The sequence below is a fragment of the Streptomyces sp. NPDC059909 genome (genome assembly GCF_042730885.1).
Lineage (GTDB): Bacteria > Actinomycetota > Actinomycetes > Streptomycetales > Streptomycetaceae > Streptomyces.
The window spans coordinates 114,222-170,257 of the sequence record NZ_JBHWKX010000001.1; the positions used below are offsets into that span (position 1 = coordinate 114,222).

Genomic DNA, 56,036 nt, shown 5'->3' on the forward strand with positions numbered 1-56,036 from the left:
CCGGGGCAGGCTTCGGTGCCGTCCTCACCGTCCTGGCGCCGCTCCTGGCGGGCACCGCCGCGGTGATCTTCCTGCTCGTGGGGTATGCCCTCAAGGCGCTCAGCCCGGAACCCTCCTTCGCCGAGACCCTGGTGACGGCCGGCTGGTTCTTCGGGGCCCTCACGGCGGCGGGACTCCTGGCCGCCGCGATCGGCCTGCTGATCACGGCCCTGCGGAACGGGGCGACCCAGGTGCCCGCCGAGGAGGCGGGGGGCGAACTGCCCGACGAGGTGGCACGTGCCAGGGAGGCCTGGCGGCACGCCCTCCTGGAGCGCGGAATCATCCCGTTCCTGCGCGCCGCGCTCGCCGACCCCAGCGCCGACCCCGCCTCCCCGGCCCCGCCGCGCCGGGTGAGCCGGATCCCGAAGGTCGGCTACAGCGGGCCCGACTTCTCCAGTCCGAGCGAGGGCTCATCGGCCGGCTCCCGGCCGACGTTCACCAGCCCGGACTTCACCAGCCCGGACTTCGGCCCTCCGGAGCACCAGCCCGAGTAGCCGGACCGCACAGCCCACCCCAGGAGCGGTGCATGGCGACACCACCACGTCCGGTCCCCCTGCTGGAGCAGTTCGACTTCGCGCGGCGGCGCCTCGCGGACCGTATGGCGGGGCCGGTCATGGACAGCGGCAAGGCTCGGACGTCAAGGTCGGCCCCATGACCGACGAGGAATATCTGACCCGGGACGACTACCGCGTCAGCGGGGACGCCGCCGCCTTCGACTCGGGCGCCGCGGCATGGCGCGATGCCCTGCTCGAGGCCGACGATTCCGCGCTCGACACGGTGGGGCACAGCACGTACCCCCACGGCAGCGACCCCGAGGACCCCTTCAACCGTGTCCGTTCCGAGGCCGATCAACCGGGTGCGATCACGGTGGTAATGGGATGCACCGTCATGAACCAGTCATCAGCTGCCACTTGTGGCTTCGCGTCCTCGCAGCACCCTGAGGTCGGGCAGGTAGTCCACCGTCACGGCGACGCAGACGACGTCGCCGGATGCCGAACGCCCCACCCACACGGGATAGGTGCCGTCCCCGCACGTGGCGAAGGCCGTCAGATCGGCAGCCGCGTTCCTGTCCGTCGTCCGCAGGATGTACGTCGAGTCGGACAGATGCTCCCCGGCGTCGGGATCGTTCTCGATCAGCGCCCGCTCGAAGAGCCGCTGCAGTGGCCCCCAGGCCGCGGCATCGGCGAAGCAGCCCGTCGCGCTGTCCGTACTGAAGCCGTACGCCTCGCCGTCCCCGAGCAGTCGGAGGTCGTCGTCAGCGCCGAGGGCCATCTGCCAGAAGACGACGGGAACGTCGCTCACCAGCAGCCGAACGGCCGTTGTGTCCGCACGCGTCACCCAGCCGCCGGTCCACTCGCAGTCGTACCCGACGCTGACCTGTGCCTCTTCGAGGACGTACTCACCTGGCGGCACGGCGATCGTGATCTGCGGCCCCTCGCCGTTGTCGGGGCTGTCCACGGCCAGCAGGCCGCTGGGCACACGCAGGGTTCCGCTCCGGACCGGCTCCAGGACCGTCATCTCGGAGAAGTGACTGGTGGACATGCGGGTGCCGGGCCGGAACAGTTCGTGCAGATGGCCGGGACCGGCCGGCCGTGGCGGCTGCCACTCGTCCTGCGCCAGGGCGGCCGCACCCCGATCGGGCACGTCCGCGTTCCGGAACGCCTGTGGCCCGGCCGGCCCACCAGTGACGCCGATCGCCGCCCGGGCAGTCCCCGTGGGGAGCAGGAGCGGGGTGCGACCACAGTCGCCGACCGGGTCGTTGCGAAGATCGCTTCCCAGGTGGCCCTCGAGGCGCTGAGCCGGTTCACCAAGTCGGCCGGCCGCGTACCGCCCGGCCGTCGGACGCCACGCGTGACGACATCCGTGCGGAGGGCACCCGAGCGGAATGACGCACGGCGGGACGACGAATCTACCGCCGGACGGCCGGACGTGCTCGGCGAAGCTCGGATGCGCATCGCCGTGGAGCTGGGCTATCCGTCCGACATCGGGGCACAGTGCGCCGCGGTGCGCCGAGAGGTCACCGAACGGCTCTGGACATGGGCCGGCATGGACGTCTCCGACCTCGCGGTGTCGGTCGAGAGGCTGCACTCGGTGCACTCGCGGCACACAGATCGGGGGAGGGTGAGATGAGCGCCAGCACCTGGCGGCAACCGACCGGCGACAGCGACCTTCCCTCCGATCCTGGACAGGCAGCTTCGTCCTCCGGTGACCCCCCGGACAAGGGCGCGACGGCAGGGGCCCATGAACCCGGCCGGTCGGCCCGCCGATTCTGGTCCGCGCGGCGGATCACGGCGGCCATTGTGGCCCTGCTGTCCGTCGCGGGTACCGGACTGCTCCTGTACGACGTGGTCTCGGTGCGGGTAGACCAGCCCGGGATGCGCTGGCGACGGCGGCTCGCCGAGGAACTGGCCACACGACCGCTGGACGACATCTGGCTGATCATCGGGGCCGCAGTGGCGATGGCCCTCGGCCTGTGACTTTTCCTGCTGGCGGTGACGCCGGGACTGCGCAGGCTGCTGCCCATGCGGCAGCCCACCGGTATCCCCGGGTCAGGGGAGGTCCGTGCCGGGCTCGACCGCCGCGCAGCCGCCCTGCTTCTGCGCGACCGGGCCATGCGGGTGTCCGGTGTCCAATCGGCACGGATCGATGTCGGCCGTCGGCAGGTCAAAGCCCGGGTACAGGCACATTTCCGCGATCTCACCGAGGTCCGCGCGGACTTGGAAAGGGCGCTGGGCGAAGCCGTGACGACCTTGGGTCTGGCCCGGCAACCCACGCTGGCCGTGCGTGTCCGGCGCCCGAAGAAAGGCTGAGGCCCGATGCTCAAGACAGTGAACCGGGTGGTGCTGGGGCTGCTCGGCCTTGGACTGTTCGCCCTGGGTAGCGGCGTGCTGCTGGGCGGGCTGGATCTTCAGCGTCGCTGGGGTTTCGACATGCCGGGCTGGTGGCCCTTCCGTGGGCCGGACGATGTGGTGCTGGGCACCGTGGGACGCACCCGGTGGCGGGAAGAGGGCTGGTGGTGGCCAGCTGTCATCGCGGTGCTCGCCGTGTTGCTGGCGCTGCTGCTGTGGTGGTTCTTTGCGCAACTGCGCAGGCACCGGCTGGGCCAGGTCCTCGTCGACAGCGAGGACGGCGCGGCGGCCCGACTCAATGGCCGCGCGCTGGAGGACGCGATCGAGGAAGAGGCGCAAGCCCTGGACGGGGTCTCGCGGGCTCATGTGCGGCTGTCGGGCCGGCGTACTGCTCCGGTCGCACGGGTGCGGCTGTTGCCGGAGCCTCACGCTGAACCAGCGCAGACTCTGGGGCAACTGAGCCGGGAACCGCTCGCACACGCACGGGACTCGGCAGGCCTGGACCGCCTGCCGTCGAAGGTCCGACTCCGGGAAGCCCGCCATCGCGCCCACCGCGTCGCCTAATCCGGTCGCTGGCGAGTCGCGCTTCCCTTTGGGGCCGGCGCACCGACTTGATCTTGAGCCCTTGCAGTTGGGGGTCGAGGGGAAAACTTGATCTGGGGCACGCTGCTCGTGGTGGCCTGGCGGGACGACCGTCTGGATGAATCCCAGCTGAGGGAGTCGCTGGACCGGGCGCGGGGTCAGATCGACGCACTGGAGACGATGCGCCTCTCGGCAGCGGTGGTGATCTCCTCCCGACGGAGTGCGCAGCGTCAGTTCTGACAACCCGTGAGACACCCTGATGGGCCGTGGCGCGATCCTGAACAGCTCTGCGGAAGAAATCTCGTTGGGCGGGCGCACTTGATGTTACCGCCGACGGACTTTTAGTGGTCAGCTACCTATTCGTATCGCCGGGCCTCTCCCAGCAGTCGCCTGCGAACCGTTGTAGGCGAATGACGAAGAAGCGTCTGGGGACGAGGACCTTTCACAGAGTGGACTGCGGCGCCTCTGGTCGCGCCTTTGCGCGACGACGGCCCGGCATTCCAGACGTGCCGGCATCGGCCTGTCCGAGATCTACGCGTTCATGGACCGGGCCATCGACGAGCAGTTAAAGAGTCCCTTCTGCCGGAAAAGCGGCATAGGCATAGCATGGTGAGTGGGCCGGTGCACTCTCACGTGCAACCGACCCGGAAGGGCGGCCCCGGTGTGTATACACCGGGGCCGTTGCGCACGGTCGGCGCGACGGCAGGGAACGAGCGAGTCGCGGTGCGTCCAGCGGCCGAGCAAGCCACCGAAGCCGGCACCAGGCTGCGCGGTGACCGACTCGTTGGGGACAGCCGGCTCAGCAGGTGAGGGTGAAATCAGGCTGGTGGGTGAAAGGGCACGGCTATGGCGGAGGGTGATCAGCAGTCCGGCAAGGGCGCGGTGGACCGGTCGGAAGGGTTCGGTGAGCGGCTGCTGGGGGTGCTGCTGGACCGGGCACACGAGATGCCGCCGCAGCTGATCGCCCCGCTGATCGCGGAAGAGGTGACCAGGGTCGGTGGCCGGGACATTTCGATCCTCCTGCAGGACTACGCACAGCTCCTGCTGGTGCCGCTGCCGGGCAGGGGGCTGACCGTCGGTGAGCCCGAGCCGATCGGTGACTCCCATGCCGGCACGGCCTTCCTGTACGCGACCACTGTCGAGGTACCGCAGGCCGACGGCGTCCGGATGTATCTACCGTTGCTGGACGGCAGCGACCAGGTGGGAGTGTTGACCCTCACCCTGGAGACCCTCGATGACGACGACCGGCGCCTGCTGCGCAGGCTCGCCGGCCTGATCGCCGACATGCTGGTCACCAAGCACAGCTACACCGACCAGTTCTTCCTCACCCGGCGCCGCGAACCCATGAGCGTGGCCGCGGAGATCCAGTGGTCCCTGCTGCCGCCGCTGGCGATGTCCGTCCCGCAGGTCGCGGTGGCCGGGATCCTGGAGCCCGCCTACAACGTCGCCGGCGACAGCTTCGACTACGCGCTCAACGACGACATCCTGCACGTGGCCGTGGTCGATGCGATGGGCCACGGCCTGAACGCCGCCACCATGGCCACTGTCGCCATCGGCGCCTACCGGCACTCCAGACGTGCCGGCATCGGCCTGTCCGAGATCTACGTGTTCATGGACCGGGCCATCGCCGAGCAGTTCGGGCCCGAACACTTCGTCACCGCGCAGATGATGCGCCTGAACATCACAACGGGCCACCTGCAGTGGGTCAACGCGGGACACCCCGCACCCCTGCTGATCCGCAACCACCAGGTCCTCCGGCAACTGGAAAGCCCGACCACCTTGCCGGTCGGCTTCGGAGGTGAAGAGCCCCAGATCAGCGAGCAGATCCTCCAACCCGGCGACCGGGTGCTGTGTTTCACCGACGGCCTGATCGAGGAGCATGAAGCCGGCGAAGAGCAGTTCGGCGAGGAACAACTCATCCACTGGGTCAACCGCATCGAGCACGCAGAGAAGGGGGTACGGGCGGTAGTGCGATCGCTCTCCCACACACTGAAGGAGGAACGGGGCGGGAGCACCAGTGACGACGCGACCCTCTTCCTGATCGAGTGGCGCGGGGGCGCCGCCGACCACCTCGCCGTCCTGGAGTGAGCCGATAGCCGCCCCATCGTTGACGGAGCCGAAGCGCGCAGGCCTGCGGCCCGGCCGCACCGAACCGGTCCTCAGAGCCGTGCTGACCGGAACGTGCGAGGGACACAGGCCCAACTCGCCGAACGATCGGAGCGAGGCACTTTCGTCGTGCCTGGCTTGATCGGACGGTTCATGGACGGTGACCTGGAGCTCGGCGACTTCTTCCGGTCCCGCGAACACGTCGACCGGCGACGGTGACCGGTGGCGCAGTCCAAGGCCGCCGCCCGGGCCGTGCCACCAGGACTTGTCCTGCCGCAGCGCGGTTCGTGAGAGACGACAGCGTCCCCCGGAGCGTATACCGGGGGGCGCTGAGACGTCAGAAGATCAGTCCGCAATGGGCAGGTAGACGCGGTGGCCCGCCTCCGCGAACTCCTTCGACTTGGCGAGCATGCCCGCTTCAACGTCATCGTCGCTGGTCACAGCGAGATCCGGGGCGAACTGCTCTGTGATGCTTCTGCTGATCTTCATCGAGCAGAACTTCGGCCCGCACATCGAGCAGAAATGCGCGGTCTTCGCCGGCTCCGCCGGCAGCGTCTCGTCGTGGAACTCCCGTGCCGTGTCCGGGTCCAGGGCCAGATTGAACTGGTCCTCCCAGCGGAACTCGAAGCGCGCGTCGGAGAGGGCGTCGTCCCACTCCTGCGCACCCGGGTGCCCCTTGGCGAGATCGGCCGCATGTGCGGCGATCTTGTAGGTGATGACGCCGGTCTTGACGTCGTCCCGGTTCGGCAGGCCCAGGTGCTCCTTGGGCGTGACGTAGCAGAGCATCGCCGTACCCCACCAGGCGATCATGGCGGCACCGATGCCGGAGGTGATGTGGTCGTACGCGGGCGCCACATCGGTCGTCAGGGGGCCCAGCGTGTAGAAGGGCGCCTCTTCGCAGATCTCCTGCTGGAGGTCGATGTTCTCCTTGATCTTGTGCATCGGGACGTGTCCCGGGCCCTCGATCATCGTCTGTACGTTGTGACGCTTGGCGATCGTGTTGAGTTCCCCGAGGGTCCTCAACTCGGCGAACTGCGCCTCGTCGTTGGCGTCCGCGATCGACCCGGGCCGCAGGCCGTCGCCGAGCGAGTACGTGACGTCGTACGCCGCGAGGATCTCGCAGAGCTCCTCGAAGTTCTCGTACAGGAACGACTCCTTGTGGTGCGCGAGGCACCAGGCGGCCATGATCGAGCCGCCGCGCGAGACAATGCCGGTCTTGCGGCGGGCCGTGAGCGGCACGTACCGCAGCAGCACGCCCGCGTGGACCGTCATGTAGTCGACGCCCTGCTCGGCCTGCTCGATGACGGTGTCCTTGTAGATCTCCCAGGTCAGCTCCTCGGCCTTGCCGTCGACCTTCTCGAGCGCCTGGTAGAGCGGCACGGTGCCGATGGGCACGGGGGAGTTGCGCAGCACCCACTCGCGGGTGGTGTGGATGTTGCGGCCGGTGGAGAGGTCCATGACCGTGTCGGCGCCCCAGCGGGTCGCCCAGGTCATCTTCTCCACCTCCTCCTCGATGGAGGAGGTCACAGCGGAGTTGCCGATGTTGGCGTTGACCTTCACCAGGAACCGCTTGCCGATGATCATCGGCTCGATCTCTGGATGGTTGACGTTCGCCGGCAGGACCGCGCGGCCGGCGGCGATCTCCTCGCGCACGACCTCGGGGGAGACGTTCTCCCGGATCGCCACGTACTCCATCTCCGGTGTGATCTCGCCACGGCGGGCGTACGCGAGCTGCGTCACCGCCTGGCCGCCGCGGCCCCGGCGGGGCTGGCGCGGGCGGCCGGGGAAGACGGCGTCGAGGTTGCGGAGCCCGCCGCGGGGCGAGGTGTGCTTGATCCCGTCGTCCTCGGGGCGGACGGGACGGCCGGCGTACTCCTCGGTGTCGCCGCGACCGATGATCCAGTTCTCCCGCAGCGGCGGCAGTCCGCGGCGGACGTCGGTCTCGACCTGTGGGTCGGTGTACGGCCCGGACGTGTCGTACAGGGTCACGTCCTTGCCGTTGGTGAGGTGCACTTGGCGGACCGGCACCCGGATGTCGGGGCGGGAGCCCTCGACGTATCCCTTGTGCCAGCCGATGGACTTCCCGCCCTCGTTCTCGCCCTCGTTCGAGCCGGAGGCAGGCGTGCGTGTGTCCTCAATGGTCATCGTGACCTACTCCCTACGCCGGCATTACCCGGTAACAGGTTCGGCGGTCGGCGCAGCTGTCCCGTACGGATCTACGGAGGTCAGCGCCCTCTCAGCCCGGTGCTCCGAGCTCCCGCGTGTGCAAAGGTGTCACCACGCTAGCGCCCCATCGGGCGTGCTGAACAGTGGGCCCTTGCCGTTCTTGCGATGATCGGGCGGTGACTTCCTCGCAGCAGACGCCCGAACCCCACGGCCCCGCGAACGGCAAGGCGGCCGATCACGCCCATGGCCACACGCACAGCCACGGGCCTGCCGAGCCCGTTTCGAGGCACCTCCGGCGGGTCATCGCCGCGGTGCTGATTCCTTTCGCCACCGCGGTTCTGGCCGGACTCGTGGTGCTCTGGCCGGGCGGCGTCCCGGGCCACGAGCGCACCGGAGTCGGTTTCGACCGGCAGACCGAGGACGGGCGGGTGGTGAAGGTCGAGCAGGTCGACTGCAAGGACGTGAACGCCGCGCAGGTGCCGCCGACCGGCGACACCTCGACCCCCGAAGGACGCGAAGCGGTCAGTTCCCAGCAAGGAACGTGCGCGAGAGCGACGGTCGAGGTCACGACCGGTGAGAACAAGGGCCGTACGTTCATCGAGATCGTGCAGCCGGACGCTCCTCGGCAACTGCACCAGGGGCAGGGCGTGGTGGTGGCGTACGCGCCCGACGCCCCGCGCGATCTCCAGTACTCGGTCGCCGATGTGGACCGGCAGTTCCCGATGGCACTGCTCGCAGGGATCTTCGCGCTCGTGGTCGTCGTGGTGGGACGGATGCGCGGGGTGGCGGCCCTGATCGCGCTCGCCATCAGCTTCGCCATCCTGACGCTGTTCATTCTCCCCGCGATCCTGCAGGGCTCGAATCCCCTGATCGTGGCGGTGGTCGGGGCGAGTGCGATCATGCTGATCGCGCTCTACATGTGCCATGGCCTGTCGGCCCGTACCTCGGTCGCGGTGCTCGGGACGCTCATCTCGCTGCTGCTGATCGGGCTGCTCGGCTCGCTCTTCATCGGCTGGGCGTCCCTGAGCGGGAACACGGACGACAACACCGGCCTGATCCACGGCCTGTATCCGAACATCGACATGTCCGGTCTGCTGCTGGCAGGCGTGATCATCGGTTCGCTCGGTGTGCTCGACGATGTGACGGTGACCCAGACGTCGGCGGTCTGGGAGCTGCACCAGGCGGATCCGACGATGGGCCCGCGCCGCCTCTACCAGTCCGCCATCCGCATCGGCCGGGACCACATCGCCTCGGTCGTCAACACGCTCGTACTGGCTTACGCGGGTGCGTCGTTGCCCCTCCTCCTGCTGTTCTCGGTGGCGCAGTCCGGCGTGGGGACGGTCGCCAACAGCGAGCTGGTGGCGGAGGAGATCGTACGGACGCTGATCGGCTCGATCGGCCTGGTCGCGTCGGTGCCGGTCACCACGGCGCTGGCGGCCCTGGTCGTCTCTGCCGACCGGCCGGCGGGCACTGCCGCTGCCGGTGCGGGTAACGGCAGGTCCGTGGTACGCGGCGGGAGGGGCCGCCGCCGCAAGAGGTGACCTCAGCCGGCGTTCTCCTCCGCGAGGATGCGCCCGAGCGCCGCCTCCAGATGGTCCTCGAAGTCACCGAGGGTGCGCTCCTGCCCCAGCGGTACGAGCTTGTCCGTACGGTCGAGGAAGGCCACGAGGGGTGAAGCGCTCACCCTGAACATCGCCCGGTCGCTGCCGACCTGGAGCCGGATGGACACGTCGGACAGCCCTTCGGGTGCGGTGGGCGCGATGTGCACATCACCGTCGCCACTGGGCCCGTTGATGCCGTCGATGAGCAGCTCCCGGCCGAAGGCCCAGGTCACTGGCGCGTCACCGGGCAGGTGAAAGGTCATCCGAACCGCGTATGGATCCTCCGTCTCATACCGGAGTTCCACCGGGATCCGGAACGAGAGCTCCTCGGAGACCAGGAAGCTCATCAGGACCTCGGCCTGAACCGACTCGCGCATCATGTACCCCGCAGTAGATGAAAACGGCCAGGAATGATCCCCTTGGCCTCTTGCCCATCGTCCAGCACCCCGCCAGCAGATCACAAGGAGTAATTTTTCAGATACTGATAGAGAAGGCGAACGAGCTGAACAGGCTACCCATCCCGCTGCGCAACTGCTCAACTGCGGGCAGCAATCGGGCTTCCTGATGAAGGGGAAGAGAAATCGCCATGGTGGCGGCCATGGAACCCACCGTGATCGGAATAGCCGCGCAGACCGTGCCGAGTGCATATTCCTGGCGCTCGACGACGGGTTGCATCCGGCCCGTGCCGCCGAGCCGCTCCAGCAGCGCCCGCCGGTCGCGGACCGTATAGGGCGTGATCGTCTGTACGGGATGGCGGTCGAGGTGGTCCTCGCGGGCTTTCTCGTCGAGCTGGCTCAGCAGACACTGGCCGATCGCATGGGCGTGGCCCGTCTCGCGGAAGTCGGCCCATTCGTCCACGGCGGGTGCGTACGGAGTGTCCGAGACGGCGGCGAGTTCGATCTCGCCCTCCCGGTAGAGAGCGAAGTAGACGGGCACGCCGATCGCGTCCCGCCAGTGGGCCAGCGAGTCCTCGATCTTGCTGCGACGATTCTGCATCGCTCCGCCGCCGGCCAGCCGCACGGCCGCTTCACCCAGGACGAACACGCCCTTGTCGCGACGGAGATAGCCCTCATGGGTCAGCGTCCGCAGCAGGTGGTACGCGGTGGGGAGCGGGAGGCCCGCTTCACGCGCCAGCTGCTTGGCGGGGGCTCCGGCCGTGTGGGAGCCCACGGCCTCCAGCAGTCTCAGCGCCCGCTGCACCGAGCCGATCAGCGTGGGTGCAGGGGCGGATGCGGGCGTGGGTGCAGGGGCGGATGCCGGCGTTGGCGCGGGTGCGGGTGCGGGTGCCGGTGCGGATGCAGGTGGCGCGGGTGCAGGTACTCGTGCAGCAGGTGCAGGAGCCGTAGCTGTAGCCAAAGGTCACCCCCAGGCGTGGTGACGGGCGGCATGCCCGCCCGCGGGGGCCGCCCCCGCGCGTCCGCCGCCCTCCTGAAGGTGGATCGAAGATGCCTGGATTCGAGCCCAGAAATTACCCAGGAAGTCGTACAAACCGCTGTTCATTGCGATCTTCGACCCTTGATTCCCAGGGGGCGACAGACGTTTGCCACTCTAATGGCAGCCCCCGTTCGGGCGCCCGATTCCCTTCGCCGTTCCCCCGCGCGGGCTAACGTGCGTACGCGTTACCAGTCGCCGCTCGACGATGAGGACGAGTTCATGAACTTCCGTACGACGTAGACGAGTCCGCCGACGAGCGCCACGAACACCAGCACCTTGAAGAGCAGTCCGATCACAAACCCGATCACGTTCGCGATAAGCCCGCCGAATACGACGATGGCGATCAAGGGGACCGCAACCCACTTCACCCACCAGGGCATCCCCACGAATATCTCCCGCACCGCCATCGTCCTTACCTCGCTTCTGTGAGTTGTCCTGGCTTCGATGCTAGGGGTGGGCGAGGGCCGACGGAGCCTCCGCAGCCCTTGGACTCCCCTGATCCGTCCCCTAGGGAAACCCGGGGCGGCCGGCGGTCAGCTCTCGGGGGGAGAAAAGACGACCATGACGCGCAGGTCCTCGGTGATGTGGTGGAACTTGTGGGCCACCCCGGCCGGCACGTAGACCACGCTGCCCCGCCCGACCTGCGTCGTCTCCATCCCGACGGTGATCGAGGCACGGCCGCTGACCACGAGGTAGATCTCGTCCTGCCCGTGCGGCTGCTGGGGGTCGAGCTCACCCGCGTTCAGTGCGTACAGCCCGGCCGACATGTTCCGCTCGCGAAGGAACTGCAGATATGCCCCGTCGTTCGCGGCGCGCTCCGCCTCGAGCTCGTCCAGTCGGAATGCTTTCATCGTGCGTCCGCCCCTGCCGTTGGTCCGATCACGTCTGCCACGATCAGACACATGAAGAATTTCCTCGTCAAGACGATCGCGAACGCCGGGGCCCTGGCCGTGGCAATCTGGCGGATCCAGGACATAACGCTCACCGGGGACAGCACCGGGGAGAAGACGCTGACGCTGGTCCTCGTCGCGCTGCTCTTCGGCCTTGTGAACTTCCTCGTGAAGCCCATCGCCAAGCTGCTGACACTTCCGCTCTTCGTCCTCACCCTCGGGCTGTTCACTCTGGTGATCAACGCCCTGATGTTGTTGCTGACCTCCTGGCTCGCCGACGAACTCGATCTGGGCTTCCATGTCGACGGCTTCTGGACGGCGGTCCTCGGCGGTCTGATCATCTCGATCGTGTCGTGGGCACTGAACATGGTCCTCCCCGACGACAAGGGCTGAGGAACCGATGTCGTTCGCTGTCTGCTTCGTCTGCACTGGCAACATCTGCCGGTCGCCGATGGCCGAGTCCGTCTTCCGCGCTCGTCTGGAGGAGGCCGGGCTCGACGGCCTCGTCGACGTGGAGAGCGCCGGCACCGGCGGCTGGCACGAGGGTCACGGCGCCGACCACCGCACGGTCTCCGTCCTGGGGACGCGCGGCTACGGGGCGGACCACGTCGCGCGGCAGTTCCGCGCCTCCTGGTTCGCCCGGCTCGATCTGGTGATCGCCCTGGACGACGGGCATCTGCGCGACCTGCGACGGCTCGCGCCGACGGAGGCGGACGCCGCCAAGGTGCGGCTGCTGCGCTCGTACGACCCGGCTGCCCGGGCCGAGGGCGACCTCGATGTCCCCGACCCGTACTACGGCGGCATGGACGGCTTCGAGGAGTGCCTCGAGATGGTGGAGGCGGCGAGCGAAGGCCTGCTCGCCGCGGTACGTACAGCTGTTGAGGAGCGAGCGGCATGAGCATGGGTGACGGAACAAGGGCCGTACGGGCAGGGCTGCCCGAGGCGCGGAAGTACGAACCGACACTCCCGGGACCGGTCTTCGCCGCGCACTACCACCTGCCGGGCGAGCCGACGGGTCCGTACACCTACGGACGCGACGACAACCCCACCTGGACGCTGCTGGAGCGGGCCATCGGCGAGCTGGAGGCGCCGTCGGGCGGGGCGGACGGTACAGGAGAGGGGCCCGGGTCCGGGGTCGAGACCGTCGTCTTCGCCTCCGGGATGGCCGCGGTCTCCGCAGTCCTGCTGTCCCAGGTGCGGGCCGGCGATGCCGTCGTGCTCCCCGACGACGGATATCAGGCGCTTCCACTGGTGCGCGAGCAGCTGGAGGCGTACGGCGTCGAGGTGCGGACCGCCCCCACGGGCGGCGACGCCCAGCTGGAGGTGCTCGACGGGGCGGCGCTGCTGTGGATCGAGACGCCTTCCAATCCCGGGCTCGATGTGTGCGACGTACGGCGGCTCGTCGACGCGGCGCACGCCGGCGGGACGCTCGTCGCCGTCGACAACACGCTCGCGACGCCGCTCGGTCAGCGACCGCTCGAGCTCGGCGCGGACTTCGCCGTGGCCAGCGGCACCAAGGGACTGACGGGCCACGGGGATCTGCTGCTCGGGTACGTGGTGTGCCGGGACGCCGCGCTCGCCGCGCGCGTGCGGCACTGGCGCAAGGTCGTCGGCGCGATCCCGGGCCCGATGGAGGCCTGGCTCGCCCACCGCTCGCTGGCCACGCTGCAGCTGCGGTCCGACCGCCAGTGCGCGAACGCGCTCGCTGTCGCGCGGGCGCTCTCCGGACGCTCCGAGGTGACCGGGCTGCGCTATCCGGGACTGCCCGACGACCCCTCGCACAAGGTCGCATCGGGCCAGATGCGGCGCTTCGGCTCGGTGGTCTCCTTCACGCTGCCCGACCGTGCGCACGCGGAGCTGTTCCTGGCGGAGGCGCGCCTCGTCGACGACGCGACGAGCTTCGGAAGCGTCCGGTCCAGCGCCGAGCGCCGGGGACGGTGGGGCGGCGACGCCGTACCGGAAGGCTTCATCCGCTTCTCCGCCGGCGCGGAGGATCCGGACGATCTGGTGGCGGACGTGCTGCGCGCCCTGGACGCGGCGGCCGCCTCGGCCGCGTGACCGCGGAAACGGAACGCGAAGGAGCGGCGAAGCGCGCTCGAGCGCCCGAGCACCAAGGAGCAGACTGGACGCGCGACGACGGCGGGGCCGACGCACGACAGGACGGTCCGAGCCTCCCCCCTCATGGCTCGGACCGTCCCGGTGCCACGCGATTCACCGCGAATCCACGCGCGGAGAACCGCTCGACCAAAGGCTAGTTGACTGTGCGTCAGTGTCCAATCACGCTAGCGACAGCGACCTATCGACATATTTATAGTTGAGCAATGGACTTGGGCCTGCTGCGCACATTCATCACGGTGCACCGGGCCGGTTCGTTCACCCGCGCCGCCGCCCTGCTCGGGCTCTCCCAGCCCGCGGTGACCAGTCAGATCCGGACCCTGGAGCGGCAGCTGGGGCGGCCGCTCTTCCTGCGTCAGGCGCGTGGCGTCACCCCCACGACCGTCGGCGACGAGCTCGCCCACCGCGCCGCCCCGCATCTGGACGCCCTCGTCGAGATCGCCGAAGCCGGTCTGGACGACGAGTCGGGCGTCCGTACGCTGCACCTGGCCGGGCCGCCCGAATTCACCTCCGTACGCGTGCTTCCGGCGCTCACCCCGCTGATCTCGCAGGGGCTCGCGTTACGGACGTCCTTCGTGGGAAACGCCGAGGAGATCCTCGAAGGACTGGCGGCCGGGCATCACGATCTGGCCATCGCGACGGCCCGCCCACGCGGCGGACTGCTCACCTCGACTCCGCTCTGCGACGAAGAGCACGTCCTGGTCGCCTCGCCACGGTGGGCGGGTCGGCTCGGGCCCGGCATGCTGCAGGGGAAGGGCTCCGTCGTGCTGGAACAGCTGCCGGTGGTGGAGGTCCACGAGTCGCTGCCGTTCGTCTCCCGCTACTGGGCCGCCGTCTTCGACAGCCGGCCGCCCGCCGCGGGCACCGTCATCGCGCCGGATCTGCGCGCCGTACTGGAGTCGGCCGCGTCGGGCGCCGGGCTCGCCGTCCTGCCGCGCTACCTGTGCGAGAGCGACCTGGAGAGCGGGCGGCTGGTGGCACTGCTGGATCCTCCCGTTCCTCCTCTGCGTACGTACTTCCTCGTCGTCCGCACCGGGACACTCGCACTCCCGCACATCGCACGGGCCCACGAAGGACTGCTGCGCGCGGCCGCCGACTGGTGACAACCGGACACCAACAGGTGACGCCGGGCAACGGCAGGGTGGACAGGAGTTTCAGAACGGGTGTCGTGGGCCACTCTCTTGCCATGACCGAACGGCCAGTGGTCAAGCGCACCGCACGCGCCATCCTGCTCGACGGGGATGACCTCGTCCTGATCAAGCGGACCAAGCCGGGCATGGATCCGTACTGGGTAACGCCGGGCGGCGGGGTCGAGCCCGAGGACGCCACCGTCGTCGAAGCCCTCCATCGTGAAGTGGACGAGGAGCTCGGCGCCAAGATCGTCGACGTGGTGCCCTGTTTCGTCGACACCGTCGAACACATCGTGGACGGCGGCGTCTCGGGCGTGAAGGTGCAGCACTTCTTCGTCTGCCGACTGGTGTCGATGGACGAGACTCGGCGCCACGGTCCCGAGGTGGACGAGCCCTGTGGCCAGTACGAGATCGTCCGAGTGCCCTTCAGTCGCGTCGGGATCGCCGCCGTCCATCTCGTACCGCTGTCCCTGCGGCACTACCTGGACGGCAATATCGAGGGCGTGCGCGCGATGCACGCTCCCGATCTGGGCTGAACCCGGGCCGTGGTGCGGCGCGGGGTCCACGGGCCGGCACGGCGTCCGCCGAGTGGCGCACGGCGGCGGTCGCAGGCGGTCGGAGGCGGTCGAGGCGGTCCTAGTCGGCGGCCGCGACGAGCTCTTCGAGGGAGTCGTGACGGATCCGCTCGAACGGGATGCCGATGCCCCGGAGCGCGTCCACACCACTGCGGATCATTCCGACCGGGCCTGACAGATACGCGTCGTACTCGTTCCACGGACCGTATTCGCGGACGGCATCGGGCAGCTGGGCCTTGCCGTCGACGACAGGGCGCACCTGGAGCCATGGGTGGCTCTGCTGGAGCCGCAGCATCGTGTCGATGTCATAGAGGTCGTGGTCGGTGCGCGCACCGTAGAACACCTCCACCGGCCGGCGCTCGCCGTGCACGGCGACGTCCTCGACCAGCGCCTTGATCGGGGCGATGCCGGTACCGCCGCCCAGACAGAGCAGACCGTTGTCGGTGGTGTGGTCGACCGTCATGGACCCCGCGGGCGGGCCGAGGCGCAGCACGTCGCCGGGGCGGGCGTGGTGGACCAGGGCGTTCGAGACCCAGCCCGCCGGGACGGCCTTGACGTGGAAGGACAGCAGCCCGTCGGAGCGCGGGGCGCCGGCGAAGGAGTAGTGCCGCCAGACCCGCGGCCACCACGGCGTCTCCAGGCTGGTGTACTGCCCGGCCAGGAAGGAGTACGGCTGGTCGGGGCGGACGGTGATGACCGCGATGTCCGAGGTCCTGAGGTCGTGCGAGACGACCTCGGCGTGCCACCAGGCCGGCGCGTGGAGTTCGTTCTCCGCGGCCGCGTCGATCATGACCTGGGAGATCGTCGTGTACGTACGGACCCAGGCGGCCTCGGTCTCGCTGTCCCAAGTGGCGGCGGCGTAGCGGCTGAGCGCGCCGATGAGGGCCTCGCCCACGGCCGGGTAGTGGGCGGGCTGGGTGCCGTATTTGCGGTGACCACGGCCCAGGTTCTGGAGGTAGTCGACGAGCACGGCGGTGTTGTCCATGTGCTCGGCAGCGGTCAGCAGGGCCTTGAGGAGGCGATCCCGCTGGGTGTCCATCGCGGCGGGGAACAGGGCTCGCAGATCGGGGTGGCGGACGAAGAGCAGGGCGTAGAAGTATGAGGTGACCTTGTCGGCGACGGGGCCGATCTCTTCCATGGTCCGCCTGACGAGTATCGCGTCGGGCGACGCATTGCGCTGCTGCGTGTACGCGTGCGCGGCGGGGGGCGTCGGGGGCTCGGGCTCAGGCGCGGGTGGCGTCGGTCCGAAGCCCTCGGGCGCGGGCGCGAAGGCCTCGGGCGCTGCTGCGGCTGCCTGTGGTGCGGAGGCCGGGGCCGTCGGCGCATGGGCCGCGCGGGCCTGGGGAACGCGGGGTTCGGGCGCGGTGTGCTGCGCGGGGGCCGGGGCGCCCCGCTGCGGCATGGCGGAGGCTCTCTCGGCGCCGGTGCCGACCGGACGTATCGCGGCCACGGGACGGCTGGGCGGGGTTATTCGGCCCTCGTTCCCCTCGCCTGGGGCCCCGCCCTCCGTATGCGGCGCAGGCCGGCCCGTGGCATCGCCCCGCTTACGAGGGGTGAACCAGCCGCCTCCGCCGCCGTTTGCACCGTTCTCGCCCGAAGTGCCATTGCCGGCCGACGTGGTGGTCGGAGCGTCCATTGTGTGCCTCGCCTCGAACATCTTTCGGTCGGTCTGCGCACTTCCGCTGGTCCGGAACGTGCCTCAATTCCCCGCTCTGCCTCAAGACCGCTGCCGGCCCACACTAACCTTTGCCTTCGCGGGAATCGGGACGAGTGGGACTGGATTGTGACGCTGGCCCGCAACACCTGTCGTCGCAGCATCGCATGGAGTACTGCCGCAACGGACAAAGAGCGGAAAGTCCGGGTATCCGCGCCCGATTTCCCGTTAGGCTGCATTGCCCCCCATGCCTGTAGCCGCGGTCGGGTCCGGGCCTCCGGGCGTCCCGACCCCGTTCCCGTCGCCGCGAACTATTGGCGGAATCGCACCAGTTCGTATGCCTCCCGCAGATCGCTTCCCGTGTAGGCGTGTGTGGCGAGCTCGGACAGATGATGGTCCGCATTCACCGCCACCGCAACGGGCACCGCGGCGAAGATGTGCGCGTCGGACATCGAATCACCGTATGCAACACACTCGTCCAGCTTCACCTCGAACTCTGCACAGAGCTGGTTCGCGATCTTCACCTTCGCGACCGCATCAAGAATGCCGGACCGGTCGACCGGCTCGGTGAACGGTACAGACGGCCAACGTGAACCATGGGCGGCGTGCGCACCCCATGGCAGCAATCTCTCGACGAAGAAATCAGGCGAGAGGGAGATCACGGCACAGTGGTCCCCGCGGGTCCGGATATCGGCCCAGACCTCACGGATTCCCTCCATCCAGGGAGCCCCGTCGAAAGCCGCGATCAGCTGATCCTGAGTGAGCCCCTCCCACAGCTCCCGGGCCCGTACGGCGAATTCGTCCGGGGTGAGGCCGTTCCGCGCGAAGTGATGCTCCAGCGCGGCGATCTCATCGGAGAGTCCCAGCTGCCGGGAGATCTCCACAGCGGCCGCTGAGCCACGTATCAGTGTTCCGTCGAGATCGAAGAGGTGCAGCCTCGCCATGTACGCCGAGGTTAGTACGTGCGGTTACTCCCGCTGTCAGACGCGGAAGCAGGAGCCGGCGCGGCACGGTGTTTCACGTGAAACCACTCAAGCGGCCCGCTCGACGGGCCATCCTCGTCGTCCATGTCTCCGCATCGGCGGGCTGGCTCGGTCTCTCCCTCGGACTGCTTGGGCTGAGCGTCGCCGCGGTCACCTCCGGGTCCCCTGCCGTCGCCGAGGCCTCGTACCGCTCGATGGCCGTCTTCGCGAACTGGCTGATGATCCCCGTCGCGCTGCTGACCCTCGGCAGCGGTCTGCTCCTGTCCCTCGGGACGCCCTGGGGGCTGGCACGCTACCGCTGGGTCTGGACCAAGTTCTGGCTCACCTTGATCACGACCGCGCTTACGGCCTTCTCGCTTCGGCCGGGGGTGAACGCGGCCGCGAAGGAGGCCGCCGCCGGGATTCCGGTGACGGACCCATCGGGTCTTCTCGCCGCCCCGATCGTCTCCCTGTCGGCGTACCTCTTGATGACGGCGATCTCGGTCCTCAAGCCCTGGGGTATGACGCGCCGCGGTCGTCGCCTGCGGGTCTCGGCCAGTTCCGGTAAAGCGCTGGACGAGCGATCTCTGCGTCCGACAGCCTGACCTTCATGTCCACACCGCTCAGCGAGCTCCCCATCCGGCGTCTGACCACGGCAGACCTCACGTCTTGTGCCGATCTCTCCGAGGACCGCGGCTGGCCGCGCGAAGAGCACAAGTGGGGCCTGCTGCTCGCGGCGGGGACCGGATACGGCATCGACGACCCCTCCGGCAAGGGCCTCATCACGGCGTGCGTCGTCACCTCCTACGGCCCGGGGCTCGCCGCCGTCGGCATGGTGCTCGTGGCCGAGCGATACGCCCGGCGGGGCGTCGGACGGCGCCTGATGAAGTATGTGGTGGCCGAGAGCGGGGACACACCGCTCACCCTCCATGCCACCCCGAACGGGCAACCGCTCTACGAGGAGTTGGGCTTCACCACCGTCGGCGGCGCCGAGATGGTCTGCGGCCACTTCCGCCCCGCCGACCCGGCGCCGCAGGGCATCACCCGGACCGCTGCCGGAACCACGATCCGCCCGGCGACCGCCGAGGACGTCCCCGCGATCCTCCGCCTCGACGGTGAGGTCTTCGGCCTGGACCGCACCCACATGATCACGCGCCTGCCGGCCTTCGCCGATCAGCTTAAGGTCGCGGAGTCCGGCGGTGTCCTCACGGGCTACGCGGCCGCCTGGCCCAATATGAACACCCATGTCGTCGGCCCCCTCATCGCCCGGGACACGGACACGGCGAAGTCCCTCGTCGCCTCCCTGGCCGCGGCCACGGACCGCCCCCTGCGTACCGACATCGACGTACGCCACGACGAGCTGCTCACCTGGCTGAAGGCGAGCGGCCTGTCACCGATCGCCTTCAACGCCGTCATGACCTATGGCACACCCGCACTCCCCGGCGACTGGGCCCGCCGCTTCGCGCCCCTGACGGTCGCAGCGGGCTGAGCGGGAGGTCCCGCCGGGTCCTTGAGGCAGCGGAAACTGAGGGCGGCCCGCGCCGACGCGCTCATCGGGTCAGCCGGCCAGTGCTTCCAGCGCTGTGGTCGCGAAGCCGTGGTCCTGCTCCGGCGCTCCGCCGCCGACCCCGATCGATCCGATGAGGCGACCGTCGCGGTGCACCGGGATGCCGCCCGCGATGAAGAGGAGTGGGCGGTCCAGAGCGGTCGGGAGGGTGTGGAAAAGGCCTCCGGGCTGGACCGCGTCGACGAGGTCCGCGGTGGCGGCGTCCAGCTGAAGCGCCGTGTACGCCTTGCGCGTGCTGGTCTCCCCGGCGATGAGCACGGCCCGGTCGTCGCGGCGGAAGGCCAGCAGATGGCCTCCGGCGTCGAGGACGGTGACCGCGACGGTCACACCGGCCGCTTCGGCCGCGGCGCGGGCGGCCTCCACAAGGGCCTCGGCGTCCTGGATGGTCAGCAGGGCGACGCCGGTGGTGGCGGTGGCGGTCATGGTGAACTCCTTGATGCGATGGTGCGGTTGCGCGGTCAGGGGTTGAGACGGTTGAGGGGCTGAACGTGGGCGGGTTGAACGCCGAGGGTTGAGCGGCTGAGAGGTTGAGCGGCTGAGAGGTGCCGCGTGAGCGTCCGGCTTCAGCGACGGACCGCAGGGACGGATACGGGCTCCGCGGCCCCCGTCCCGGCCACGACCCGGCTCTCCCGGCGGGCGGAACCGCGCTCCAGGGCTGCCGAGAGGACGGCGAGACCGAGCGCCGACGCGGCGAGGATCGCGCCCACCCAGTTCGGGGCAGTGAAGCCGAGCCCGGCCGCGATCACGACGCCACCGAGCCAGGCGGACAGCGCGTTACCGAGGTTGAACGCGCCGATGTTGACGGCCGAGGCCAGCGTCGGGGCGCCGGACGCCTGGTCCAGGACCCGCTTCTGCAGCGGCGGCACGGTGGCGAAGCCCAGGGCGCCGACGAGCACGATCGTGACGGCCGCCGCGATCTTGTTGTGGGCGGTGAAGGTGAACAGCGCCAGCACGAGGGCGAGCGCGCCGAGCGAGACGTACAGCAGCGGCATCAGCGCACGGTCCGCGAACCTGCCGCCGACCAGGTTGCCGCCGACCATGCCCAGGCCGAAGAGGACGAGCAGCCAGGTCACCGAGGAGTCGGCGAAGCCGGCGACCTCGGTCATCATCGGCGTGATGTAGGTGATGGCGGCGAACACGCCACCGAAGCCGAGCACGGTCATCGCCATGGCCAGCAGGACCTGCACATTGCGGAACGCCGCAAGCTCATGGCGCAGCCGTACCCCTTCGGGCCTGGGCTGGTCCGGCACCAGCTTGGCGACGCCGGCGAGGCCCAGCACACCCAGCCCGGCCACGATGAAGAACGTCGCACGCCAGCCGATGCTCTGGCCGATGAACGTGCCCAGCGGCACACCGACGACATTCGCGACGGTCAGCCCGGTGAACATCATGGCGATGGCGCCCGCCTTCTTCTCGGGGGCGACGAGATCGGCAGCGACCACCGAGCCGATTCCGAAGAAGGCGCCGTGCGCGAGCGAGGCCACCACGCGGCCCGCGAGCATCACACCGAAGACCGGGGCGACGGCGGAGAGCACGTTCCCCGCGATGAAGAGCCCCATCAGCAGCATCAGCATGCGCTTGCGGGAGACCTTGGTCCCCAGGACCGTCATCAGAGGAGCGCCGAGGACGACTCCGAGGGCGTAGCCGGTGACCAGGTAGCCGGCGGTGGGGATGGACACCTGGAAGTCATCGGCAACCTCGGGGAGCAACCCCATGATCACGAATTCGGTGGTGCCGATACCGAATGCCCCGATGGCGAGGGCGAGGAGCGCGAGCGGCATGGGTTACACCTTCCCAGAAGATTGCGTCTGCGCCTTACGAGCGTTCACAATAATTGTAGACGCCGATTAATTGCAAACGCGGGCTATTGCATAGGTCGTCTATCCTGGACCCAAGCCACGCAGAGCAGTGGCGGCAGCGGCCCTCGAGGCCCCCGAGAGCGCTCGTGGACGAAGGAGAGATCGATGACAGCGACGGACCCGGCACTCACCGCCCTCGCCCAGAGCTGGTGCGCCCTCTCCCTGCTGCACGGCCGGATCGAAGCCCACCTCGAGCGGGCCCTCCAGACCGGGCACGACCTGAGCGTGCGCGAGTACTCCCTGCTCGACGTCCTCAGCCGCCAGCACAACGGCCCGGGCGGCCATCTCCAGATGAAGCAGGTCGCCGACGCCGTCGTACTCAGCCAGAGCGCCACCACCCGCCTCGTCACCCGTCTCGAGGACCGTGGGCTGCTCAGCCGCTACCTGTGCGACACAGACCGTCGCGGCATCTACACCGATGTCACGGATGCCGGGCTGGCACTGCTCGCCGAGGCCCGACCGACGAACGACACCGCACTGCGCGAGGCGCTCGACGAGGCCGCGAAGAACCCCGAGCTGGCCCCCCTGGTCAGGGCGGTCGAGGCCCTGCGGATTCCGGCACCCGCAGAGGCATCGGCGTAAGCGCGGGGCGCAGGCACAAGCCGTCGGCCCAGGACGTCACCACCACGCGCCGGCCCACCCGCCTATGCTGCCGATCATGAGCGATCTGCAGATACGGCCCGCATCTCCCGGCGACATCCCCGCCATCGTGGCGATGCTCGCCGACGATCCGCTGGGCGCCCGGCGCGAGTCGCCGGACGATCTCACCCCGTACACCGCGGCCTTCGAGCGCCTCGCGGGGGACCCGAACCAGCACCTCGTCGTCGCCGAACGCGAAGGCCGGGTCGTCGGCACCCTCCAGCTCACCGTTATCCCCGGACTGTCCCGGCGCGGCGCCACCCGGTCGATCATCGAGGCGGTACGGATCCTCGCCGACGAACGCGGTAGCGGCCTCGGCAGCCGGCTCATCGAATGGGCCGTCGACGAATCCCGCCGCCAGAACTGCCAGTTGGTCCAGCTGACTTCCGACGCCAGCCGCGCGGATGCTCACCGATTCTACGAGCGCCTCGGCTTCGAGGCCTCCCACGTGGGCTTCAAGCGCACCATCTGACGTCGAAACGGCCCTCTCCATCGTCCGCTGAATGAGGACTCGGTCTGGCCTCATTCCGCTCTACGCTCCGGCCATGAGCAGCACACCTCACCGGATCAGCGCGGCCGAACGCCGAACCCGCCTCGCCCGCCGCCATCTCCTGGCGCCCTCCGCGCGGGCTGCCAGGGCCGTGGACGTCACGGACGCCGTGATCGCCCTCCACGCGACCGATCCCGCGACCGTCCATCTCTCCGCCTGTGCGCGCCTTGCGGACGCCGGCATCGCCGAGGTGGAACGGGCGCTGTACGAGGACGTCTCGCTGGTCCGCCTGCTGTCCATGCGCCGCACGCTCTTCGTCGTCTCCGAGGAACTCGCCCCGTACGTCGCCGCCTCGACCGGGCACGCCATCGCGGTCAAGGAACGCACGACGCTGGTCAAGCATCTTGTCGAGGACGGAGGCGGTCTGGACGAGCGATGGCTCGCCGATGCCGAGGACGCTGTCCTGGCAGAGCTCACGGCCCGCGGCCCGTTGACCGGTAGCCGACTCTCCGCCGCCGTTCCCGCGCTGCGCACCAAGATCACCGTGTTCCGCGGCAAGAAGCACGAGACAGTGCAGGGTGTGTCCACGCGCGTGATCCGGCTCCTCGCCGCGGAAGGCCGTATCCGCCGGGACCGGCCGCGCGGTTCCTGGACCTCGAGCCAGTTCGGATGGACGGTGAGCGAGCCCTGGCCCGTTCTCCCTCCCGCTGAGGCCCAGGCAGAGCTGGCCCGGCGCTGGCTGCTCCGCTACGGCCCCGCCACCGAGGCGGACCTCAAGTGGTGGACGGGATGGACCCTGGGCCATGTGCGCAAGGCCCTGGTAGCCGTCGGCGCCGAGGAAGTCCGGCTCGACGGGGACATCGTCGGCCATGTCGCGCCCGGCGACACCGAGCCGGAGCCACCGGTGGAGCCCTGGGCGGCTCTGCTCCCTGCGCTCGACCCGAGCGCCATGGCCTGGGCCGATCGTGCCTTCCATCTCGACACCGGCCATCGGGCCGCGCTCTTCGACTACGCCGGGAACATCGGGCCCACGGTGTGGTGGAACGGCGAGATCGTCGGGGGCTGGGCCCAGCGCGCGGACGGCGAGTTCGTCTGGCGGCTGCTGTCGGACCCGGGCCGGGAGGCCTCCGCCGCGATCGAAGCAGAGGCCGCCCGGCTGTCGGAGTGGGTAGGTGAAGCTCGGATCACCCCGCGCTTCCGTACGCCGCTGGAGCGCGAGCTGACCGCCTGAGCCTTGGGGCCTCGGCCGTGCCGCCGCCCGTTTCACGTGAAACATCGCCGCAGGCCCACCGGCTGCACCGGTGTCGCCGACTCCGCGGCGGCGCCGGTCCCCGGATCCACGGCATCACGGATTCACCTGGGCAGGCCGCGCCACCCACCCTCGTCCACCCCTCCGGGCACTTCCGCCGCAGGGTCGTACGGCTCACGCGTAAACGCGAACGAACCCAGATCGAGGTGGTCGACCGACCCATCGGCCCGCCGCACGACACTCAACGTCTCCCCCGCGAAATAGCCGTCGAGCCCGATCCAGCCGTCGCCGTCCCCACGGACACGGAACCGCGAGCCACGGCCGCCCCCCTTCAGCGGGTACAGCTCCAGGCCGCGGTCGGCCACCACCTTCAGCCCGAAAGCACTCGTCCCCCAGTACCAGGGCCCGGCGAGCTCCAGCAGCGACTCGTCCACCTCCGGCATCGGCCGCCAGGGCTCGGGCAACCGAGGCTCCGCCTCGACCACGATCCGTACGAGATCGGTGGCCACGGTGCCCGCCAGCGGACCCGAGGTGGCATTGGCGAGCGCGACCCCCGCGACGCCCTCCTCCACGTCCACCCAGAGACCGGCGACGAACCCGGGCAGTGAGCCCCCGTGTCCGATGAGCGTGCGCCCGCCTCTCCGTACGACCTGGAGGCCGAGACCGTAGCCGCTCTCCCAGTCTCCAGCCTCGGGCGGCACGGACGGGGTGCGCATCTCCCGTACGGACTCCTCGCTCAACACCCGGTCATCGCCCTGGGCGAGAAAGCCGGCGAAGCGGCAGAGATCGGAGGCGGTGGACCACAGCTGACCTGCCGGGGCCATCAGCCCGAGATCCTCGGCAGGTTCGGGCATCATCACATCCGCCCAGGGGTGCACGGCCCACCCGCCCGCATGCGGGGCCTCCGGCTGGGCGCTCGTACGGCTGAGGCCGAGCGGCTCCAGGATCTCCCGACGGAGCACGACCTCCCACGTCTCTCCGCGTACCGCCTCGATCAGCGAACCGAGCAGCGTGTAACCGGGGTTGGAGTAGTGGTGCCGTCGGCCCACGGGATGAAGCAGGGGCTTCTCGCCGAGCACATCGCTCAGCTTCGGCCGGAGGGCGCCCGGTGTGCGCTCCCACCAGGGCGCCGGGCTCTCGGCGGCCAGGCCCGCACTGTGGCCGAGAAGTTGACCGATGGTCACCTCACCCACCCCCGTGCCGGGCAGGTGCTTCTCCAGCGGGTCACCGAGGTCCAGCAGTCCTTCGTCCCGCAGCCGCAGGACCAGCACCGCGGTGAAGGGCTTGGTGATCGAGCCGATGCGGTACTGGGTGTCGGCGTCCGGGGCATGCCCGTCGACGCAGCTCCGCGCGCCGCTCCAGACGCACTGGCCATCCCTGGCGACCGCGCCGACGAGGGAGGGGGACCGGCCCTCGGACTGTGCGGAGGCGACCCGATGAAGGAGAGCCCGCTCGGTGCTGGGAAGCAGCGCTTCAAAAGGTGAGGTCATGGTCAAGCTCTACCGCTACGACCCGGCTCCGGTCGAACGAAAAAGGCACAGCCCCTGGCGTCCCGTCCGACCCCATTGACGGAGTGAGCACTCACTCCGCACTATGAGGGACATGACACCACCGGAAACGGGGAAGCGCCGGGCCCCGGCGATGAGCCCGGAGCAGCGCCGGGACATGATCGTCCGCGCCGCGATCCCACTCGTCATCGCGCATGGCAGCTCCGTCACCACCCGGCAGATCGCCCAGGCCGCCGGCATCGGCGAAGGAACGATCTTCCGCGTCTTCGCCGACAAGGACGAACTGCTCCAGGCTTGTGTCGCCGAGGCCCTCAGCCCCGGCAACTCCCTTGCAGAGCTGGCCTCCATCGACCTCGGTCTGCCGCTCGCCGAGCGCCTCGCCGAAGCCGCGGACGTCCTCCGCGCCCATCTCGACCGCATCGGAGCGGTCATCGGCGCCCTGCACACCACCGGAGGCCGCACCCGCACCGAGCGTCCGGCCGGCGGCCCCCTCCCCGAGCGCGACGACCGTGGCATGACCGCCACCCGGGACGCGGTGGCCGAGCTCTTCGCACCGGAGCGCGAAAGCCTCCGGCTGCCTCCTGAGCAGCTGGCCCAGCTCTTCCTCGGCCTGCTCCTCACCCATCCCGACGACGAACCGGACACCGCGGCACTCGTTTACGTCTTCCTGCACGGCGCCCTGACGCACGACCACGACCCGGACGACTGAAAGGCCGCACATGCCCATCAGCCTCAACCACACCATCGTCGAAGCCGTCGACAATGACCGCGGCGCCCGCTTCTTCGCGGGGATCATGGGCCTCGTCTACTCCGGCCCCGACCGCCACTTCGCCCCGGTCCGGGTCAACGAGTCCCTGACCCTCGACTTCCTGGCCACCCCCGAACCGCGCGGCGCCCACCTCGCCTTCGACGTCGACCCCACCACGTTCGACGCCGCGCTCACCCGCCTGAAGGCCTCCGGCATCCCGTACGGCGACGACCCGAGCACCCCCGACAACGGCGGCACGAACCATCCGCTCTGCGCCCGCGGCCTCTACTTCACGGATGACTCGGGCAACCTCTACGAGCTGATGTCCCCGGCCTGACCGCCCGGTCCGTGATCGCCCGGGATCACTCCGCAGGCGCCGTGGCCAGCAGCTTCCTGGCAAGGGCGCGCGCCTCGTCGTCGGGATGCGGAGTCCCGTCGTCGAACGGGCCGGCGGCCGCGATCCGGCGCGGCGACAACGCGAGACGTTCCACCGCGGGGCGCGCATGCCGCGGGAGCCGGCCCATCTCGGTCAGTGCCCGCAGTGACTCCATCTCGAGCTGGTAGAAGCCCTCCGATCGCGCCAGCTGGTCGGCCGGTGGCGCAAGGGTGTCCGTGGTGCGGCCCGTGATCCGCCAGATCGCCGCCGCGGCCGCCGCCCTCGTGTCCCGCGACGGCGACGGCAACCGCCGCTCCAGCAGGGGCACCAGCTCTGCTCCCGCAGGCCCGAGCCGCCCTGCGTCGAGCAACCACCAGAGCGGGCGGTCCCCGTTCAGTTCGCTCCGCACGAGCTCGACGGCGACAGAATGATCGCCGGTGACCCGGGCATAGGCGAAGGCGGCGGCCGCGCTGCCCTCGTGCGCCGCAGCAAGCAGCGCCCGCTCCGCCGCCGGCCCTGCATCGCGGCCCAGCGCCGCCAGCGCAACCGCCGAGTCCGGTACACAGCCGATCAGTTCGCCGAGGCAACGAGCGGCGAGATCCGGGAAGTGCGCCAGAGCAGCGGCCCATTCGCCGCGGGGCCGCTCGGCGGCCCGTGCCGCCACGGGTCGCGCCTCTGCTCCGAAGACCTCCACCGCCGCCAACACCGCGTGCGCCGTCCCGGAGTCCTCGGGCAGCTCGTCCATCAGAGCCAGCACCCGCCCGATCGCGTCCGGCACCCTCAGCCGTACCGCCGCGACGGCGGCCGCCGCCCTGAGGCCCCTGTCCGGCGACTCCAGGAAAGGGATGAGCCACGGCGCAGGATCCCCGCCCTCCAGCGCCGCCCCTGCACGGGCGATGGCGTACAGCTGATAGGCGTGCTCGGCATCCTTCACCAGCCAGGGAAGGACGTCCCGCTCACGGTCCCGCCATGTGTCGATGATCCGCTGCGCAAGCGGTACGCCCCGCGCGACGGCGCGCAGAGCGGCATCGGGATCGTCGAGGAGCCGCTCGTCGAGCGGCCGATAGTGCTCGGGCCATGGCCCGCGGTGCAGCGCCGTGGGCCGGGCCTCGTACGCCTCGAGCGCGCATTCCACCAGCTGTGCGGGGAACGGCACTTCGGCCGTCCGCAGCAGATCGGTGGCCGCGGCCAGCCGCACCTCCGGCCCCGGGCCGGACAGCAACGCCCGGCCGCGCTTCGTACGAGCCGCCTCGCTGACGTCGAGCAGCCCGAGCGCGGTGACGACATCCGCCCGGACGTCGGCGTTACGTTCGCTCTCCAACCGGGCACGCAGCAGCGGCATCAGAGGCAGTGCCCCCTCGCCGCACGACGCGATCAGCCACACCATCGCCTGCCGCACGCCCGGGTCCTCGTCGGTCACGAGCCCGAGCAGCGAGGGCAGCACCTCGGCGATCGCCCGCCGCGCCGCCTCCGTGTCCGCGCGTGTGCCGCTGCCGTCGGCGATCCCACCGAGCAGCCAGAGCAGCTGCTGCCGGTGCCCCGGTCCGTGCAGCGCGAGTCTGCCGAGACGGGGGACGGCCGGCGCCGTGCCCGGATAGACCGTCCCCTGATGGCAGAGCGAGGAGACCAGTTCGTCGAGCGCCTCGTCCCGTACGTCCTCGTCGGGGTCCTCCATCGCACGCAGCAGCTCCGGCACATCCTCCGCCGACCCGTATGCGTGCGCGAGCCCCGCCCAGTCCACGCCGTCGAACTGCTCCTGCTCGGTCATGGGCGTGACCTTACGCAGGCCGGTCCTGCGGCCGGGGATCAGGTCTGTGCCATGTCCACGAAGCGCGAGTAGTGGCCCTGGAAGGCGACGGTGATGGTGGCCGTCGGGCCGTTACGGTGCTTGGCCACGATCAGGTCCGCCTCGCCCGCGCGGGGCGACTCCTTCTCGTACGCATCCTCGCGGTGCAGCAGGATGACCATGTCGGCGTCCTGCTCGATGGAGCCGGATTCACGCAGGTCGGAGACCATCGGCTTCTTGTCCGTGCGCTGTTCGGGGCCACGGTTCAGCTGGGAGAGCGCGATCACCGGAAGCTCCAGCTCCTTGGCGAGCAGCTTGAGGTTACGGGACATGTCCGAGACCTCCTGCTGACGGCTCTCGGCCCGCTTCGAACCTCCGGACTGCATCAGCTGCAGATAGTCGATGACGACCAGCTTCAGATCATTGCGCTGCTTGAGCCGACGGCACTTGGCACGGATCTCCATCATCGACAGGTTCGGGGAGTCGTCGATGTAGAGCGGCGCCTGGGAGACATCGGGCATCCGGCGGGCCAGCCGGGTCCAGTCCTCGTCCGTCATCGTCCCGGAGCGCATATGGTGCAGCGCCACGCGTGCCTCGGCGGACAGCAGACGCATCGCGATCTCGTTGCGGCCCATTTCGAGGGAGAAGATGACGCTCGGCAGATTGTTCTTGATCGAGGCGGCCCGGGCGAAGTCCAGGGCGAGTGTCGACTTGCCCATGGCGGGACGGGCCGCGATGACGATCATCTGGCCGGGGTGCAGTCCGTTGGTGAGCGAGTCGAAGTCGGTGAAGCCGGTCGGCACCCCGGTCATCTCACCGCTGCGGGAACCGATCGCCTCGATCTCGTCGAGCGCGCCCTCCATGATGTCGCCGAGCGGCAGATAGTCCTCGCTGGTGCGCTGCTCGGTGACGGCATAGATCTCGGCCTGCGCCGAATTCACGATCTCGTCGACGTCGCCGTCCGCCGCGTATCCCATCTGCGTGATACGGGTGCCGGCCTCCACCAGACGCCGCAGCACCGCCCGCTCGTGGACGATCTCCGCGTAGTACGAGGCGTTGGCCGCGGTCGGCACCGACTGGACCAGCGTATGCAGGTACGAGGCGCCGCCGACGCGGGTGATCTCGCCGCGCTTGGTGAGCTCGGCAGCCACCGTGATGGGGTCGGCGGGCTCGCCCTTGGCATAGAGATCAAGGATCGCCTGATAGACGGTCTCGTGCGCGGGCCGGTAGAAGTCGTGGCCCTTGATGATCTCCACGACGTCCGCGATGGCGTCCTTGGACAGCAGCATGCCGCCGAGGACGGACTGCTCGGCGTCGAGGTCCTGAGGCGGCACCCGCTCGAAGCCGCCGGGAGCTCCGTCATCCCAGGGCCCGCTCTCCCTGCCGCGCTCGTGCTGCTCCTCGCGGCCGCGGCCACGGCCTTCTCCTCGTCGCTGACGGGATACGGGAAGACGGTCGCCCGGACCGGTGTCGGCCCAGGGATCGTCCAGGGGCTCGGGAATGCTCACCGGCCACCTCCTCCCGTCCGCTCCGCGGACCTCGCCGTGCGACTCTTTCTATGGCACAGCACTGACAAAACGAGCACCCCGACTCCGTTTTCCGGCACGTCGAGCGCCGGTCCACGTTAGGGCCGCAGGCACCGTCAGCCAATCTGGTTATCCACAGGCCATGTGGACGACCGACGAGATGCTGTGGAGAACCCCTCGGAACCTGTGCACGGACCGGGGGACAGCACTGTGGACAAAGTCATAGCCACCCGATCGAACCTGCTCCGACCTGGGGGTTTTCCATCCACCGGCTGTGGGGGAGAAAAACTTTCCCGGCTGGACCAAGATCAGAACAAACGGCACACAGCAGGAGCCGCATCTCAGGGTTTGGTAAGGACCAGAAAGGCTTTGCATCTCTTACCTGTGGAAGATTAGATTGAGCGCATGACCCAGGCCCCCGCGGCACCGAAGACCAGCCCGCGACGACATGACCGCGAGATCATCGCGCTCGCCGTTCCCGCCTTCGGCGCACTCGTCGCCGAGCCCCTCTTCGTGATGGTCGACAGCGCCATCGTCGGCCACCTCGGCACTTCCCAGCTCGCCGGACTGGGCGTCGCCGCAGCCCTGCTGACCACCGCGGTCAGCGTCTTCATCTTTCTCGCGTACGCCACCACGGCCGCGGTCGCCCGTCGTGTCGGCGCAGGCGAGCTCGGAGGCGCTATCCGCCAGGGCATGGACGGCATCTGGCTCGCGCTGGTGCTCGGCATCGCCGTCATTGCGTTCACCCTCCCCACGGCACCCTGGGTCGTCGAGATCTTCGGCGCCTCCGACACGGCCGCCCCGTACGCGACCACGTATCTGCGCATATCCAGCCTGGGCATCCCCGCGATGCTCGTCGTCATGGCGGCCACCGGCGTACTACGCGGCCTCCAGGACACCCGCACTCCCCTGTATGTCGCCGTCGGCGGCTTCGCCGCCAATGCAGCCCTCAACGCCGGGCTCGTCTACGGCGCCGGGCTCGGCATCGCAGGCTCCGCCTGGGGCACCGTCATCGCCCAGTGCGGAATGGCCGCCGCCTATCTTGTCGTGGTCGTCCGCGGAGCCCGCAGGCACGGCGCCTCACTCCGCCCCGACGCCTCGGGTATCCGGGCCAGCGCCCAGGCCGGGGTGCCACTGCTTGTCCGTACGCTCTCCCTGCGGGCCGTCCTGTTGATCGCGACTGCCGTGGCCGCCCGCCTCGGTGACACCGAGATCGCGGCGCACCAGATCATCCTCTCGCTGTGGAGCCTGATGGCCTTCGCGCTGGACGCCATCGCCATCGCGGGCCAAGCGATCATCGGCCGCTATCTCGGCGCCGACGACCCCCAAGGCGCCCGGGAAGCCTGCCGTCGCATGGTGCAGTGGGGCATCGTCTCCGGCGCGGTGCTGGGAGCTCTGATCGTGCTGGCCCGCCCGCTCTTCATCCCGCTCTTCACCGGCGACCAGGCCGTTCAGGACACCCTGCTCCCCGCTCTGCTGGTCGTGGCGCTCTCCCAGCCGATCGCCGGTGTCGTCTTCGTCCTGGACGGCGTACTGATGGGCGCCGGGGATGGCCCCTATCTGGCCGGGGCGATGCTGGTGACGCTGGCCGCCTTCGCCCCCGTCGCCCTGCTCGTCCCTGCGTTCGGCGGCGGACTGACCGCACTGTGGTGGGCGATGGCGCTGATGATGACGGTCCGCATGCTGACCCTGTGGCTGCGCACCCGCTCCGGCCGCTGGATCGTCACGGGCGCGACCCGATGACGAACCGCTGTTTCACGTGAAACAACGAGAGGGCCGCACCCCCGTGGGGTGCGGCCCTCTCATGCTTCGCGAGCGGTCGCTCAGGCAGCGACGACCTCGACGCCGAGGTTCGCGGCAACCTCGGGGTGCAGACGCACGGACACCTGGTGCGAGCCCAGGGTCTTGATCGGCGAACCGAGCTCGACACGACGCTTGTCGACGTCCGGGCCACCGGCCGACTTGATCGCCGAGGCGATGTCAGCCGGGGTGACGGAGCCGAAGAGACGGCCGGAGTCGCCGGAGCGAACAGCCAGACGCACCTTCACGCCCTCGAGCTTGGCCTTGACCTCGTTGGCCTGCTCGATGGTCGCGATCTCGTGGATCTTGCGAGCGCGACGGATCTGCTCGACGTCCTTCTCGCCACCCTTGGTCCAGCGGATCGCGAAACCGCGCGGGACCAGGTAGTTGCGAGCGTAGCCGTCCTTGACGTCGACGACGTCGCCGGCGGCACCGAGGCCAGAGACCTCGTGGGTGAGGATGATCTTCATGTGTTGGTCACCCTTCCCTTAGCGCGCGGTGGACGTGTAGGGCAGCAGCGCCATCTCACGGCTGTTCTTGACGGCCGTGGCGACGTCACGCTGGTGCTGCGTGCAGTTGCCGGTCACGCGACGGGCACGGATCTTGCCGCGGTCGGAAATGAACTTCCGCAGCATGTTCGTGTCCTTGTAGTCCACGTACACGGTCTTGTCCTTGCAGAATGCGCAGACCTTCTTCTTCGGCTTGCGCACAGGCGGCTTCGCCATGGTGTATCTCCTGTGTGATCAAGAAGTGGGGGTACGAGCTGCCCCTGGGACGTCCCGGTGGGACTGATCCCTAGAAGGGAGGCTCGTCCGAGTAGCCGCCGCCGGAGCCTCCGCCCCAGCTGCCACCGTTGCCGCCCTGCTGCTGGCCGCCGGCCGGCGCACTGGTGGCCCACGGGTCGTCGGCGGGAGCACCGCCGCCACCCTGCTGGCCACCGCCGCCGGGACCGCCGCCCCAGCTGCCGCCACCCTGCTGGCCGCCGCCGTAGCCGCCCTGACCACCGCGACCGGTGGTCTTGGTGACCTTGGCCGTGGCGTTCTTGAGGCTGGGGCCGACTTCCTCGACGTCCAGCTCGTAGACCGTGCGCTTGACGCCCTCGCGGTCCTCGTAGGACCGCTGCTTCAGCCGGCCCTGCACGACGACGCGCATGCCTCGCTGGAGCGATTCGGCGACGTTCTCCGCCGCCTGACGCCAGACCGAGCAGGTGAGGAAGAGGCTCTCGCCGTCCTTCCACTCATTGGTCTGACGGTCGAAGGTGCGGGGAGTGGACGCGATGCGGAACTTCGCGACCGCCGCACCGGACGGGGTGAAGCGCAGCTCGGGGTCGTCGACGAGATTGCCGACGACCGTGATGACGGTCTCGCCTGCCATGGGTGAACCTCTCGGCGGGATTGCTTGGCTGCTTGCTGCTACTCGAACCCGATGACCTCTGAGCTAGGTGCTCAGTGGGTCTCGGGACGGAGGACCTTGGTCCGGAGGACCGACTCGTTCAGGTTCATCTGGCGGTCGAGCTCCTTGACGACCGCAGGCTCGGCCTGCAGGTCGATGACCGAGTAGATGCCCTCGGGCTTCTTCTTGATCTCGTAAGCGAGACGACGACGGCCCCAGGTGTCGACCTTCTCCACCTTTCCGTTGCCCTCACGGACGACGGAGAGGAAGTTCTCGATCAGCGGGGAGACAGCGCGCTCCTCGAGATCGGGGTCGAGGATGACCATCACCTCGTAGTGACGCATGTGGAACCCACCTCCTTTGGACTCAGCGGCCACGGTCGTTCCGTGGCAGGAGGGTCGTGATGCGTGAGCATCGATGTCTACGAGTAAATCAGGCCCCACTGACAATCGGCCTCGTCGAGCGAGGATCGAGTGCGGGGGCTGGGCAGACACCGGCGCAGATCGTACACAGTACCCGCAGACCCGCTTCCGGTTGAAATCCGGCGGCCTGGCACCGCACTCTGGACCCATCGGTGTGGGCGGCGTCACAGGGCGCCGCCTTCCGGGAATGCCAGGAGGTGCTTCATGGCGCAAACTCAACCGAATCCCACCGGCTCTCTCTTCGCCACGGACGGCAAGCCCCATCCGCTCCAGGACACCCTGATGATCGCGACCCTGATCCTGGGTGTCGTGGCCTTCGTGTCCGCCCAGTTCGACAGCCTCCACCTGCTCAGCTCGTGGTCCGGCCTGATCGGCATCCTCACCGGTGGGTACGGCCAGTTCATCTCGGTCACGACCCGCGAGCGCTTCCTGACGGTCATCGGACTCGGTGCCGCTGCCGTCGGCTTCTTCCTCGGGATGGCACACGGCGGGCTCTTCGGCGGGCTCATCGGCTACTAGCCCCCGTTCCCCCGCGGCCACGCGGGGCGCTCCCCATGCCCAGTAGGCTTCGGCGCGAGAGCCGGAGCCCCTGTACCCATGGGGACACACCTGCCGAGGAGCGCCCCGCATGAGCCTGACCCTGAGGACCATCAGCCGAGAGCAGCATCTGGCATACATCCAGAGCCTGCCTGCGGCGAGTCACTGCCAGGTCCCGGCATGGGCGGACGTCAAGACGGAGTGGCGCTCCGAGAACCTGGGCTGGTTCGACAAGAGCGGGGAGCTCGTCGGAGTCGGGCTCGTCCTGTACCGCCAGCTGCCCAAGATCAAGCGGTACCTGGCGTATCTGCCCGAGGGCCCGGTGATCAACTGGTACGCCCCGAACCTGGACGACTGGCTGCAGCCGATGCTGGCGCACCTCAAGAACCAGGGCGCCTTCTCCGTGAAGATGGGCCCGCCGGTCGTCATCCGCCGCTGGGACGCCCCGGCGATCAAGACGGGCATCCAGGACCCGGATGTGAAGCGCCTGCGCGATGTCGAGGCCACCCACATCGAGCCGCGCGCCTTCGAGGTGGCGGACCGGCTCCGCAAGATGGGCTGGCAGCAGGGCGAGGACGGCGGCGCCGGTTTCGGTGACGTCCAGCCCCGGTACGTCTACCAGGTGCCGCTGGCCAACCGGTCGCTCGACGACGTCCTCAAGGGCTTCAACCAGCTGTGGCGGCGCAACATCAAGAAGGCCGAGAAAGCAGGCGTCGAGGTCGTCCAGGGCGGCTACGACGACCTCGCCGAGTGGCAGCGGCTGTACGAGATCACGGCCGTGCGGGACCACTTCCGGCCGCGCCCTCTCTCGTACTTCCAGCGCATGTGGACGGTGCTGAACAACGAGGACCCGAACCGCATGCGCCTCTACTTCGCGAGGCACAACGGCGTGAACCTGTCGGCGGCGACGATGCTCGTCGTCGGGGGCCATGTCTGGTACTCCTACGGCGCGTCCGACAACATCGGGCGTGAGGTCCGGCCCTCGAACGCGATGCAGTGGCGGATGCTGCGCGACGCGTACGCCATGGGCGCCACCGTCTACGACCTGCGGGGCATCAGCGACTCGCTCGACGAGACCGACCACCTCTTCGGCCTGATCCAGTTCAAGGTCGGCACAGGCGGAGAGGCCGTCGAGTACGTCGGGGAGTGGGACTTCCCGCTCAACAAGCTGCTGCACAAGGCGCTCGACATCTACATGTCGCGTCGCTGATTCTTCCGTAACCTCGCTCATACCTCTGATACACCGCTGCCACCAGAAAGGTTCCGGTCCCGGCCATGGCGCTCTCCCTCTACGTCGACACCGCGCGCTGGCGGGCGCACCAGAAGTCCGTGATCGACCAGTTCCCGGGCCTCGTACCCGTCTGCAAGGGAAACGGCTACGGGTTCGGCCATGAGCGGCTCGCCGAGGAGACGACCCGCTTCGGCTCGGACATGCTCGCCGTCGGCACGACCTACGAAGCGGCCCGGATAAAGGACTGGTTCAGCGGCGACCTCCTCGTCCTCACCCCGTTCCGTCGGGGCGAGGAACCGGTTCCGCTGCCGGACCGTGTCGTCCGCTCCGTCTCGTCGGTCGACGGGGTGCACGCCCTGGTCGGCGCGCGCGTCGTCATCGAGTGCATGAGCTCCATGAAGCGCCACGGCGTCTCCGAGCAGGAACTGGGCCAGCTGCACGCCGCGATCGAGGACGTACGCCTCGAAGGCTTTGCGCTGCACCTGCCGCTGGACCGCACGGACGGCTCCGACGCGGTCGAGGAGGTCATCGGCTGGATGGACCGGCTGCGCGCGGCCAGACTGCCGCTGCACACCATGTTCGTGAGCCATCTGCGGGCCGAGGAACTGGCCCGGCTGCAGCAGCAGTTCCCGCAGACCCGCTTCCGCGCCCGGATCGGCACCCGGCTGTGGCTCGGCGACCACGAGGCGACCGAGTACCGCGGCTCCGTCCTCGACGTCACCCGCGTCGCCAAGGGCGACCGCTTCGGCTACCGGCAGCAGAAGGCCGCCTCGGACGGCTGGCTCGTGGTCGTCGCCGGCGGCACCTCCCACGGCGTCGGCCTGGAGGCGCCGAAGGCCCTGCACGGCGTCATGCCGCGCGCCAAGGGCGTCGCCCGCGCCGGCCTGGCCACGGTCAACCGCAACCTCTCGCCGTTCGTCTGGGCGGGCAAGCAGCGCTGGTTCGCCGAGCCGCCGCACATGCAGGTCTCGATCCTGTTTGTCCCCGCGGACGCCCAGGAGCCGAAGGTCGGCGACGAGCTCGTCGCCCATCTGCGCCACACGACCACGCAGTTCGACCGCCTGGTCGACCGCTAGGCGCCGCGAAGCGACACTCCCCGGGGCCACGGAGCGGTCCGTGGCCCCGGTGATTCCTGACAGTGCGCTCGTGGCCCCGATGCCCCCTGACGGCGTGCCCGTGGCTCGGGTTCAGCCCACCGTGGTCCCCGTGGACCCTGTGGTGCCCGTCATTCCCCACTCCACCCGGGGCCCCTCCACCGCGTGTGCCGCGTGCCGCGGCGGATGCGCCGCCCGGCCGAGCGCGAACACGTCCGGCGCCCTGTCCAGCACCCCGCCCGACGGGTCGTCGGAGCCGTCCTGCCGCACGACGTCGCGCTCCGGCATCAGGATGTCCCGTACGACCAGCGCGCACAGGTAGAGCGTCCCCAGCAGATGCAGGGCGATCGCCAGCTGGTATCCCTCCTGCGGCAGCCCCTGGTGCTTGTCACCGCTCGTCGTGTACGCGAGGTACATCCAGATGCCCAGGAAGTACATGACCTCGCACGCCTGCCAGATCAGGAAGTCCCGCCAGCGCGGCCGGGCGAGTGCGGCGAGCGGGATCAGCCACAGGACGTACTGCGGTGAGTAGACCTTGTTGGTGAGGATGAACGCGGCCACGACCAGCAAGGCGAGCTGCGCGAAGCGGGGCCGGCGCGGCGCGGTCAGGGCCAGCGCCGCGATACCCGCGCACGCCACGATCATCAGCAGCGTCGCGTACGTGTTGACGGCATCGACGTCCAGCGGCCGGCCCGTGCGCTGCGTGATGATCAGCCAGAAGGAGCCGAAGTCGACGCCCCGCTCGCGGCTGAAGCTGTAGAACAACTTCCACCCCTCGGGAGCGAGCAGCATCACCGGCAGGTTCACCACAAGCCAGGCACCGGCAGCACCCAGCAGCGCCGTCCCGTACTGCCGGTACTTGCCGGCCCGCCAGCACAGCACCAGCAGCGGTCCGAGCAGCAGCACCGGATAGAGCTTGGCCGCGGTCGCCAGCCCGATGAGGATGCCGAAGGCCAGCGGACGCTCGCGCGACCACATCAGCATCGCCGCGGCCGTGAGGGCCACCGCGAACAGGTCCCAGTTGATGGTGGCGGTGAGGGCGAACGCGGGCGCCAGGGCGACCAGCAGCCCGTCCCAGGGCCGCCTGCGGTGGGTGCGCGCGACGCAGACCGCGATGACGGCGGCGCAGATGAGCAGCATGCCCGCGTTGGCCATCCAGTACGCCTGCTCGCGCTGCTGGACGGAGCCGTCGAAGGGCAGCGTCAGCCAGGCGGCGACCTGCATGAACAGCCCCGTGAGGACCGGGTACTCGAGGTACTTCATGTCACCGCTGAGCCGGTCGAAGTAGGGCACGAGCCCGTCGGCGAAGCCTCGCCCGAGGAAGAGGTGCGGGATGTCGGAGTAGCAGGCGTGGGTGTACTGCGAGCTCGCGCCCCGGAACCACGCCCACTCGTAGCACGGGATCTTCTGCACCATGCCCAGCGCGAACATCCCGATCGCGACGAGCGCGACGACACGTACGGGGGTGAACCAGCTGCTGCCGACCCAGGCGAAGCGGCCCAGCGGACCGCCGATCAGCTCACTGCCGGCCGCGGCGACCTCGTCCCGCTGTGTGGGACGCACCACCGGCTCGTCCTGGCGCACGCTCGTCTTCTCTGGGCTCGGCATAGGCACATCCTGCCGTACGAGGCTGTGCCGAGGGATGGCGGCGGCGGCACCCGCGGAGCGGGACGATGCTCCCCCGGGGATCCCCAAAAGGACGGCGGTCGCACCGGAAGAACTCTTCCCGTGCGACCGCCGTACGTTGGCCGGTACGAAACTTCAGGCCGTCAGCCCCCTGCGCCTGCGAGCCAGCCGCTGCTGTTGCCGTTGCCGTTGCCTCCGCCGTTGCCGCTGGTCGTGGACTCTGATGGGCTGCTGGTCACCCCACCGTCCGTCGTACCGCCGTCGGTCACTCCGCCCGTGTCGGTACCGGAGTTGGTTCCGCCGCCGTCCTGACCCTTGGTGGGGGTGCAGTTCCAGTCGAACGGGTCGCAGGAGGTGCTCGGGTCCGGCGACTTGGAGGGGCCCTTCGACGGCTTCCCGGACGGGCCCTCCGACGGGCTCTCCGACGGGCTCTCGGACGGCGTCGGGGTGGGGCTGGGCTGGCCACCGCCGTAGACAGCCTCTGCGTCGAGGGGCTCGGGCTCCGGGAACGGAATCGCTTCCTCGCCGTTCAGGGCTGCCGACATGTACTTCTGGAAGATCTCGGACGGGAACGACGCACCGTGGATCTGCTTCTGGCCACCTGTTCCGTACATCTCGAGGAACTTGCGGTTCTTGCTCTCCGCGTTGTCGTCCATGCGGTACATGTCGATGGCGGTCGCCAGCTGGGGCGTGTAGCCCACGAACCAGGCGGACTTGTTTCCGTCGGTCGTACCGGTCTTGCCCGCGACGTCACGGCCCGGGATCTGGGCGTTGGTGCCCGTGCCCTTCTTGACGACATCCGCCAGCACATCGGTCACGTTGCTCGCGATGGCGGACGAGAAGGCCACCTTGGCCTTGTCCTCGTGCTCGTAGATGGTCTCCCCGCGCTTCTCGACCTTGGTGACCGAGTACGGATCGCGCTGCTTCCCGTCGGCCGCGAAGGTCGCGTACGCCCCTGCCATGCGGATGGCGCTGGGGTCGGAGATACCGATCGAGAACGACGGGACGTTGGCCTCGACCAGGCTGGTCTCCCGCAGGCCGGCCTTGATCGCGGCCTGCCTGACGTTGTCGATTCCGACATCCATGCCCAGCTGGACGAAGGGGGAGTTGGCGGACTCGATCATGGCCTCGCGCAGCGTCATGTCCGAGTACGACCTGTTGCCGTCATTGACCTGCAGCCACTCCTCGCCCTTCTCGTTCTGCCAGACGCTCCCGTCGTATTTCTTGATCTTGAGCTTGTTGACCCCGTTGTACTTGCTCTTGTTGGGGTCGACCCGCCTGCGACTCTCCGGCCCCTGGTCCGGACCGAGCTGGGGATCGCGCACACCGTCCTGCATCGCGGCGGCGAGAACGAAGGGCTTGAAGGTCGATCCGACCTGGGCACCGGTCTCGTCGGCGTTGTTGGTGAAGTGCTTGGTCGCGTCCTGGCCACCGTAGATGGCGACGATCGCGCCGGTCTTCGGGTTCACCGAGGCGCCGCCGAACTGGACGTGGGTGTCCTTCTCCGGGCGCTTCTTGGGGTCGATGTTCTTTTCGTAGACCTTCTTGACGGACTCCTCGAGCAGCTTGACCTTCTTCCTGTCGAAGGTCGTGTGGATCTCGTAGCCGCCCTGGGTCAGGTCCTCAGCGGTGATGCCTCGGTCGTTGCTGTTGACGAAGTTGGCCTTGGCGAGGTCGACCAGATAGCCGATCTGCCCACTGAGCTGAGCGTTCCTGTTGGGCGGCAGGGGCATGGGGAACTTCGTGTACGTGGCCCGCTCCGCGGCAGGGAGATGGCCGTCCTTGACCATCTCGTCGAGGATCCACTGCCAGCGCTCGACGGCGCGTTCGGTGTTCTTCTCGCGAGTGGCCTTTACCGGGTCGACCTCCGGGACACCGTAGGGGTCGTAGTACGTCGCGCCCTTGAGAAGCGAGGCAAGGGCGGCGCACTGGCTCGGGGTGAGGTCCTTGGCGTTCTCGTTGTAGTACGTGCGCGCCGCGGCCTGGATTCCGTAGGCACCGCGTCCGTAGTACGAGGTGTTCAGATAGCCCGCCATGATCTTGGGCTTGTCCAGCGTGGCGCCCACCTTCATGGAGATGAACAGCTCCTTGACCTTGCGGGTCAGGGTCTGGGACTGGTCGGCGAGCCGGTTGTTCTTCACGTACTGCTGGGTGATGGTCGAGCCGCCCTGGGTCTCGCCGCCCCTGGCCATGTTGAAGGCGGCACGGGCGATACCCATCGGGTCGACGCCCGAGTCCTCCAGGAACGTCTTGTTCTCCGCTGAGATCACCGCGTTCTGCATGGCGGTGGGAATGCTCTCGATCCCGATGACCTGCCGGTTGATCTCACCACCGGTCGCAGCCATCTGCGAGCCGTCAGCCCAGTAGTAGACGTTGTTCTCGGCCTTGGCGGCCTTGTCCTCGTCGGGGATCTCCACCATGGCGTAGGCGAGCGTCCCCGCCGCCATCAGACTGCCCATGAAGGTGAGGAAGAGCCCGGTCACGAGCTTCCACGAGGGCACCCAGCGCCGCCAGCCGTACTTGTCGTAGCGCGGGTAGTCGATCAGCCGCTTCCTGCCGGGACCGCCGCCCCGTCCGCGGCCGCCCGGTCCACCGTGACCGCCGCCTCCGCCACGCCGGCCACCGCCGTGGCCTCCGTAGCCCGCTCCGCCGCCCTCGGCGGCCCTTCTGCGACCCCCGCCACCGCGCTGGGCGGCGCGCCGGGCTTCGGCACGGCCGCCGTACGGCCGCTCCTGCCCGTACGCGTCGGAAGGGGATCCGGTGGCGCCCCTGGGGGCTGCGCGGCGGCCTGAGGGCTGCTGGGCGGCGCGCCGGGCCGCGGCACGTCCGCCACCCTCGGGCTGCGGCGGTTTGCGACGGTGCTCGCTCATCGAACGACTACTCCTCGGGCAGGCATGAAGGCCTGGAAGCGGCAGTTGAGATCCGGTCCCCCCGCAATGAATACGGACCAGCCCGGCGACGGGCTCATCCGTGATGCATCCAGGACGATGACGCTCTCTGGCGTCACACGGTTCCCGGTGGTCTGCATGCCGCACAGACTACGCACGGTCAAAACCCATCTAGCGCCACAATTCACCCCAAATCAGGCAACTCAATTGCTGCGAATTGACGATGTGATGCCGGTCACGATGCCTCCTCTTGTCGCAGCCGGACCGCCGTTCTATCGTCTGGATGTATCGAGTCGATACATCAGCACGGCATAAGGGCCAGGGAAGACGGAGGAGGCGAACGATGAGCAGACGCTCCGGCATCCTCGAGTTCGCCGTTCTCGGCCTGCTCCGTGAAGCCCCGATGCACGGGTATGAGCTGCGCAAGCGGCTCAACACGTCGCTGGGAGTCTTCCGGGCGTTCAGTTACGGGACCCTCTACCCCTGCCTCAAGACGCTGGTCGCCAACGGCTGGTTGATCGAGGAGCCGGGAAGTGCTCCCGAGGACGCCCTCGCCGCCTCCCTCGCAGGCCGCCGAGCCAAGATCGTCTACCGCCTGACGGCGGAAGGTAAGGAGCACTTCGAGGAGCTCCTCTCCCACACCGGCCCCGACACCTGGGAGGACGAGCACTTCGCCGCCCGGTTCGCCTTCTTCGGGCAGACGGAACGGGAGGTGCGGATGCGCGTGCTGGAGGGCCGGCGCAGCCGCCTGGAGGAGCGTCTGGAAAAGATGCGTGCCTCCCTCGCCCGCACACGCGAGCGCCTCGACGACTACACGCTTGAGCTGCAGCGCCACGGCATGGAGTCCGTGGAGCGCGAAGTGCGCTGGCTGAACGAGCTCATCGAGAGCGAGCGGGCGGGACGGGATCAGCGACGATCCTCCGCCCCGGGGGAAGCCGCTCAGCAGGACACCACATCTGGAGAGACGGGCGACCTGCCCCGGCACCGGGGCGAAGTGGCCCCCGAGGGGAGCTCCTCAGGGCACCCCACCGCGCCGGATCCGTCCGATGACACCACCAAATGAGGCCCCGCATCCACGCAGGGTCTCGTACGAGAACAAACAGGGAGCAACCGGAATGGGTTCGGTTCGCGTAGCCATCGTCGGCGTGGGCAACTGCGCCGCCTCGCTGGTGCAGGGCGTCGAGTACTACAAGGACGCCGACCCGGCGGCCAAGGTGCCGGGTCTGATGCACGTCCAGTTCGGCGACTACCACGTCCGGGACGTCGAGTTCGTGGCCGCATTCGATGTCGACGCGAAGAAGGTCGGCCTCGACCTCGCGGACGCCATCGGTGCCAGCGAGAACAACACCATCAAGATCTGCGACGTGCCGTCCACGGGCGTGAAGGTCCAGCGCGGCCACACCCTCGACGGTCTGGGCAAGTACTACCGCGAGACCATCGAGGAGTCCCCCGAGGCCCCGGTCGACATCGTCCAGGTCCTCAAGGACAAGCAGGTCGACGTACTCGTCTGCTATCTGCCGGTGGGCTCCGAGGACGCCGCGAAGTTCTACGCGCAGTGCGCCATCGACGCCAAGGTCGCCTTCGTCAACGCTCTCCCGGTCTTCATCGCCGGCACCAAGGAGTGGGCGGACAAGTTCACCGAGGCCGGTGTCCCGATCGTCGGTGACGACATCAAGTCGCAGGTCGGCGCCACCATCACGCACCGCGTCATGGCGAAGCTGTTCGAGGACCGGGGTGTCGTCCTGGACCGCACGATGCAGCTGAACGTCGGCGGCAACATGGACTTCAAGAACATGCTCGAGCGTGAGCGCCTGGAGTCCAAGAAGATCTCCAAGACGCAGGCCGTCACCTCCCAGATCCCGGACCGGGAGCTCGGCGAGAAGAACGTGCACATCGGCCCGTCGGACTACGTGGCCTGGCTCGACGACCGCAAGTGGGCGTACGTCCGCCTGGAGGGCCGCGCGTTCGGTGACGTCCCCCTGAACCTGGAGTACAAGCTCGAGGTGTGGGACTCCCCGAACTCCGCGGGTGTCATCATCGATGCCCTGCGCGCGGCGAAGATCGCCAAGGACCGCGGGATCGGTGGTCCGATCCTGTCGGCCTCCTCGTACTTCATGAAGTCCCCGCCGGTCCAGTACTTCGACGACGAGGCGCGCGAGAACGTCGAGAAGTTCATCAAGGGCGAGGTCGAGCGCTAGCGAGACAGGGCGCAGCGCGCCGGCGAAAGGAAGTACAGCGCGCCGGCCGCTTGTCCTGCCGGACATATGAGGGTCCCCGTGGCTTCTGCCCGGGGGCCCTCTTCCTGTGTGACGCTTGCGCACATGCCTGTCGTACGTGATCTGCGCGTACTCCTGCGCCTGACGAACTTCCGCCGACTGCTGACCGTGCGGCTGCTCTCGCAGTCCGCCGACGGCGTCTATCAGGTGGCGCTCGCCGCGTACGTCGTGTTCTCACCGGAGAGGCAGACCTCGCCCGGCGCCATCGCCTCAGCGATGGCCGTGCTACTGCTGCCGTACTCACTCGTCGGCCCCTTCGCAGGCGTCCTCCTGGACCGCTGGCAGCGCCGTCAGGTCTTCCTCTACGGCAATCTCCTCCGAGCCGCGCTCGCCGCCGGCACCGCCGTGCTGATTGTCACCGCCGTTCCCGACTGGCTCTTCTACGTCTCCGCGCTCTCCGTCACGGCAGTCAATCGCTTCATCCTGGCCGGACTGTCCGCCGCACTGCCGCGCGTCGTCGATGAGAAGCGGCTCGTCATGGCCAACTCCATCTCGCCGACCGCGGGAACGCTTGCCGCGACCGCGGGCGGTGCGCTCGCCGTCGCCCTGCGCGTGGTCGCCGAAGGGTCCGACGCCACGGTGGTGCTGCTGGGCGCCGCGGTCTATCTCTGCGCCGGACTGGCCTCTCTGCGCATGGCGCGGGAGCTGCTCGGGCCCGATCCGGAGCTCGTGCAGTCACGACTGGGCGCCGCGGTCGCCTCAACGGTCCGCGGCCTTGTGAGCGGGCTGCGCCACTTGGCCGAGCGACAGGTCGCCGCCCGCGCCCTCGCGGCCATGACCCTGCTCCGCTTCTGCTACGGCGCGCTGACTGTCATGGTGCTGATGCTCTGCCGGTACGCATGGTCGGAGACGGAGTCGGAGGGGCTCACCCTTCTCGGTCTCGCCGTAGGGATCTCGGGCGCAGCCTTCTTCGCCGCGGCTGCCATCACACCTTGGGCGGTCGCCCGGCTCGGCGAGTACGGCTGGGTGGCAACGTGCGCAGGAGTGGCGGCAATTCTCGTACCGGCACTCGGACTCCCCTTCGCCCCCGCCCCGATGCTCATCGCTGCGTTCATCCTCGGGGTCATCACTCAGGGATCCAAGATCGCCACCGACACGGTCGTGCAGACCTCCATCGACGACGCCTTCCGCGGCCGGGTGTTCTCCCTCTACGACGTGGTGTTCAACGTCGCCTTCGTAGCCGCCGCAGGCGTGGCCGCCCTGATGCTGCCCCCGGACGGCAGGTCCGTGCCGCTCGTCCTCTCGGTCGCCGCCGTCTACACCGTCGTAGCGACGGCCATGACCCGTTGGCGCTAGGGGCGATGTTTCACGTGAAACATCGCCCCTCGATCGGCCGACCTTGCCGTGTTTTCACGTGAAACATCGCTCGCGTGAAACACGGCACAGTCAGACTCAGCCCTGCTTGGCCCACCACTCCTTGAGCGCGGCGACGGCCGCCTCGTGCTCCATGGGCCCGTTCTCCAGGCGCAGCTCCAGGAGTGCCTGGTACGCCCTGCCGACCGCAGGGCCGGGGCCGACGCCAAGGATCTCCATGATCTGGTTGCCATCGAGGTCCGGACGGATCGAGTCCAGCTCCTCCTGCTCCTTGAGCTGGGCGATGCGCTCCTCGAGCCCGTCATAGGCGCGCGACAGCGCACTCGCCTTCCGCTTGTTCCGCGTGGTGCAGTCCGAGCGGGTCAGCTTGTGCAGCCGCTCCAGCAGAGGGCCGGCATCCCGTACGTAGCGCCGCACCGCCGAGTCGGTCCACTCACCGGTGCCATAGCCGTGGAACCGCAGATGCAGCTCAACCAGCCGCGAGATGTCCTTGACCATGTCGTTGGAGTACTTGAGCGCCGTCAGCCGCTTCTTGGTCATCTTGGCGCCCACCACCTCGTGGTGGTGGAAAGAAACCCGGCCGTCCGACTCGAATCGGCGGGTCCTCGGCTTTCCGATGTCGTGAAGCAGCGCGGCCAGGCGCAGCACGAGATCCGGGCCGCTCTCCTCCAGCTCGATCGCCTGGTCCAACACGGTCAGTGAGTGCTCGTACACATCCTTGTGCCGGTGATGTTCATCGCTCTCCAGTCGGAGCGCCGGCAGTTCGGGGATGAAGTGTTCGGCGAGACCGGTGCCGACAAGGAGAGCCAGGCCCTTCCGCGGATACGGGGAGAGGATCAGCTTGTTGAACTCGTCACGGATCCGCTCGGCAGAGACGATCTCGATCCGGTCCGCCATCTCCTTCATCGCGGTGACGACCTCCGGAGCCACCTCGAAGTCCAGCTGGGCCGCGAAACGCGCAGCCCGCAGCATGCGCAGCGGGTCGTCCGAGAAGGAGTCCTCGGGGGCACCGGGAGTACGCAGCACGCGCGCTGCGAGATCCTCCAGGCCACCGTGCGGATCAATGAACTCCTTCTCCGGCAGCGCGACGGCCATCGCGTTCACGGTGAAGTCGCGGCGGACGAGGTCCTCCTCGATGGAGTCGCCGTAGGAGACCTCAGGCTTGCGCGAGGTTCGGTCGTAGGCCTCGGAGCGGTATGTCGTGACCTCGATCTGAAAGCGCTGAAGAGCGTCTTCGACACGGGCATCCTTCTGGCAGCCGACCGTGCCGAACGCGATCCCCACCTCCCACACGGAGTCCGCCCACGGCCGGACGATCTTCAGAACGTCCTCGGGGCGGGCGTCGGTCGTGAAGTCGAGATCATTACCGAGCCTGCCGAGGAGCGCGTCCCGGACCGAGCCACCAACCAGGGCTAGGCTGAACCCGGCCTCCTGGAACCGGCGGGCCAGGTCATCGGCGACAGGGGACACCCGCAGCAGTTCACTGACCGCGCGGCGCTGCACGTGGTTCAGTGCAGTGGGGTTGTCTTCGTTGGCGTTCGGCACAACAGAAAAGGGTACGTGCCCGCGCGGACCCGGGCTTCCCTGTTTCCGGCGCCCCCACCACTCTTCCGATCTTGTGGAGCAGTCCCCAGCACTTCGTCACAGCGCGCCTCGTTACCATGCGTGGACGCACCTAGCGACACCCACCAACGGCAACAGACGACAAGGGACGGACGAGCGCGTGGCCGAGGCGGCAGAATTCCAGGGGATGGGTCCCTCTCCTGCCCGCCGGTGGCTGCGGCGCACAGCCGCCCTCCTTGCGGGAACACCACTGCTGGCCGCTCTGGTTTATGTACCGACGGCCTCACCCGCGCACGCCGCAGAGGACGCCACCGGCTCCCGCACCGTGGATGTGTCTCTCGACTCCTTGACTCCCAGCGCCCCTGTGAAAGACGACACGCTCACCATCACGGGCACTGTGACGAACAAGGGCAAGGAACCGGTCACGGACGCGCAGGTCGATCTGAGGGTCGGCCCGCGTATGGCGGGTCGCCCGGAGATCGATGAGGCCTCTCGGCGCACCGGCTTCTCGCCGGGCAGCGACGCCGAGAAGCTCGGCGACCCGTACACCGTCAAGCTCCCCAAGCTTGCGGCCGGGATAAGCGAGGACTTCGCACTCACTGTCCCGGTCGGCAAGCTCGGGCTCGACGAGGACGGTGTGTACCAGCTCGGGGTGTCCCTCTCCGGAGAGACTCCGAGCGAGCCGTACGAGCGGGTGCTGGGCATCGAGCGGACGTTCCTGCCCTGGCAGCCGGATGCCGCCAAGAAGAAGACCCAGCTCACTTTCCTGTGGCCGCTCATCTCCTCGACGCACCTGTCCGCCGAGACCGGCTCGGACGAACAGCAGACGCCGATCTTCGAGAACGACAGCCTGGCCGCTGAGCTCGCCCCCGGTGGCCGGCTCGAGCAGCTCGTCTCGCTCGGCAGCGAGCTCCCCGTGACCTGGGTCATCGACCCGGACCTGCTGGCGACGGCCGAGGCAATGACCCGGAACTACCGGATCAAGAACGGGACGGACGGCACCATCGCCGGCCGGAACCAGACCGTGGCCAGGAAGTGGCTGAGCTCGCTCGAGAAAGCGGTACAAGACAGCAAGGTCGTCGCGCTGCCGTTCGCCGACCCCGATCTGGCCTCCCTCGCACACCGGGGGAAGGACGTCTCCGGGTCCCTCAGCCAGCTTCAGCCGGCCACCGCGGTGGCCGAGACGACCGTCGAGACGATCCTCCATGTGAAGCCGTCCATAGACTTCGCCTGGCCGATGGAGGGCGCGATCGACCCGTCGATCGTCGATGTGGCGACCTCGGCAGGAGCACACAAGGTCATCGCCCGTAGCGACAGTCTCCGGGAGACCGGCTCGGTGTCCTACACGCCGTCCGCGGCCCGGCCCATCGGTGGCGGTACGACGGCCGTCGTCGCGGACGAACGGCTCTCCACGGCCTTCCAGGGCGACATGACCAAGGCCGGGACCTCGACCTCCGCGGTTCAGAAGTTCCTCGCGCAGGCTCTCGCGCTGACCCTTCAGGCGCCGGACAAGCAGCGCAGCATCGTGGTCGCGCCGCAGCGCACGCCGTCGGCCTCCCAGGCACAGACGATGGCGAGCGCGCTGCACGGTCTCGCCGGCCAGCGCTGGACCCAGCCTCTCGACCTGATCGCGGCCGCGGCCACGAAGCCCGACCCCGATGCCACCACCGACGTGCCCAGCGCCTCCCGATACCCGGATCGGCTCCGCGTACGGGAGCTGCCGGTCCAGACCTTCCAGGACATCAGGTCGACCCAGGAGACCCTCGACAATTTCAAGGTCATCCTGACCGCACCGGACCGGGTGGTCACTCCGTTCGGCAATGCGATCAATCGGGAGATGTCCACGTCCTGGCGCGGCAAGGCACGGGCCGCGGCCGACTACCGCAGAGGTGTACAGAGCTTCCTGGAGGACCTCAGCACAGAGGTGCGGTTGATCCAGAAGTCGGCCGTGACCCTGTCGGGCCGTAGCGCCACCATCCCCGTCACCGTGCAGAACAAGCTCGTCCAGGGCGTCGACAACCTCGTTCTCCGGCTGAAGTCGTCGAACCCCACACGCCTCGAACTCGGCGAGGACAAGGTCGTCGCCGAGCGCCAGATCAAGATCGAAGGCGGGCACAGCCAGTCGGTGAAGTTCACCGCCGCGGCCAATGCCAACGGTCCGGTGCAGGTGACGGCACAGCTCTACACGATGGACGGCAAGCTGTACGGAGGCCCGATGACCTTCACAGTCAGGGCTTCCGAGATCACCCCGACCGTGATGCTCGTCATCGCGGGCGGCGTACTGTTGCTCGTCCTCGCGGGCGTCAGGATGTACACCCAGCGCAAGCGCGCTGCTGCCCGCGAGGCGGCCGCCATGGCTGATGAGGGCGAGGACCCCGAGCAGCCGAGTGACCCCGCACCGGACACCGGACCGGAAAGCGGGGACCCGTCGGGCACGGGTGAGAAAGTGGACCGTTGAGCGATGTCGTGGCCGGTCGGCCGGGGACGATGAGGTGGGGTAACCATGAACGCGCCGTACGACGGTGACCGTGGGCAGGGTGCGGGCAACACCGCACCCTCCTTGCGGGCTGAGTACCCCGCGCCCGGCCCGCAGCGGGCGGATCAGCCGTCGGCGGGCCAGGTGCCCACGCCGTCGCCCGAGCCCACCGCGGACCCGTACGTCGACGACGCGTACGCGCACGACCCCTACCGGGAGCAGGACCTGTCCGCCCAGGACCCCGTGTCGGAGGCGCTCTACGACCGTGCCGCCCACCCGCCGCCACCGCACAGCAGCAGCTTCCCCCAGCCGCAGCCGCTCTACCAGCAGCCACCCGCCCAGGAGCATGCGCCGGACCCGCGGATCTGGGCCCAGACCCCGCCGCCCGAGCCGGATGGCCCGTCGCGCCGTCTGCCCTATGGGGACGACACCAGCGGCGCCCAGTTCACGGGCGTCGACGAGCTCGTGACCAGGGCCGGGGAGAACGAGCCGGAGCCGGACGCGTTCGCCCATCTCTACCGCGACCAGCAGGCATCCGGTCAGCCACCGGCCCCGTCCGCGGCGGAACCTGCGGCCCCGGCACCCGCCCCGAAGAAGGTGGGCGGCCGGGCATCCGGACTGCTCAAGTCCAGCGCGGTGATGGCGGCCGGCACGCTTGTCTCGCGCCTCACCGGCTTTGTCCGCAGTCTCGTGATCACCGGTGCCCTGGGCGCCGCCCTGCTCGGTGACGCCTTCACGGTCGCCTACACGCTGCCGACGATGATCTACATCCTCACCGTCGGCGGCGGACTCAACTCGGTCTTCGTGCCGCAGCTCGTGCGCGCCATGAAGAACGACGAGGACGGCGGCGAGGCCTACGCCAACCGACTGCTGACACTCGTGATGGTCGCGCTCGGCGGCATCGTCGTCATCGCCGTGTTCGCCGCGCCGCTGCTGATCAAGTTGATGTCGGCCACGATCGCCAACGACCCACCGGCGAACAGTGTCGCCGTCACCTTCGCCCGCTACTGCCTGCCCACGATCTTCTTCATGGGTGTGCACGTGGTGATGGGACAGATCCTCAACGCCCGCGGGAAGTTCGGCGCGATGATGTGGACGCCGGTCCTCAACAACATCGTCATGATCTTCACCTTCGGGCTCTTCATCTGGGTGTACGGCACGTCCGCCGAATCCCACATGAGCGTGCAGACAATCCCGCCGGAGGGCGTCCGCCTGCTGGGCATCGGCACCCTGCTCGGTCTGACCGTCCAGGCCCTCGCGATGATCCCCTACCTCCGCGAGACGGGCTTCCGCTTCCGCCCCCGCTTCGACTGGAAGGGCCAGGGACTCGGCAAGACGGTCAAGCTGGCCAAGTGGACCGTTCTGTTCGTCCTCGCCAACCAGGCCGGAGTCCTCGTGGTCACCCAGCTCGCCACCGCCGCCGGTGAGGCCTCCGGCAAGGACGGGGCCGGCTTCCTGGCCTACTCCAACGCACAGCTGATCTGGGGCATGCCGCAGGCGATCATCACGGTCTCGGTCATGGCCGCCCTGCTGCCCCGGATCTCCCGCGCCGCGCACGACGACGACCCCGGTGCCGTCCGCGACGACATCTCGCAGGGACTGCGCAACTCGGCCGTCGCGATCGTCCCGGTCGCCTTCACCTTCCTGGCGCTGGGCGTGCCGATGTGCACCCTGCTCTACGCCTCCAGCGGCGTCCAGGCCGCACAGTCCATGGGCTTCATCCTCATGGCGTTCGGCCTCGGCCTGATCCCCTACTCGGTGCAGTACGTCGTCCTGCGTGGCTTCTACGCCTACGAGGACACCCGCACGCCCTTCTACAACACGGTCATCGTCGCCGCCGTGAACGCGGCCGCGTCGGCCGCCTGCTACGTCGTCCTCCCGGCTCAGTGGGCCGTGGTCGGCATGGCCGCCTCGTACGGTCTCGCCTACGCCGTCGGTGTCGGCATCGCCTGGCGCCGGCTGCGCAACCGGCTGGGTGGCGACCTCGACGGCTCCCATGTGGTCCGCACCTACGCCAGGCTCTGCCTGGCATCCGTCCCGGCAGCAGTCGCGGGCGGCGCGGTGGGCTTCCTTCTGCTGCAGACCCTGGGTCAGGGGGCCTTCGGATCGCTCGTCGCGCTGGTCGTCGGCGGTGCGGTCCTGCTGGGCGTCTTCTTCGTCGCGGCGAAGAAGATGAGGATCGAAGAGCTCAACGGCATGGTCGGCATGGTCCGCGGTCGTCTCGGGCGCTAGAACCCGGTCGTTCGCGCACAACCATCGTCCGCCACTGTGTGTCGTGCATAGCGCCGGACTGTGGGCACAATTGGCATGGCTGTTGGATATGGCGCAACGGATGGGGAGGCAGGGAACGACGGTGGCGGAACGTAGCAGTGCTGCCGTCGACGTGGCCGACAACAGCGGTGACGACCCGCTGGCCGCCAAGGCGGACAAGGCCATGACCGACGGGGTGGCGGAAGCCGACGACACGGCGGAGAAGAGCGCCGACGACACGGGCAGCGAGCGCGGGAACAGCGAGCAGCCCACCATCACAACGCCCGAGCTGCACAGCGGCCACAAGCTCGCCAGACGCTACCGGCTCGAGGAGTGCGTCACCCGTCTGGAGGGATTCAGCAGCTGGCGAGCAGTCGACGAGAAACTCCGCCGCGCTGTCGGCGTCCATATCCTGCCCGCCGATCATCCGCGGGCCCGGTCCGTCCTCGCCGCGGCTCGCTCTGCGGCGCTCCTTGGCGATCCGCGCTTCGTCCAGGTGCTCGACGCCGTCGAGGAGAACGATCTCGTCTACGTCGTCCACGAGTGGCTGCCCGACGCCACGGAGCTCACCACCCTGCTGGCCGCCGGGCCGATGGAGGCCCACGACGCGTACCAGCTGGTCAGCCAGCTCTCCCAGGCCATGGCGGCGGCGCACCGTGAGGGCTTGGCCCATCTGCGCCTCACCCCCAACGCGGTCCTGCGCAGCTCGACCGGCCAGTACCGGATCCGTGGCCTCGCCGTGAACGCCGCGCTGCGCGGCATCAGCGCCGACCGTCCGCAGCGCACCGACACCGAAGCGATCGGTGCACTGCTCTATGCCGCGCTCACCCACCGCTGGCCGTACGAGAACGACGCCTATGGCCTCTCCGGACTGCCCAAGGGCGTCGGCCTCATCGCCCCCGACCAGGTACGGGCAGGAGTCCACCGCGGACTCTCGGAGCTCGCGATGCGCGCTCTGGTCAACGACGGTGCCACCGCATCCCGGCAGGAGCTGCCCTGCACCACCCCGGACGAGCTGGCGAAGGCGGTCGCGGCCATGCCCCGCATCCGTCCGCCGGAGCCCGCTTTCACCCCGCCGCCGGAGTACCAGCGCACCACGTACCAGCAGGGCACGTACGGGCGTCCCACGGCCCATACAGGCGCCGCAGCGACCCAGCCCGTGCAGGCGCCGCCCGCGCCGCTGGAGAGCCGTACCGGCAAGGTCCTCAAGTGGGCCGTGTCCGCGCTGCTCATCGCCGCGCTGGGGCTGGGCAGCTGGCAGATCGCCGACAGGCTCCTCGACCGCGACGCGGGCACCAAGGACCCCGGGAACACCCAGACCACCGACGGCGAGAAGGACGACAAGCCGAAGGCGCCGGTACCGCTGGCCATCCAAGGCGCCGAGGAGTACGCCCCGGACGGCAAGCCGCAGAACGCGGCAGACGTCGGCAACACGTACGACGACGACAGCTCCTCGTACTGGCGCACCAAGTACTACCTCGACGGTCCGGATCTCGTTCCGTCGATCAAGCAGGGTGTGGGCATCGTCTACGACCTAGGCGCCGCGAAGGACATTTCCGCCGCCTCGATAGCGCTGCGCTACGGGGGGCCCCACACCACGGTCTCTCTCTATGCGGTCGACTCCTTGTCGCCGTCCGGCCCCGTCGAATCCATGAAGAAGATCGCAACGACCCAAGCCAGCGACAGTTCGGCGAAGCTGACCATGAAGGAGCCGGTGAACTGCCGCTATGTGCTCCTGTGGATGACCGCGATGCCGTACTCACCGCAGGACGGCGTCAGCGGGGCGGGCTACAAGCAGGGCATCACGGACGTGAAGTTCACCGGCTGACATTCAGCGATCACGCGGGGAGGGGGCTCACCGTTGGACAACGCCACACCCGGCGAAGCAAGCGACCAGGATCTCCTGGAACGCCACGTCGCCGGCGATCCGGATGCCTTCGGTGAGCTCGTGCGGCGCCACCGCGATCGCCTCTGGGCCGTCGCCCTGCGGACACTGGGGGACCGCGAAGAAGCCGCCGACGCGGTCCAGGACGCCCTGGTCTCGGCCTTTCGGGCCGCACACACCTTCCGGGGCCAGTCCGCGGTGACGACATGGCTCCACCGCATCACCGTCAATGCCTGTCTCGACCGGGCCCGCAAAGCGGCGTCCCGCAAGACATCCCCCGTCGACGACACCGAGCGCCTGGAGCAGCTCCTCGAGCCTCATGAGTCCGCCGAGGCACCCGCGGAACGCCAGGATCTCCATCGCGAGCTGCTGGCCGCCCTGGCCAGGCTTCCCGCCGATCAGCGGGCTGCGCTGGTGCTGGTCGACATGCAGGGCTACCCGGTCGCCGAGGCGGCGCGGGTGCTGGACGTGCCTACGGGAACCGTGAAGAGCCGCTGCGCACGTGGACGAGCGCGCTTGCTCCCCATGCTCACTCATCTGCGCGGCGAAGCAGGGGATAACAGCGGTCACGACAGGGGAAGGAACCGGACGCCAGGGACATCCGTCCCACCTGCGTCGGGACCAAGGGATGCAGGACCAAATGATCCTGCTGCTGCGAAGGGCGGAGGTGGGCGCGCGTGACCTCCACGACCGGCACGACTCAGCACCCGGATGTTTCCGAGATCTCCGATCTCACCGAAGGCCTGCTGTCACCGTCCCGCCAGGCAGCCGTCAGGGAGCATCTGGACGGCTGTGCCCTGTGTGCCGACGTACGAGCCTCCCTGGAGGAAATTCGCGACCTCCTGGGGACGCTCCCGGGTCCGCCACGCATGCCCGCCGACATCGCCGGACGCATCGACGCCGCTTTGGCCGCCGAGGCGCTGCTGAGTGCCACCGCGCCGGACGACGAGCCGGTCGATGTTTCACGTGAAACATCGACCACTGAGCCGCAGACCGAGAGCCCTCCTGCGGACCGCCCCGCAGGACACCCCCGCGCGGCCACGGGCCCCGGCCGGAGCCGTCCGCCCCGACGCCGGCGCCGCACTGCCGTTCTGAGCGCGGCCTTCGGTGTCGCAGCCGCGGGGGTGAGCCTGCTGCTCGCGCAGTCCCTCGCCGGCACAAGCGGCGACAAGGAAGCGTCGACGAAGAGCGGAGTCAGCGCCGCAGATACAGCGTCAGACTTCTCGGAGAACCGGCTCCAAGCACGCGTACACGCCTTGCTGGCTCCCTACAGCGCCGCGAAGGACAGCACACAGGGCGGCACAAAACCGGCTCCCCGCTCGGAGGCGGAGCCCTCCGCCGGCATCGAGACCGACCCTCAGTCCCCGATGCGCACATCGGCCACCGCAGTACCCGCCTGTATTCAGAAGGGCACGGGCCGCGCCGATCCGGCTCTGGCGGCCGAGCAGGGAACCTACGCAGGTACCGAGGCGTATCTCGTCGTCCTGCCGCACTCCAGCGACAGCTCTCAAGTCCAGGCGTATGTCGTCGACGCGGCGTGCGTCGCCACCGCGCCGTCCGGCAAGGGCGAACTCCTGCTGACCCACTCCTACCCTCGCCCCTGATACTGCCGCCGTGCCGCTCGGCCTCCGTGGGAATGCAAGCCCCGTAGGATCCGTTGGGTGGGGTGAGAGTCGTTAGACCCGCCCCAGTAGGCAGTAGGCAGTCTGCAGAGACGAGGAAGAAACCCGTGAGCGACGTCCGTAATGTGATCATCATCGGCTCCGGGCCGGCCGGCTACACCGCTGCGCTGTACACCGCGCGCGCGTCGCTGAAGCCGCTGGTGTTCGAAGGCGCCGTCACCGCCGGTGGTGCGCTCATGAACACCACCGAGGTGGAGAACTTCCCCGGCTTCCCCGACGGCATCATGGGGCCGGAGCTGATGGACAACATGCGGGCCCAGGCTGAGCGCTTCGGCGCTGAGCTCGTCCCGGACGATGTCATCGCCGTGGACCTCTCTGGTGACATCAAGACCGTCACAGACACCGCGGGCACCGTGCACCGCGCCAAGGCCGTCATCGTCACGACCGGCTCTCAGCACCGCAAACTCGGCCTGCCGAACGAGGACGCGCTCTCCGGTCGCGGAGTCTCCTGGTGTGCCACCTGCGACGGGTTCTTCTTCAAGGACCAGGACATCGCCGTCGTCGGCGGCGGCGACACCGCCATGGAGGAGGCCACCTTCCTCTCGCGCTTCGCCAAGTCCGTCACGATTGTCCACCGCCGCGACAGCCTTCGGGCCTCCAAGGCCATGCAGGATCGCGCGTTCGCCGACCCGAAGATCAAGTTCGCCTGGGACAGCGAGGTCGCCGCGATCCACGGCGACCAGAAGCTTTCCAGCCTGACGCTGCGCAACACCAAGACCGGGGAGACCTCCGAGCTGCCCGTCACCGGTCTGTTCATCGCGGTCGGCCACGACCCGCGCACCGAGCTCTTCAAGGGCCAGCTGGAGCTGGACGACGAGGGCTACCTCAACGTCGACGCCCCTTCCACGCGCACGAATCTGTCCGGTGTCTTCGGCGCCGGTGACGTGGTCGACCACACCTACCGGCAGGCCATCACCGCTGCCGGCACCGGCTGCTCCGCCGCCCTGGACGCCGAGCGCTTCCTGGCCGCCCTCGCCGACGACGAGAAGGCCGCGGCAGCGGCGGCTGTCTGACCCCGTCTGAGCTCAACGACCCCACACCCCACACCCCGCAAGTTAAGGAGGCCGCCGTGGCCCTGAAGAACGTGACCGACGCCACCTTCGAAGAAGATGTGCTCAAGAGCGACAGGCCCGTGCTCGTCGACTTCTGGGCTGCCTGGTGCGGCCCGTGCCGCCAGATCGCCCCGTCCCTGGAAGCGATCGCGGCCGAGCACGGCGACAAGATCGAGGTCGTCAAGCTCAACATCGACGAGAACCCGGCCACGGCAGCCAAGTACGGCGTGATGTCCATCCCGACGCTGAACGTCTACCAGAACGGCGAGGTCGCCCAGACCATCGTCGGCGCCAAGCCGAAGGCGATGCTCGTCCGTGAGCTCGACGCCTTCATCGGCGACGAGGTTGCCAAGGCCTGACGCGCCGCACTTCGTTTCACCTGAGAGCTTCGTTTCACGTGAAACACGAATGGGCCAACCCGGTAAGGGTTGGCCCATTCTGCATCTGCGGGCGATTCATAGCGGCCGAAGCGCCGGTTCCTTCTGTACGGCCCCCAGGAGCCGGTCGAGTGCCAGCTCCACGTCTTCCTTCCACGAGAGCGTGGTGCGCAGCTCCAGCCGCAGCCGCGGGTGGGTGGGGTGCGGACGGACGGTCTTGAAGCCGACCGCCAGGAGGTGGTCGGCGGGAAGCACACAGGCCGGCTCTGTCCAGCGGGCGTCCCCGAACGCCTCGATCGCTTTGAAGCCCCGGCGCAGCA

General features: G+C 69.0%; 54 protein-coding genes, 1 pseudogene and 1 riboswitch (2 of these 56 cut by a window edge). Of the genes and pseudogenes, 34 read left to right on the forward strand and 21 right to left on the reverse strand.

Features of this window, described 5'->3' with window-relative positions; all coding sequences use genetic code 11:
- Window positions 1-533: the 3' portion of a hypothetical protein gene (locus tag ACFV9O_RS00550; RefSeq protein ID WP_385410640.1), read on the forward strand. It extends 298 nt beyond the left edge of the window; the window shows 533 of its 831 coding nt (coding positions 299-831); its start codon lies beyond the left edge, outside the window; its stop codon occupies window positions 531-533.
- 32 nt (window positions 534-565) lie between these two features.
- Entirely contained in the window at window positions 566-694 is a 129-nt protein-coding gene (locus ACFV9O_RS00555; RefSeq protein ID WP_385410641.1) for a hypothetical protein, read from the forward strand.
- 245 nt (window positions 695-939) lie between these two features.
- Here ACFV9O_RS00555 and ACFV9O_RS00560 read toward each other — a convergent pair whose 3' ends face one another.
- On the reverse strand, window positions 940-1,683 hold the full coding sequence (locus ACFV9O_RS00560; protein WP_385410643.1) for a DUF4241 domain-containing protein: 744 nt from the start codon (window positions 1,681-1,683) through the stop codon (window positions 940-942).
- A gap of 285 nt (window positions 1,684-1,968) precedes the next feature.
- Here ACFV9O_RS00560 and ACFV9O_RS00565 point away from each other — a divergent pair, with 285 nt between their 5' ends.
- The 5 genes and pseudogenes from ACFV9O_RS00565 (at window position 1,969) to ACFV9O_RS00585 (ending at window position 5,558) form a co-directional block, all read left to right on the forward strand.
- On the forward strand, window positions 1,969-2,169 hold the full coding sequence (locus tag ACFV9O_RS00565; protein ID WP_385410645.1) for a hypothetical protein: 201 nt from the start codon (window positions 1,969-1,971) through the stop codon (window positions 2,167-2,169).
- A pseudogene (locus tag ACFV9O_RS00570) lies at window positions 2,166-2,849 on the forward strand (DUF6286 domain-containing protein). Before ACFV9O_RS00565 ends, ACFV9O_RS00570 begins: the two are co-directional and overlap by 4 nt.
- Window positions 2,850-2,855: 6 nt before the next feature.
- Window positions 2,856-3,452 (forward strand): alkaline shock response membrane anchor protein AmaP, encoded by a 597-nt coding sequence (gene amaP / locus ACFV9O_RS00575; RefSeq protein WP_385410647.1) that lies wholly within the window; start codon window positions 2,856-2,858, stop codon window positions 3,450-3,452.
- An 87-nt stretch (window positions 3,453-3,539) separates the two neighbouring features.
- On the forward strand, window positions 3,540-3,710 hold the full coding sequence (locus ACFV9O_RS00580) for a hypothetical protein (protein WP_385410649.1): 171 nt from the start codon (window positions 3,540-3,542) through the stop codon (window positions 3,708-3,710).
- Window positions 3,711-4,316: 606 nt separating this feature from the next.
- Window positions 4,317-5,558: a PP2C family protein-serine/threonine phosphatase gene (locus ACFV9O_RS00585; protein WP_385410651.1), complete on the forward strand. Its 1,242-nt coding sequence runs from the start codon at window positions 4,317-4,319 to the stop codon at window positions 5,556-5,558.
- A 363-nt stretch (window positions 5,559-5,921) separates the two neighbouring features.
- On the opposite strand, the gene thiC is transcribed toward ACFV9O_RS00585, so the two are convergent.
- On the reverse strand, window positions 5,922-7,721 hold the full coding sequence (thiC, locus tag ACFV9O_RS00590) for a phosphomethylpyrimidine synthase ThiC (protein ID WP_385410653.1): 1,800 nt from the start codon (window positions 7,719-7,721) through the stop codon (window positions 5,922-5,924).
- Window positions 7,715-7,847, reverse strand: a riboswitch (TPP riboswitch). Its footprint overlaps the gene before it by 7 nt.
- Window positions 7,848-7,918: 71 nt before the next feature.
- Between thiC and ACFV9O_RS00595 the strand changes: the two genes are divergently transcribed.
- Window positions 7,919-9,283 (forward strand): YibE/F family protein, encoded by a 1,365-nt coding sequence (locus tag ACFV9O_RS00595; RefSeq protein WP_385410655.1) that lies wholly within the window; start codon window positions 7,919-7,921, stop codon window positions 9,281-9,283.
- Window positions 9,284-9,285: 2 nt separating this feature from the next.
- Here the strand turns inward: ACFV9O_RS00595 and ACFV9O_RS00600 are convergent, their stop codons facing one another.
- The 4 genes from ACFV9O_RS00600 to ACFV9O_RS00615 form a co-directional block, all read right to left on the reverse strand.
- Window positions 9,286-9,720 carry an SsgA family sporulation/cell division regulator gene (locus ACFV9O_RS00600; RefSeq protein WP_385411099.1) on the reverse strand — a complete coding sequence of 145 codons (435 nt, stop codon included), beginning with the start codon at window positions 9,718-9,720 and terminating at the stop codon, window positions 9,286-9,288.
- A 97-nt stretch (window positions 9,721-9,817) separates the two neighbouring features.
- Window positions 9,818-10,543, reverse strand: coding sequence for an IclR family transcriptional regulator (locus ACFV9O_RS00605; protein ID WP_385410657.1), 726 nt, complete (start codon window positions 10,541-10,543; stop codon window positions 9,818-9,820).
- Window positions 10,544-10,962: 419 nt separating this feature from the next.
- Window positions 10,963-11,178: a DUF5326 family protein gene (locus ACFV9O_RS00610; RefSeq protein ID WP_385410659.1), complete on the reverse strand. Its 216-nt coding sequence runs from the start codon at window positions 11,176-11,178 to the stop codon at window positions 10,963-10,965.
- A gap of 132 nt (window positions 11,179-11,310) precedes the next feature.
- Entirely contained in the window at window positions 11,311-11,628 is a 318-nt protein-coding gene (locus ACFV9O_RS00615; RefSeq protein ID WP_385410660.1) for a cupin domain-containing protein, read from the reverse strand.
- 51 nt (window positions 11,629-11,679) lie between these two features.
- On the opposite strand from ACFV9O_RS00615, the gene ACFV9O_RS00620 reads away from it, so the two are divergent.
- From ACFV9O_RS00620 to ACFV9O_RS00640, 5 genes are all read left to right on the forward strand, one after another.
- A complete protein-coding gene (locus ACFV9O_RS00620) occupies window positions 11,680-12,060 on the forward strand; it encodes a phage holin family protein (protein WP_385410662.1) in 381 nt (126 codons plus the stop codon).
- 7 nt (window positions 12,061-12,067) lie between these two features.
- Complete coding sequence (locus ACFV9O_RS00625) at window positions 12,068-12,565, forward strand: low molecular weight protein-tyrosine-phosphatase (protein WP_385410664.1); 498 nt, start codon at window positions 12,068-12,070, stop codon at window positions 12,563-12,565.
- Window positions 12,562-13,725 (forward strand): cystathionine gamma-lyase, encoded by a 1,164-nt coding sequence (locus ACFV9O_RS00630; protein WP_385410666.1) that lies wholly within the window; start codon window positions 12,562-12,564, stop codon window positions 13,723-13,725. The genes ACFV9O_RS00625 and ACFV9O_RS00630 overlap by 4 nt, the downstream gene beginning before the upstream one ends.
- 263 nt (window positions 13,726-13,988) lie before the next feature.
- Entirely contained in the window at window positions 13,989-14,885 is an 897-nt protein-coding gene (locus ACFV9O_RS00635) for a LysR family transcriptional regulator (RefSeq protein WP_385410667.1), read from the forward strand.
- An 83-nt stretch (window positions 14,886-14,968) separates the two neighbouring features.
- The gene (locus ACFV9O_RS00640; RefSeq protein WP_385410669.1) at window positions 14,969-15,448 is read left to right on the forward strand and encodes an NUDIX domain-containing protein; all 480 of its coding nucleotides are present in this window, start codon (window positions 14,969-14,971) and stop codon (window positions 15,446-15,448) included.
- A 100-nt stretch (window positions 15,449-15,548) separates the two neighbouring features.
- On the opposite strand, the gene ACFV9O_RS00645 is transcribed toward ACFV9O_RS00640, so the two are convergent.
- The gene (locus ACFV9O_RS00645) at window positions 15,549-17,144 is read right to left on the reverse strand and encodes a globin domain-containing protein (RefSeq protein ID WP_385410671.1); all 1,596 of its coding nucleotides are present in this window, start codon (window positions 17,142-17,144) and stop codon (window positions 15,549-15,551) included.
- A gap of 308 nt (window positions 17,145-17,452) precedes the next feature.
- The gene (locus ACFV9O_RS00650; RefSeq protein WP_385410673.1) at window positions 17,453-18,085 is read right to left on the reverse strand and encodes an HAD family hydrolase; all 633 of its coding nucleotides are present in this window, start codon (window positions 18,083-18,085) and stop codon (window positions 17,453-17,455) included.
- A gap of 77 nt (window positions 18,086-18,162) precedes the next feature.
- On the opposite strand from ACFV9O_RS00650, the gene ACFV9O_RS00655 reads away from it, so the two are divergent.
- A complete protein-coding gene (locus ACFV9O_RS00655; RefSeq protein WP_385410675.1) occupies window positions 18,163-18,708 on the forward strand; it encodes a DUF2269 domain-containing protein in 546 nt (181 codons plus the stop codon).
- Window positions 18,709-18,713: 5 nt separating this feature from the next.
- On the forward strand, window positions 18,714-19,592 hold the full coding sequence (locus tag ACFV9O_RS00660) for a GNAT family N-acetyltransferase (RefSeq protein ID WP_385410677.1): 879 nt from the start codon (window positions 18,714-18,716) through the stop codon (window positions 19,590-19,592).
- A 69-nt stretch (window positions 19,593-19,661) separates the two neighbouring features.
- Here ACFV9O_RS00660 and ACFV9O_RS00665 read toward each other — a convergent pair whose 3' ends face one another.
- Together ACFV9O_RS00665 and ACFV9O_RS00670 are read right to left on the reverse strand one after the other, a co-directional pair.
- On the reverse strand, window positions 19,662-20,093 hold the full coding sequence (locus ACFV9O_RS00665) for a heme-binding protein (protein ID WP_385410679.1): 432 nt from the start codon (window positions 20,091-20,093) through the stop codon (window positions 19,662-19,664).
- 140 nt (window positions 20,094-20,233) lie between these two features.
- Entirely contained in the window at window positions 20,234-21,451 is a 1,218-nt protein-coding gene (locus ACFV9O_RS00670) for an MFS transporter (RefSeq protein ID WP_385410681.1), read from the reverse strand.
- A gap of 183 nt (window positions 21,452-21,634) precedes the next feature.
- Here ACFV9O_RS00670 and ACFV9O_RS00675 point away from each other — a divergent pair, with 183 nt between their 5' ends.
- From ACFV9O_RS00675 to ACFV9O_RS00685, 3 genes are all read left to right on the forward strand, one after another.
- Window positions 21,635-22,111, forward strand: a complete 477-nt coding sequence (locus ACFV9O_RS00675) for a MarR family winged helix-turn-helix transcriptional regulator (protein ID WP_385410683.1) — start codon at window positions 21,635-21,637, stop codon at window positions 22,109-22,111.
- Window positions 22,112-22,187: 76 nt separating this feature from the next.
- Window positions 22,188-22,640 (forward strand): GNAT family N-acetyltransferase, encoded by a 453-nt coding sequence (locus tag ACFV9O_RS00680; RefSeq protein WP_385410684.1) that lies wholly within the window; start codon window positions 22,188-22,190, stop codon window positions 22,638-22,640.
- A gap of 73 nt (window positions 22,641-22,713) precedes the next feature.
- Window positions 22,714-23,889, forward strand: a complete 1,176-nt coding sequence (locus tag ACFV9O_RS00685) for a winged helix DNA-binding domain-containing protein (RefSeq protein WP_385410686.1) — start codon at window positions 22,714-22,716, stop codon at window positions 23,887-23,889.
- Window positions 23,890-24,011: 122 nt separating this feature from the next.
- Here ACFV9O_RS00685 and ACFV9O_RS00690 read toward each other — a convergent pair whose 3' ends face one another.
- Window positions 24,012-25,397: a serine hydrolase domain-containing protein gene (locus ACFV9O_RS00690; protein ID WP_385410688.1), complete on the reverse strand. Its 1,386-nt coding sequence runs from the start codon at window positions 25,395-25,397 to the stop codon at window positions 24,012-24,014.
- A gap of 103 nt (window positions 25,398-25,500) precedes the next feature.
- Between ACFV9O_RS00690 and ACFV9O_RS00695 the strand changes: the two genes are divergently transcribed.
- Both ACFV9O_RS00695 and ACFV9O_RS00700 read left to right on the forward strand, forming a co-directional pair.
- Window positions 25,501-26,124, forward strand: coding sequence for a TetR/AcrR family transcriptional regulator (locus ACFV9O_RS00695; protein WP_385410690.1), 624 nt, complete (start codon window positions 25,501-25,503; stop codon window positions 26,122-26,124).
- A 10-nt stretch (window positions 26,125-26,134) separates the two neighbouring features.
- Window positions 26,135-26,500, forward strand: coding sequence for a VOC family protein (locus tag ACFV9O_RS00700; RefSeq protein WP_385410692.1), 366 nt, complete (start codon window positions 26,135-26,137; stop codon window positions 26,498-26,500).
- Between the two features lie 25 nt (window positions 26,501-26,525).
- Here the strand turns inward: ACFV9O_RS00700 and ACFV9O_RS00705 are convergent, their stop codons facing one another.
- Window positions 26,526-28,307, reverse strand: coding sequence for a hypothetical protein (locus tag ACFV9O_RS00705; protein ID WP_385410694.1), 1,782 nt, complete (start codon window positions 28,305-28,307; stop codon window positions 26,526-26,528).
- Window positions 28,308-28,345: 38 nt separating this feature from the next.
- Window positions 28,346-29,833 carry a replicative DNA helicase gene (gene dnaB / locus ACFV9O_RS00710; protein WP_385410696.1) on the reverse strand — a complete coding sequence of 496 codons (1,488 nt, stop codon included), beginning with the start codon at window positions 29,831-29,833 and terminating at the stop codon, window positions 28,346-28,348.
- A 423-nt stretch (window positions 29,834-30,256) separates the two neighbouring features.
- Here dnaB and ACFV9O_RS00715 point away from each other — a divergent pair, with 423 nt between their 5' ends.
- Complete coding sequence (locus ACFV9O_RS00715) at window positions 30,257-31,594, forward strand: MATE family efflux transporter (RefSeq protein ID WP_385410698.1); 1,338 nt, start codon at window positions 30,257-30,259, stop codon at window positions 31,592-31,594.
- Between the two features lie 80 nt (window positions 31,595-31,674).
- Here the strand turns inward: ACFV9O_RS00715 and rplI are convergent, their stop codons facing one another.
- From rplI to rpsF, 4 genes are all read right to left on the reverse strand, one after another.
- The gene (gene rplI, locus ACFV9O_RS00720) at window positions 31,675-32,121 is read right to left on the reverse strand and encodes a 50S ribosomal protein L9 (protein WP_385410700.1); all 447 of its coding nucleotides are present in this window, start codon (window positions 32,119-32,121) and stop codon (window positions 31,675-31,677) included.
- Between the two features lie 18 nt (window positions 32,122-32,139).
- On the reverse strand, window positions 32,140-32,376 hold the full coding sequence (rpsR, locus tag ACFV9O_RS00725) for a 30S ribosomal protein S18 (protein ID WP_003956534.1): 237 nt from the start codon (window positions 32,374-32,376) through the stop codon (window positions 32,140-32,142).
- Window positions 32,377-32,446: 70 nt separating this feature from the next.
- Window positions 32,447-33,025, reverse strand: coding sequence for a single-stranded DNA-binding protein (locus ACFV9O_RS00730; protein ID WP_385410702.1), 579 nt, complete (start codon window positions 33,023-33,025; stop codon window positions 32,447-32,449).
- Between the two features lie 71 nt (window positions 33,026-33,096).
- Window positions 33,097-33,387, reverse strand: a complete 291-nt coding sequence (gene rpsF / locus ACFV9O_RS00735) for a 30S ribosomal protein S6 (protein ID WP_004950685.1) — start codon at window positions 33,385-33,387, stop codon at window positions 33,097-33,099.
- 282 nt (window positions 33,388-33,669) lie between these two features.
- Between rpsF and ACFV9O_RS00740 the strand changes: the two genes are divergently transcribed.
- From ACFV9O_RS00740 to ACFV9O_RS00750, 3 genes are all read left to right on the forward strand, one after another.
- Window positions 33,670-33,984, forward strand: coding sequence for a hypothetical protein (locus tag ACFV9O_RS00740; protein ID WP_385410703.1), 315 nt, complete (start codon window positions 33,670-33,672; stop codon window positions 33,982-33,984).
- Between the two features lie 109 nt (window positions 33,985-34,093).
- Window positions 34,094-35,212, forward strand: a complete 1,119-nt coding sequence (locus ACFV9O_RS00745; protein WP_385410705.1) for a lipid II:glycine glycyltransferase FemX — start codon at window positions 34,094-34,096, stop codon at window positions 35,210-35,212.
- A 65-nt stretch (window positions 35,213-35,277) separates the two neighbouring features.
- Window positions 35,278-36,309 (forward strand): alanine racemase, encoded by a 1,032-nt coding sequence (locus ACFV9O_RS00750; RefSeq protein ID WP_385410707.1) that lies wholly within the window; start codon window positions 35,278-35,280, stop codon window positions 36,307-36,309.
- A 111-nt stretch (window positions 36,310-36,420) separates the two neighbouring features.
- On the opposite strand, the gene ACFV9O_RS00755 is transcribed toward ACFV9O_RS00750, so the two are convergent.
- Window positions 36,421-37,935, reverse strand: a complete 1,515-nt coding sequence (locus tag ACFV9O_RS00755) for a glycosyltransferase family 87 protein (protein WP_385410709.1) — start codon at window positions 37,933-37,935, stop codon at window positions 36,421-36,423.
- Between the two features lie 161 nt (window positions 37,936-38,096).
- Window positions 38,097-40,823 (reverse strand): transglycosylase domain-containing protein, encoded by a 2,727-nt coding sequence (locus ACFV9O_RS00760; protein WP_385410711.1) that lies wholly within the window; start codon window positions 40,821-40,823, stop codon window positions 38,097-38,099.
- Window positions 40,824-41,184: 361 nt separating this feature from the next.
- On the opposite strand from ACFV9O_RS00760, the gene ACFV9O_RS00765 reads away from it, so the two are divergent.
- The 3 genes from ACFV9O_RS00765 to ACFV9O_RS00775 all read left to right on the forward strand — a co-directional run bounded on the left by ACFV9O_RS00765 (window position 41,185) and on the right by ACFV9O_RS00775 (window position 44,413).
- Complete coding sequence (locus ACFV9O_RS00765) at window positions 41,185-41,904, forward strand: helix-turn-helix transcriptional regulator (protein ID WP_385410712.1); 720 nt, start codon at window positions 41,185-41,187, stop codon at window positions 41,902-41,904.
- Window positions 41,905-41,956: 52 nt separating this feature from the next.
- A complete protein-coding gene (locus tag ACFV9O_RS00770; RefSeq protein WP_385410714.1) occupies window positions 41,957-43,039 on the forward strand; it encodes an inositol-3-phosphate synthase in 1,083 nt (360 codons plus the stop codon).
- A gap of 123 nt (window positions 43,040-43,162) precedes the next feature.
- Window positions 43,163-44,413 (forward strand): MFS transporter, encoded by a 1,251-nt coding sequence (locus tag ACFV9O_RS00775; protein WP_385410716.1) that lies wholly within the window; start codon window positions 43,163-43,165, stop codon window positions 44,411-44,413.
- A 96-nt stretch (window positions 44,414-44,509) separates the two neighbouring features.
- Here the strand turns inward: ACFV9O_RS00775 and ACFV9O_RS00780 are convergent, their stop codons facing one another.
- Window positions 44,510-45,976 (reverse strand): CCA tRNA nucleotidyltransferase, encoded by a 1,467-nt coding sequence (locus ACFV9O_RS00780; protein WP_385410718.1) that lies wholly within the window; start codon window positions 45,974-45,976, stop codon window positions 44,510-44,512.
- A gap of 178 nt (window positions 45,977-46,154) precedes the next feature.
- Between ACFV9O_RS00780 and ACFV9O_RS00785 the strand changes: the two genes are divergently transcribed.
- From ACFV9O_RS00785 to trxA, 7 genes are all read left to right on the forward strand, one after another.
- Entirely contained in the window at window positions 46,155-48,452 is a 2,298-nt protein-coding gene (locus ACFV9O_RS00785; protein WP_385410719.1) for a DUF6049 family protein, read from the forward strand.
- 45 nt (window positions 48,453-48,497) lie between these two features.
- Window positions 48,498-50,702, forward strand: coding sequence for a murein biosynthesis integral membrane protein MurJ (gene murJ, locus ACFV9O_RS00790; RefSeq protein WP_385410721.1), 2,205 nt, complete (start codon window positions 48,498-48,500; stop codon window positions 50,700-50,702).
- A 121-nt stretch (window positions 50,703-50,823) separates the two neighbouring features.
- Window positions 50,824-52,548 (forward strand): protein kinase family protein, encoded by a 1,725-nt coding sequence (locus ACFV9O_RS00795; RefSeq protein WP_385410723.1) that lies wholly within the window; start codon window positions 50,824-50,826, stop codon window positions 52,546-52,548.
- 33 nt (window positions 52,549-52,581) lie between these two features.
- Window positions 52,582-53,286 carry an RNA polymerase sigma factor SigM gene (gene sigM, locus ACFV9O_RS00800; RefSeq protein WP_385410725.1) on the forward strand — a complete coding sequence of 235 codons (705 nt, stop codon included), beginning with the start codon at window positions 52,582-52,584 and terminating at the stop codon, window positions 53,284-53,286.
- Window positions 53,283-54,209 (forward strand): anti-sigma factor family protein, encoded by a 927-nt coding sequence (locus tag ACFV9O_RS00805; protein WP_385410726.1) that lies wholly within the window; start codon window positions 53,283-53,285, stop codon window positions 54,207-54,209. The genes sigM and ACFV9O_RS00805 overlap by 4 nt, the downstream gene beginning before the upstream one ends.
- Before the next feature lie 125 nt (window positions 54,210-54,334).
- On the forward strand, window positions 54,335-55,300 hold the full coding sequence (gene trxB / locus ACFV9O_RS00810) for a thioredoxin-disulfide reductase (protein WP_385410728.1): 966 nt from the start codon (window positions 54,335-54,337) through the stop codon (window positions 55,298-55,300).
- Window positions 55,301-55,356: 56 nt separating this feature from the next.
- On the forward strand, window positions 55,357-55,698 hold the full coding sequence (trxA, locus tag ACFV9O_RS00815) for a thioredoxin (protein WP_385410730.1): 342 nt from the start codon (window positions 55,357-55,359) through the stop codon (window positions 55,696-55,698).
- A 96-nt stretch (window positions 55,699-55,794) separates the two neighbouring features.
- On the opposite strand, the gene ACFV9O_RS00820 is transcribed toward trxA, so the two are convergent.
- Window positions 55,795-56,036, reverse strand: partial view of a GNAT family N-acetyltransferase gene (locus ACFV9O_RS00820; protein WP_385410732.1) — the end only. The gene runs 376 nt beyond the window's last position; the window shows 242 of its 618 coding nt (coding positions 377-618); the start codon falls outside the window, past its right edge — the gene reads right to left on this strand; the stop codon is at window positions 55,795-55,797.

What these genes read in the sequence shown, in the direction of transcription:
- ACFV9O_RS00555 (WP_385410641.1), top strand. Translation starts at nt 566, where the DNA reads ATGGCGACACCACCACGTCCGGTCCCCCTGCTGGAGCAGTTCGACTTC.
- amaP (WP_385410647.1), top strand. Translation starts at nt 2,856, where the DNA reads ATGCTCAAGACAGTGAACCGGGTGGTGCTGGGGCTGCTCGGCCTTGGA.
- ACFV9O_RS00585 (WP_385410651.1), top strand. Translation starts at nt 4,317, where the DNA reads ATGGCGGAGGGTGATCAGCAGTCCGGCAAGGGCGCGGTGGACCGGTCG.
- thiC (WP_385410653.1), bottom strand. Translation starts at nt 7,721, where the DNA reads ATGACCATTGAGGACACACGCACGCCTGCCTCCGGCTCGAACGAGGGC.
- ACFV9O_RS00600 (WP_385411099.1), bottom strand. Translation starts at nt 9,720, where the DNA reads ATGCGCGAGTCGGTTCAGGCCGAGGTCCTGATGAGCTTCCTGGTCTCC.
- ACFV9O_RS00615 (WP_385410660.1), bottom strand. Translation starts at nt 11,628, where the DNA reads ATGAAAGCATTCCGACTGGACGAGCTCGAGGCGGAGCGCGCCGCGAAC.
- ACFV9O_RS00620 (WP_385410662.1), top strand. Translation starts at nt 11,680, where the DNA reads ATGAAGAATTTCCTCGTCAAGACGATCGCGAACGCCGGGGCCCTGGCC.
- ACFV9O_RS00625 (WP_385410664.1), top strand. Translation starts at nt 12,068, where the DNA reads ATGTCGTTCGCTGTCTGCTTCGTCTGCACTGGCAACATCTGCCGGTCG.
- ACFV9O_RS00630 (WP_385410666.1), top strand. Translation starts at nt 12,562, where the DNA reads ATGAGCATGGGTGACGGAACAAGGGCCGTACGGGCAGGGCTGCCCGAG.
- ACFV9O_RS00635 (WP_385410667.1), top strand. Translation starts at nt 13,989, where the DNA reads ATGGACTTGGGCCTGCTGCGCACATTCATCACGGTGCACCGGGCCGGT.
- ACFV9O_RS00640 (WP_385410669.1), top strand. Translation starts at nt 14,969, where the DNA reads ATGACCGAACGGCCAGTGGTCAAGCGCACCGCACGCGCCATCCTGCTC.
- ACFV9O_RS00645 (WP_385410671.1), bottom strand. Translation starts at nt 17,144, where the DNA reads ATGTTCGAGGCGAGGCACACAATGGACGCTCCGACCACCACGTCGGCC.
- ACFV9O_RS00650 (WP_385410673.1), bottom strand. Translation starts at nt 18,085, where the DNA reads ATGGCGAGGCTGCACCTCTTCGATCTCGACGGAACACTGATACGTGGC.
- ACFV9O_RS00660 (WP_385410677.1), top strand. Translation starts at nt 18,714, where the DNA reads ATGTCCACACCGCTCAGCGAGCTCCCCATCCGGCGTCTGACCACGGCA.
- ACFV9O_RS00665 (WP_385410679.1), bottom strand. Translation starts at nt 20,093, where the DNA reads ATGACCGCCACCGCCACCACCGGCGTCGCCCTGCTGACCATCCAGGAC.
- ACFV9O_RS00670 (WP_385410681.1), bottom strand. Translation starts at nt 21,451, where the DNA reads ATGCCGCTCGCGCTCCTCGCCCTCGCCATCGGGGCATTCGGTATCGGC.
- ACFV9O_RS00675 (WP_385410683.1), top strand. Translation starts at nt 21,635, where the DNA reads ATGACAGCGACGGACCCGGCACTCACCGCCCTCGCCCAGAGCTGGTGC.
- ACFV9O_RS00680 (WP_385410684.1), top strand. Translation starts at nt 22,188, where the DNA reads ATGAGCGATCTGCAGATACGGCCCGCATCTCCCGGCGACATCCCCGCC.
- ACFV9O_RS00685 (WP_385410686.1), top strand. Translation starts at nt 22,714, where the DNA reads ATGAGCAGCACACCTCACCGGATCAGCGCGGCCGAACGCCGAACCCGC.
- ACFV9O_RS00690 (WP_385410688.1), bottom strand. Translation starts at nt 25,397, where the DNA reads ATGACCTCACCTTTTGAAGCGCTGCTTCCCAGCACCGAGCGGGCTCTC.
- ACFV9O_RS00695 (WP_385410690.1), top strand. Translation starts at nt 25,501, where the DNA reads ATGAGGGACATGACACCACCGGAAACGGGGAAGCGCCGGGCCCCGGCG.
- ACFV9O_RS00700 (WP_385410692.1), top strand. Translation starts at nt 26,135, where the DNA reads ATGCCCATCAGCCTCAACCACACCATCGTCGAAGCCGTCGACAATGAC.
- ACFV9O_RS00705 (WP_385410694.1), bottom strand. Translation starts at nt 28,307, where the DNA reads ATGACCGAGCAGGAGCAGTTCGACGGCGTGGACTGGGCGGGGCTCGCG.
- ACFV9O_RS00715 (WP_385410698.1), top strand. Translation starts at nt 30,257, where the DNA reads ATGACCCAGGCCCCCGCGGCACCGAAGACCAGCCCGCGACGACATGAC.
- rplI (WP_385410700.1), bottom strand. Translation starts at nt 32,121, where the DNA reads ATGAAGATCATCCTCACCCACGAGGTCTCTGGCCTCGGTGCCGCCGGC.
- rpsR (WP_003956534.1), bottom strand. Translation starts at nt 32,376, where the DNA reads ATGGCGAAGCCGCCTGTGCGCAAGCCGAAGAAGAAGGTCTGCGCATTC.
- ACFV9O_RS00730 (WP_385410702.1), bottom strand. Translation starts at nt 33,025, where the DNA reads ATGGCAGGCGAGACCGTCATCACGGTCGTCGGCAATCTCGTCGACGAC.
- rpsF (WP_004950685.1), bottom strand. Translation starts at nt 33,387, where the DNA reads ATGCGTCACTACGAGGTGATGGTCATCCTCGACCCCGATCTCGAGGAG.
- ACFV9O_RS00740 (WP_385410703.1), top strand. Translation starts at nt 33,670, where the DNA reads ATGGCGCAAACTCAACCGAATCCCACCGGCTCTCTCTTCGCCACGGAC.
- ACFV9O_RS00745 (WP_385410705.1), top strand. Translation starts at nt 34,094, where the DNA reads ATGAGCCTGACCCTGAGGACCATCAGCCGAGAGCAGCATCTGGCATAC.
- ACFV9O_RS00750 (WP_385410707.1), top strand. Translation starts at nt 35,278, where the DNA reads ATGGCGCTCTCCCTCTACGTCGACACCGCGCGCTGGCGGGCGCACCAG.
- ACFV9O_RS00755 (WP_385410709.1), bottom strand. Translation starts at nt 37,935, where the DNA reads ATGCCGAGCCCAGAGAAGACGAGCGTGCGCCAGGACGAGCCGGTGGTG.
- ACFV9O_RS00760 (WP_385410711.1), bottom strand. Translation starts at nt 40,823, where the DNA reads ATGAGCGAGCACCGTCGCAAACCGCCGCAGCCCGAGGGTGGCGGACGT.
- ACFV9O_RS00765 (WP_385410712.1), top strand. Translation starts at nt 41,185, where the DNA reads ATGAGCAGACGCTCCGGCATCCTCGAGTTCGCCGTTCTCGGCCTGCTC.
- ACFV9O_RS00770 (WP_385410714.1), top strand. Translation starts at nt 41,957, where the DNA reads ATGGGTTCGGTTCGCGTAGCCATCGTCGGCGTGGGCAACTGCGCCGCC.
- ACFV9O_RS00775 (WP_385410716.1), top strand. Translation starts at nt 43,163, where the DNA reads ATGCCTGTCGTACGTGATCTGCGCGTACTCCTGCGCCTGACGAACTTC.
- murJ (WP_385410721.1), top strand. Translation starts at nt 48,498, where the DNA reads ATGAACGCGCCGTACGACGGTGACCGTGGGCAGGGTGCGGGCAACACC.